This is a genomic window from Sphingobium sp. CECT 9361, from assembly GCF_918741285.1.
In the GTDB taxonomy this organism is placed as follows: domain Bacteria; phylum Pseudomonadota; class Alphaproteobacteria; order Sphingomonadales; family Sphingomonadaceae; genus Sphingobium.
Genome location: NZ_CAKKNC010000027.1, coordinates 1 through 42,465, shown reverse-complemented (window position 1 = coordinate 42,465; position 42,465 = coordinate 1). Strand labels below are relative to the sequence as shown.

Below are 42,465 nucleotides of genomic sequence, written 5' to 3'. Positions count from 1 at the left end.
AGAACCCCCATGAAAAGAGGCTTCGACGCTTGCTGGAACGGCTACGGGCTACGCCCTGCGCCGTTCCAGCAAGCGTCGATTCTCACCTTGATTGTCGCTGCATTCTCATCCTGATTGTCGCGCGGCAGTCGATATAGGCCCACGTCTAGTGTATGGCCCGAATGGAGATAAACATGCGACCAGCTGACATAGGCGGGCATTGCTCAGCGGCGAACACCCCGTAAACGGTGGCTGATATGCAAAACGCTATTCACGCCGCCATCGACCTTGTCAGTGTTCATGGCAGACGTGCACGGCAAGTTGTTGCCGATCATATTCTCGAAGCTGTCAGAAACCACGACATGCCCACAGCCAAACAATGGAACGCGGTCGGCTGCGCGGTGGACGAGCGTCTCGACAAAGCTGAGCGCCGCCGCATCGAACTTAACGACAATGAGAGAGGTAAGGAAAGCGCCCAATCAATAGGAGCCAGTCGAGGCGCAGTCAGGGGAAAGGCATAACTTTGGGGCTTATTCGCGTGCGCTAAGCGATGTAATGTTGCTTGGTCATCATTTTTATGACGTTTTAAAGCGAAGCACCGATTGTCGTTTCGAACGTATCGTATGTTGCTGGGGCGATCTGAAATATTTCGAACCCATTTAGGAAACGCGTTGCTAGGCTATCAGCGCGCACTTTCGTTTTTTCCTCTCCTGGATAACTGCATGTTCGAAGGAACGCTACGCGATCGCAAAAGATAGTGAGACAGCAAAGATTTACACATAAGTAGCTCGGACTGCGCGTTGGGCAGCATCTGCTTGAAAGCTAGCTCTATGGGCAAACGAGCCTAGTGGGGAACGCTGCGCGAGCATGGCCGTAGCGAACTAGGCCGATTTGAGGAATTCGGCCGCAATTGATCGATCACGATCCAAGTTGTAGCGCCTGAATAGCGAAGCTTTCAGCGCATGGCAGCTGCCACTGCAGCCTTGAACTGATCAATCGAAAAAGGTTTAGATATAGTGATCGCTTCGGGCTCAAGTGCAAGTACGCGCTCGGGTTCTGCCGATGCAAATACGACTGGAACGCTCCGCGTCTGCCGTATTGCCGTCACCGCACCAAGTCCTGTACCTTCCACAAGTTTGTCATCAGCGATAATCAGATCAGGTATATTTCGAAGCGCTGCTGCCACCGCATCGGCATGACCGTCGGCAATATCGAATGAAAGGAATCCCAATTCCTTCAGGCAATCTTCGATGAGGGCAGCGACGAGCTTGTGATCTTCAATGATTAAAGCGTGCAAGGCTCGGTTCACTCCGTCGTTTAATGGCCTACCAAGTCGTAGTCGGGGAAACCTTATGAATAAGCGAAGCAAGTTGCTCCAATGTGAATGGCTTAGCCAGGAAATTATAGGCTTTGGCATTGGCACTATGTCGCCCAGCGGTGTACCCCGATATCACAATGATCTTGGCATCGGGCATCCGGGACTTATAACGATGTGCCAGCTCGATCCCATCGATTTGCCCTGGCATGCGCACATCGGTTATCAGGAGCTCAAAATCATGTCCGCCTTGGATCAAGCTCCAAGCCTCGTCACCGGTTTTCGTCGCAACCACGTCCATTCCAAATTCCTTTAGCGAGGAGACAATCATCGATCGAACAAGAGGTTCGTCCTCAGCTAACAGTGTTCTCAAGATCAGGCCTTTCGTTAACTTGTTGAAACAGTCTGCATTTTGTCAAAGCCAAGTCAACAGTTGGTCGCCAATAACTTTCGTTTCGTCTCCATCTTGGTCGCGCAATTGGGCAAGACCGGGTGCTGGCAGATCATTGGCCGAGCAGCCAATGCGATCTCCCGACACCAACGGCTCGCCTCAGTGATTGCAGGGTACATGCCATCCATGCCAGCCAAGACCCGACAATCGCGATAATCAGGCCATTGGCACCATCATTCCGCACGCAAACGCCTGGCCCTTTTGAGCGTCGGCGCAGGCCATAAGGGCGGTCCTTCCATGGACATACCCAATAGATGCTGGCCAACATAGCGCAGCAGCAGGAGAGCGGCCTGGGGCGTTCATCTGGAGGAAAGCATTGGTACAACAGGTACGTTGCAAATGGCGAACCAGTTCACCTACACTGGTCAAAGTGCGGTGAGTATAGATGGTAGGCGTTACAGCATAAAATCTTCCGCCCGAAGTACACTAGAAGGTCTAATTTATGGGGTAGGCCCGGACGGCAAATTGCCTTTAGATGTTGAATTATAAGGATAAATACAATGGATGGCGTTTCTCGAAAGCTAACGGTTCTGTTGCTTAGTGCTTTGCTTCCAACATTGGCCGCAACGAGCGCTCTTGCCCAAGACCAGGAAATATCCGAAGGCCCCCTTTCCGTGACCGTCTCCGATACGACACCGCCGGAACCGGCTGCCACATCAAAAGGGCCCGAGCTTAAGGGCATTATTTCAGCCAGAAGCGGCGACAGGGTGCAGGTAACAACAGACGACGGCGTAAAGACCGCTGTTACTATCAACGACGGGACCCGGATCATTGCCAGCAAGGGTATTTTTGGCCTTGATCATAGCAAGTTGACAGCAACGTCTCTGCTTAATGGCTTGCCCGTGATCGTCACGACACTGCAAGCGGCTGGAGGTCTGGTGGCGAGCCAGATCAAAGTTCAGAACAAAGACCTCAAGACCGCCCGGATGATACACACTGGAACGCACCAGCGTTTCGCTGAGCAGTCTGCCGCCACGGATGCGTTGCGCGACCGCATGGCCGATATCGACAAATATAATGTCAAAAGTACGACGAATATATACTTCGAAACAGGCCGAGCGGCGTTGGCCTCAAAAGCCAAGGAAGACCTATGTGCTACCGCGGCAAAAGCCGAAGACATGGACAATGCTCTCCTGCTTGTCGTGGGGTATACCGATTCCACGGGCAGCGAAGACCTCAACCAGCTGCTGAGCGAGAAGCGAGCCGCCCGCGTGGTCAATTACCTTCAGCAGGCCTGCCACTGGAAACCCTATCGTATGCTTACACCTACAGGAATGTCGGAAGCAGATCCGCTGGCGGACAATGACACAGCTCAGGGCAAGGCACAGAACCGCCGTGTTTCGGTGAACATTCTTGTGAGCAAGGGCCTCGACGGTTTGTAAGGCATGGAGAGGAAATGCAGTATTCCGGTGGCTAACGCCACACGGCGCCATTCGGTATAACCGCAGCTTATCACCGTAAATCACCGGGCAACGGATCGTTCAGGGAACCGCGCGTGTGCCCTGCCGGGGCATGCGCGAGGTTAAACTGGACAGTCCTCCGCAACGGGGCCGAAGCCCGGGCCCTGACGGCAATGCTATCCCAACAGCTTGCGCGTCACAGGCGTCAACCGATAACTGTCCTGCACCTGCTAGAGGCTGCGCGTACAGTTATCACTGTCTCGTGACGTCGCCATCCTGCTAATGCTGTCATCGAATGTGTCCTAAACTGACTATCGCCTTGTGCAGCGTCTTTTCCGCCCGCACCTGTTACAAAAGATGAGGCCTGACGCCGTTCTTTTGCTAGCAGCCAAGTCTTGGTTAAGATGACTGCCTTCTACATATTAACTGTCGTAATGAAATTTCGGAGTAGCCTATGGTCCGCAGCACACCAATTCTGCTGAAGTCTACCGTGGAAATGACCTGCACATATCTCAGGCATCACCCCGTCGCAGTGCACGAGATTGGCCACGTTATTGCCCTTGTTGCGCAGGCAATTGCCGATGAACCGACGACCTGTACGCCGCCGCCTGCAAGTGGTGGTGGAGCAGTAACGATAGAGGACAGCCTCGCCTCGCCGGATCATATTCTCAGCATGATCGACGGCAAGCCCTACAAGATGTTGAAGTCGCACATCGTAAGGCAGGGCATGACACCATTAGAATATTGCAGAAAATTTGGGCTTCCTGCAGATTACCCGATGGTGGCAGCGAACTATTCCGCCCAGCGACGGGCGATGATCAAGGAAAGCGGATTGGGCACGACCGGATTGAGATGGGCAAAGAACCCTGAGGACAGGTGAGACAATGAGGCCGTTTGCGTACGCACCGGGATAGCCAGTGGCCAACTGGCTCCATACCTGCCTGAAATATAGTAAATACGTTAGTGGATATCCATATTTTTGCGCTTTGGCGGTACATTTTGTACAAAGAGTTTCCGGATCGCTTGATCTTACCTAGGCCAAAGGCAACTGTACCACGTCGGACATTTCACGAGGCAAATCATAACAGTTGCACTCGGTATCTGGTTATTTCACCGGCGAGTTTCCAATTGACACGAGAGGGAATCCACCTCACATTCCTGTCTTGATCTCATAGTTATTGGGAACATGATCGCAATATGATCGTGGCCTTCGTCCGCAAAACCTGGCACGATCATATTGCGTATTCTTTCGGCAATAGTGTTTGCAAAGCCATGACTTCGAGATTGTGAAGCCATGCTTACATGCTGATCAGGCACCCTCCATCCGCAAACGCGCTTGTCGAAGCTGTGTATGTTTTGCCCCATGACGCCGTTGCGTGAGGATGGTGCGCCAGCCTGTAGGCTGCGCCATCGACCTTCTGCAATAGACAATATAACGCAAACTACTTGCGGCTTGCCACATAGCTGAAGACGCAGGGCGCCGGCGGGATTGCCCGGATGCCATATGCAACACGCGCCCGACATACGGCTGTGAAGTCCAGCGCGGTGCATCCTAGTCTCGTCCGTTGTTCGTTGATGCTTTGGTAAATCGCTCGATGGGCACGAACACACCTCCGTATCCGATACGGAGGCTTACAATATTCTCGATGAAAATGATTCTGTTATGATCAACCGACCTTGATGCTGCGCCGGGTTCGCTAGGCATCAACGCTGGCTCAACAACGTTCTTGCCTAACCGACATAAAGCTTCGACGGCGAGCTTTTCCAGCGCGACTTGAGGCATAGGAACGCCCGTTTTCGGGTCTATTGACGCTCTGGCGTAAAGTCCCTTTCCGATGCGTACAATTTTCCCGCAAAGGACCAGTTTGCGAAGGGCCACACCCACCGCAGGGTCGTTGCCCAAATCCCTGAAGTCTTTTCGCAGAAATACGTTTTGGCTGCTTTGCAAAATGCGCTGCTCCAGGACATCTATTAAGACCTTTGCAGACTTCGGAACATAATGGCTGTCTGGACGCATGAACTGCCCCCTTCCTGTCCGAACCAATCTCCCTTCTCGCACCAATTGACCAAGAGCGCGGGACAGTGAGTCGGAGTCAGAATAGCGTGACAACGTCCGGCGGTGGATCGGCTCACCGATAGCAAAAAGATCGAAGAGTGTGGACTTGAGGGACATGTTGGTCTGCCTAACGGGTGTTGCCGAAAGCTCAAACGCGCATAAGCCTTCAAGCATCTGCTGTAGATCGATAGATTCTGTAGGCTGTTCGCTTGGTGACGCTTCCCCGTAACGGCCCCTTAGGCTATCTCGGACTGTATGTGACTGCGCAATGAAACAAAACCCTTCCCCTAAGGCAATCGATTTAGCAAAGTCGGGTCGGGTATGGTCCAATCGAATTTGACTGAACTGACCGATAAGAGGCCCTGTCAGCACTATATTCCGTCTCGGCTTTTGCATTGACGGGCAGGCGCGCGAACGCTCGGGGTCGGTCTTCAACTCGCATCGGAAAGCTACCATATTTGCCTCTGTTTCCTAGCTTCGCAGCGTAAGGAAACATGCCCGAACCGCCCGACTGGGCGTATTTTTATGATGTGCTTTGAACAAGGCCTGCTGTCAGCTGCGTCCGATTGCAGCGTTGAGACTGGCTCTAAGCTGTTCAGCCTGGCTTGCAGTGCGACATAGAGCCGTTGTGCTCCCATCGCGATTGGTTGCGACGCATGTCAGTTCGATCGCATGCAACCATGCATGGGACTCCACTTCCGCAATGGGATGCGGCAAGGTAATTTGCAATGCAAAGCCTCCCCGTTGCGCTTCAAGGCCCCTCTTATCCATTCATATACATCCTTTGCCGATCCTAGCTCTTAAGACGGTACAAAATGGGTTCCCACGCGCTCTAGTTTTGATTTCTTATGTATCTCAATATGCAAGACCGCCTCCAGGCAGTTGCATCCGCGATTGTTTCTTAGAGCGTTACTGGGGGCCCATCAAAAGGATGACACTGCGCTACCCGAACTGGCTCCCGACGAGCACGTGCCGCAACCTGAGAGGCGTATTTTCCCAAGCGCAGCAAGGCTCCACATGTGCTGAGCTGCCTCTTCCCGTCAATCGCGAAAAGCTGCGACCGCGCACTACACATCCAGCCACAAGTGGCGCGAATCCCGAGCCTAGCCCTTTACTAGGACCAGGCATTATTCTCACCGCTTCATCAGGCAAATATAACATCCTGCAGACCGAGCGTCGTCACACCGACCAGCTGGATTGTCTCGACAACGCCGCCAAAGGCGGCACCGGCATGGATTTCGTAGAAGTCGGATCCGCCCACATTCGTGAAGAATGCGTCAGTGCCATAGCCCACGAGCTTTAAAACGTCGCCACCCGCAACCCCGGCCCCGGTAAAGTCGGTCACCTTGTCGCCTGTTGCCTCACCACGCTGGAATTCGAAAATATCATTTCCTCCCCCTCCGGTGAGGGTATCCATGCCCCCTCTGCCATCGAGCAGATTGATTCCGGCATTGCCTTGAATGACGTTGGCCAGCGCATTGCCTGTGCCGTTGATTGCCTTGCTGGTCGTAAGCTGAAGGTTTTCGACATTGTCACTGAGCGTGTATGACGTTTGGGACAAGACCCTGTCGATCCCCTGATCAGCCAGTTCAACGACAACGTCGCCGCTGCTCTCGACAATATATGTGTCGCTGCCCAGGCCGCCACGCATGACGTCAAGCCCGCCCAGCCCATCTAATCGGTCGGCGCCGCTTGATCCGGTCAGTACATTGTCCGTTGCATTACCGGTTCCCGTGAACGCCTTTGTGCCCGTGTAGATGAGATTTTCCAAGTTCGACGCCAGGGTAAAGCTTGCAAGGGTCGTCGACACCGTGTCGGTACCGCCTGCACTGCCTTCAAAGACAGTATCGCCACTGCTGTCGACGAAATAGAGGTCATCCCCTGCGCCACCCGTCATGCTGTCATCCCCGGTGCCGCCGTCAAGGACATCGACCGCAGAACCTCCGGTCAACTGGTCAGCTCCAGCCCCTCCCGATAGCTTTAGAGCAGCGCCAGCAAGGGCTCCGTTGAGACTGTCAGCCTCAGCGGTGCCATTAATGGTTACTTCCCCCAGACCCAGAGCTGTACCGCTCAGATCCGCTGTAATCGTAACCGATGATCCCGCCACATTGAGATATTCTACATTGACCGCGGAAAATTCAGCCAGGTTGTCATTGCTGAGGTCGATGGTAAAGGCGGCTCCATCGGTTCCTATCGACACGGAGGGAGCGACCACATCAAGGCTATCCATTCCGCTCATTCCGTCGATACGGTCGAAGGTCAGGGCAGAATTGTAGGTGAAGTGATCGTCCGCAGCGGAAAGACCCATTGTATCGGCAGCTTTGACGTCCGTGACATCGATCACAAAGTTTCTTTGAAGCGAATGTCCCACGCTGTCGCGCACTCTTACCGTTACAGTATGCGCAGCGGCATTCTCAAAGTCTAAGGCTCCAATGACGACAAGCTGATTGTCCACGATGCCAAATCTTCCCCCCGCGTCGTTCAACAAGGAATAGGTTTGGCTATCTCCATCGTCCGGATCGACGGCGCTGAGCGTACCCACGATCGTACCCGAGAGCGAATTCTCCGCAACGGACTGCGCCGAAAGCGTGAGCGATGTGGGCGCACTATTGGGCGAGCTTTCATCGATATCGCTCACCGTTACACTGATCGCCTGTTCAGACGCGTTAAGCCCATCAAAAGCTACGATCGTCAGAGTGTAGACATTGCCATGGGGGGACTCAAAATCAGGCGGCGCAATAAACGCCAGCGTGTTCGCACCGTTAAGCTGAAAATACGAGCCGTCGCCGCTATCGGGCTTGATGGACAGCGTGATGGCTGTGCCGGACTGGTCAGCATCCGTCGCGAGAATGTCTCCGACCACCAACTCCGACTCATCCACAAGATAGTCCTGGGGCGAAACAAATACGGGTGCGTTATCATTGAGATCGGTGATATCGATCGCAAAAGCGCGCTGCAATTCGCTTCCGCCGGAGTCCGTTACTGCAATCACTATGGTATAGCTGCTCCCTGCCTCATAGTCGAAGGCACCGGTCGCCAGCAAGGCCCCCCCCGACAGCACAAACCGCCCCTGCGCATCATTGAGCAGCGTATAGGTAAAAGTCTCCCCCGCGTCGGGATCTGCAACCGAAATTGTGCCAATCACATCATTGGCGGCACCATTTTCAGCGATGATGTGATTCGAGAGCGACATATCGGTAGGGGCAAAATTAGGCGGCGGGGCAAACACATAGTCGCCTGCCGTCAGGTGGGTAACGCCAACGATCTGAATTGTTTCCTCGGCATTGTTAAAGGCTGCGCCAGCGTGAATGATATAGCTATCGGTCGTGCCTACTTGTGTAAGCGAAGCATCCGCGCCGTACCCTACGAACTTGAGCGTATCGCCGCCCGCTACCCCAGCGCCGGCAAAATCCGTGACCTTGTCTCCTGACGCCTCGGCACGTTGGAACTGGAACACATCATTTCCTGCTCCCCCGGTCAGAATGTCGCTACCGCCACGGCCGTCCAGTATGTTGATGCCGGCATTACCGATCAACGTATTTCCGATTGCATTGCCTGATCCGTTAAGCGCCTTGCTGGTCGTCAACTGCAGGGTTTCGATATAGTCGGACAGGACGAAGCTGACTTGTGAGAGCACACGATCCGTCCCCTGATTGGCAAGCTCAATGACCGAGTCAGCACTATTGTCGACGACATAGGTATCGTTGCCTGCCCCTCCCCGCAGCATATCTGCGCCGGCAAGACCATCGAGGCGGTCTGCGCCACGCGACCCGATCATCAAATTGGCAAGACTATTGCCCGTCCCGTTGAAATTTCCGGTTCCGGTGTAGATCAGATTCTCGACATTTGTGCCCAGCACATAGGTTCCAGTAACCGTTCTAACGGTGTCGAGGCCAGCGTTTGCCGCTTCAATGACCTGATCGCCAGCAGAGTCGACCAGATAATAATCGTCCCCCTGCCCACCGGTCATCTGATCTGCGCCGGTACCGCCATTGAGAAGGTCGTCGCCATCCAGCCCAATGAGGATGTCATCGCCACCTTTGCCTTCCATGCCATCGTCGCCCGGGGTCCCCTCGAGCGTCTCCCCGGCATCGGTGCCTATGATCGAAGCTAAAGGACCGGTTTGCTGGATGAGCCGAAGCGGCTCGCTTACCGCACTGATGGCTATGCCTTGGGCATTGACCTCAGCAACGGCCATGACCAGCACCTGATCGACTGAGAGGCTACCGGATATAACCCCTTCCCCCGCCCCATCCAGGGTGACGGTTTCATACACAACATCGGTTGCAGCGTTACCCTCATAGGGATCCTCAAACGGTACGCTAAGCTGGGCTACCGTCATCATTTGCACGCGCACCGTAGCGCCAGGTGTCCCATGGACGATGACTGAAGGATCGCCTGCGGGAAAGGAGACATTGCCGGAGGATTGGCCCTGCAAGCTCAGCGTGGGGGCTGCGCGAAGATTGCTCACCCCCCGCGCATCGGCTTGAGCGATGCCGGAACCAAAAAGTTCAGCTTCCGTCGTCGATCCATCGTCGAACACAAAGGTGACCCGGGACCCCGCCAGTTCGGCGCCCGAAACACCGCCTGCCGGCACGGTCTTGCCATAGCCCAGCATGGACATTGGATCGATATCGAGCGAGAAGTTCACCGTTTCGCCAGGGTTAAACCCATTGAAGTCGATGGAAATCTGCTTGTATCCCGTTGCAGCGCTTCCTAGCTGATAGGTAGCGTTCGCCGCGAACGATCCCACCGCACTATTGATCTGAAATGCTTTGCCGTTATTGCCACCGGCGGCGTTTGGATCGAAGAACGCACCGTCGGGCAGAATGGCGTCTTCGATGTTGATGATGACCTTCTTGAGATCCTTGCTCGACGTGATCAGATTGCTGATCTGAACCGTGTTTGGTTGATAGGTACTGACGTCAATATCCGCATTGGGTGTAAAGTGGAGTTCCGCTGCGCCCACATCGCCGTCCGGCTTGGGTGTGCTCGTGATAGTGATGTTGTTCCAGGTCGCGGAGAAAGGATCTCCAGGTCCATCGGAGGTCCCTATAATACCAACGGCAAGCCCCGAGGGCAGCGGCCCATTGGCAAAGCTATTGACGACATAGTTGCCGCGCAGAGCCGCCAGCATGTCGTCTGTGGCAACGATCGTTGTACCTTGTCCGGTGACAATGGTGCCGGGTACACCAGGCCCGCTTCCACGGGTAATCGTCCAGCTCGGCGTGACTGTCCCGGCGACAGGATCGACGGTCAAATCGAGAACGATCGAGTCCGACGCTGTAACGGCATGCTCGCTGCCACCGAAGATCGGCGCAAGCATCGTCTGGTGACTGATAATCTCGTCGCCACTTTCGAATATAAAATCGATGACGGGGGAATTGGCTACACCCTCTACCGTCGCGGACCCCGCCACCAATCGGACATAGTTTGATTGGTCGCCCGTCCCGATATAGAAGCCAACGCTTTGATTGTCGGTAGGAACCGCCAGATCGAAGGGATTATTGACCTTCGTCGATATCGTGTACGAGCCGACATCTGAACCGATGTCGATCCCGAACTGATAGGCGTCCCGCTGATTGTTGCCAAGTGGTGTACCGTCAGTGATATCCTGAACAAGCACCCCTGCAGCAGCGCCGCCCATGATGGTCTTGTTGGCGTCATACTGATCCAAATAGGACTGCGTCCCGTTGGTCATTATTCCGGTAAATCCAAGATTGCCTAACCCACTGGGTCCAGGATGCGGTTCGTTCTGGCTGAAGGTCCACGATAATGTCGAGCCCCCCGTCAGTACGACAGATTGTCCATTGGTCGCATCGACGGCGAACGGATCAATAAAATTGTTCAATCCATCATTATCGGTATCGTTCGAATTGCCTGACGTCTCCCCGTTGCTTGGCGTTAATATGGTGATGCCGCCGCCATAGCTGGCGACCCAGATCGTCCCTGCAAAAGGTCCCGTTTCGGGCGCCGCGTGGACGTCGAGCGCATTACCGCCGCCCACCAGACCGCCCGGCGTCAGGTTCGAGACGCCCAGCACGGTTTTGCCGTCGGCAGCAAGATCGATACGATAAATGCTATCGTCATTGAGCGATGCGGCGACAAGATCTCCTTGCATTTCCCCGTCGAAGGCCGTGGCACGATAATCATCGATGCCGTTGACGGATCCAGAGAAGGCAGCGATGTCGCCCCGCAGATTTAGCGGGGTATGAAGATCGGCTGGCAAGAGATCCGCACGATTGGATCCCGGCGGCAGATAATAGCCCGAGACGGGATTGATCATCGATGCCGGTACCGGTGGCCAATCGCTTGGCAAGGCCAAGGGACTACCGTCCGGCGCGTACAGGCCGGCGCCAGAAGGATTGGCGGTAATGGGCGTCGGATGCCCGCCATAATAGCCTTCTTCGATCAGGTGCAGCGGCGCCTTGTTGATCGACCCGCTCCCGTCGTTGACCATGTTCGTGGGATAAGGCGTCGGCGTGGCGCCAAGCGATCCGTCGGGCTGAATGTACTGCGGAGGACCACCCCAGCCGGGATTTCCGCCATTGTCGATGCCATATATCTGGCCATTGGCGTTGACGGCGATATCATAAAGATTGCGAAAGCCTGTTGCGTACAGTTGGACGGGACTGTCAGGGGTCAAGCGGGCCTGATTTAAGCCATTGTTGCCGCCAAACACTTCCGGCTGCCCTGTCGCGACGACATCGCCAGGTGCAGATCGGGTCGGATCGTCGACCGTAGGCAAGACATATTTATACGTCTGCCCCAGATAAGTCTTGCTGGGGAGCGCATCGATCGCGGCCACGTCGATGTCGACAATCGACGCGCCATAGGCATAATCGGACAGATAGCCGAACTCTTGCGATGGTGCCCCTGCATTGGTCTGACCGCCAACGGTGAGCAGAATATGCCCGTTCTTGGCGTTGATCTGCATGCCGTTCACAGCATGATTTTCTTCGCTCCGCGGCAGGCCATACACAAGGTCAACCTTGGTCCAGGCGCCGGTGGCATCCTTGGTCAGTCGGGACAAGGTCCCTGAATTTGTGTCGAGACCCGTATCGCCCTTATTTGTTCCGCCGCCGATTCGTGGATCGCTCGAACTGACATAGATAATGGGGTTGTCCGCTGTTCCTGCGACCAGAATACCGGTGACCTGCCGGGTATTGATAGTAGGGTTGTAGGTTCCATCATCATTATGATTGGGAATGAACCTGACAAGGCTGATGGTTTCCTTTGCGGTAGCGACATAGCCGCCACTCGAGTCCTGTGTAACCGTCACAGCCACTACAACGCCATTGTCCTGCGAGATATACAGGCGCCCATCGGGCCCGAACTGAAGGGATGACGGATTCGAAATCGAAAGGCCGGACAAGCTCGCTTGCGCAAAGGCTACCATTAGTGTCTCCCTACAAATCCATACGCAGCCTTTGCCGCAGAACGAGCGCGCATTCCCCACCCGTTTTTACGCGCCATGAGGCTTTCGCCCGCCTGCGCGACGAGCGTTACCCAAGTTCAAACGGCGACGTTGATTTAGTCCGATTCGGACAGTTGATTAAGAATCTGTTAATGCAACCAGACTGCCACTGTCAATATGAGTCCAGTCTAGATTCCATCTTTATTCAAAACGTTAAGTATAAATATGGGCAGGCAATATGAGCTACAACTTGCCGCCAAAAATACGCATTGCACCGATCCTTGTTTTTCAACAGCTTGCGGAGGCCCCTCGATCTCAGCCGGACCCAGGATCTATTTTCCCGCCAGAATAGATTTGCGACAAAAATAAGAAGAAATCCCGAAATGAAACATATTTCGAAAAGATCTTAATCCAGTTGCTAACCAGATATGGCTAATGATTTTCAAAGTGACCGGGTCATTCTCAAACTATAAATGTTATGTCACCCTGCATTGATGCGTTTCTCTCGCTCAAGATGGCAGCTGTTCCAAGATGCGTGCCGCAGACGGTCCAAGCAATCTGCGGGCGTCGCAGCCAAAGGCAAAAAATGCGGTGCCAAAGGGCACGCGCAGGATGTCAGCCGCAATCCGGCTTGAGACATAGAGTGCAGGCCCGATCTGCCCCCGCGGTCGGACCTGTCCGTGCACATCTTCACTGCCACGCGGCACGCATGAGCAATTGCGAGCGGCGACGGCAGCGCGTCGTCCAGCAAGCTCGGGCGAGCGCCGCGTATCGAAGGCTGGCCCTGCCTCCTCAAGCCAGTGCAGCGAAGAGTACGCCTACCGCCTGTTGAGGCAGCCCGGACATAGGAAATGCCCTTTCAGCGCAAAGCCCATAAGCGCATCTATCGACTACCGCCTGCCCTGCCCGCCCGACCATTCTGCTAAGGACAGCCTTTAAGGGGCGAGGACTCCCTGCGAGGCTGCGCTGCGCATTTCGACAGCCGAAAAGCGCGACGCTATCCCCAGCCAACAGCCCAGGCTGCTGTGCCGCACTATCGGACCCTTTGCACGCCCCCGCCGCTCGCCTGCGCATTGCACGCGAAACGCCCCGCAGAAACATCGGGTTGCGCCTCGCCGCTGGCCATGCGTGCGAAATCTCGACCAGTACTGCGGCCGGGCTGCTGGCGTTTCAAGGCACGTGCCTCAGGGGCTGAGGTGCCTTGTCGTGCCAGCCGCATTTCACGTTATCGGCGTAGGCGATCAGGCGAAAATAAAATCGCCTGCCTGCAGGGCAGAGACGCCAGTCAGCTGTACGGCGAAATCGGAATAATCAAAGCCATCTCCGTCGGTGTCTGCATAGACGATCAAGCCGCTCCCAACGGTCTTGAAGCTGATTTGCGTCGCATAATCGGTTATATCGAGCGCGGTAAGATCAAGCTTGTCGACCCCTGCCGTAAAATCGGTGATGAGGTCGCGGACGCTTCCACCGGCCTTGCTGTCGTCCGCGCCGAAGACAAATCGGTCGGTACCGGCGCCGCCAGTCATGATGTCCTTGCCAGCCCCTCCATAAATCACGTCATTCCCATCATCGCCCGTGATCGTGTCGGTCCCCGCATCACCGCGCAAGATGTCATTGCCTGCGCCACCGGATAGGCTGTCGTCGTCGGCGCCGCCATTGACACGGTCATTACCATCCTCCCCCAGGAGACGATCCATTCCATCGCCGCCGGCGATAAGATCGTCACCCGCCCCCCCATATGCAAAATCATTTCCCGTGCTTCCCGACATCGTGTCGTCGCCGTCCCCGCCGTCCAGCTCGTCGTTGCCCGAACCGCCATACAACCGGTCGTCATTGCCATTGCCGACCAGAAGATCGTCGCCTGAGTTGCCTGACATTATGTCGTTGCCCATGCCGCCGAAGACGAAATCGCCACCGCCGCCGCCGTTAAGGACATCGCTTCCTGCGCCGCCGTAGAAGAATTCCGCCGCGGCAGTGCCTGAAGCCACTTCATCAACGGACTGTGTGGGATTGCCATCAAGTACCAGTGCAAGAAAATCATCCGGCGTCAGCGTGGCTTCATATACCCAGTCAGCGATACCATCTCCGTCCTCGTCTATATGGGCACCTTCCGGCGAGAGAATAAACTCGCCTGGCGTACCGGAAAACGCCGTTACCAGACGCTGGCCGTCGAGTACGATCTTGTCACCGTCATTGGCAAAATTGAGGTCGGGATACAGTCCGAACCATACATCGCGGCCCGCACCGCCATCGCTATAGGCGCTCCGCATGATGTCATTGCCCGCGCCGCCGTAAGCATAATAGCCACCGCGCAAATAGTCCGATCCGTCACCGCCGTCCTGCACTTCGCCGCCATACCAGATGTCGTCGCCCGCGCCGCCAGATCCGCCATTGGCTTCGATGATGTCTGAGCCAGCACCGCCGTCCGCACTGCCGCCATACAATATGTCATTGCCGTCGCCACCATCGGCGCTGCCAAAATAGCCCAGGCTGATGACGTCATCGCCATCCCCACCATAAGCGCTGCCAAAATCGCTCTTGAAGGAAATGGAGTCATTTCCTGCGCCGCCATAGGCCGTGCTGTCGTCGCCATATTCGACCACGATCCCGTCATTGCCATCGCCACCATGAAATAGGCCGGACTGAATATACCCATCTACGCGAATGACGTCGTTCCCCGCACCGCCGTCGACGGCCACATTCGCATAAAAAGGCTGTGGGTCGTCGTCGAAAAATCCGGTAAGTTCGACACGGTCATTGCCCCCCAGAGCATTGATCGAAACGTCTGAAACAAGCTTGAGCTGAAGAATATCATCGCCATTGGTGAGATCAGTCATTGTCTGCTCCATTGCTGCCAGGCGCACCGAATAGCACAATGAACGAGCCGAGCTATTTACAGCCTGCCATGGTTACGCGTCTTCTGCCTGAAGACGATTGCCAGACGATATCGTATCGCGGCGCAGTGTCAAACGGTCCCCCTGGCTTTCGTTTTTTGATGTAGGGACCGGTGCCCAAAAGTGGGACAGCCATCACAGTCTAGCGGGATCGAACCATCAATACTAACGGTACTAGGCTCTATGCTCCATAAAGGACCATGACGTCGCGGCACAGTTAGGAAGATAGTCTTGTGCGTGCGCGGGCGATTGCGTCATGATCTTGGGACGGAGCGGATGACATTGCCTATGCAGCTGATGGGCAGAGTGCCGCAGACTATGGCATTGAGGCGGGCTTCCGGTTCGGCAGCAGAGCCTCAACAATGACTGCACTCATCGGAGGCTCTGCACCCACCCGGCAGACCCAATGAACCCGGCGCAGTAGCGTTTGCAACAAAAAAAAGCCAACCACCGGGCCGAGGACAAACGCTGAACACGCCTTTAGGGTGCGGCAGGGGTTCAACGCTTCGCCACGTGGCGGCTGCCAATGACCCGGTCCCTGGGGATGAAGCGGCAAAGGGAGAAGGTCCAGCATAGCCGGCATTGGCATCCCCTCGCGCGGGTCAGGGCGGCTCCAGCCGCGCCCGATAGAAGCCGGGGTCGACCCTGGGCGCTATCAAAAACCTCTATCAGCGGCAGCAGAGCCTCAACGAAAAATGCTACAAACTCGAAGGCTCTGCGTCCGCCTTTTTGGGCTGCTACGTCACGGGGTGCGTGATCGCAAACGATTTATCGCACTTGCGTCGACCATGTCGACAGCGCGCCCTTAAATGATGACCCTGCGTCAAGATGAGAGGTTTGGCAAACGTGGAACGAACGCCACGCCCGGTAAAGCCCCGCCTGCGGGGGGATTGCAGGCGGGGCGATGTATCGACGCCATGCGGGGGGGGACCATTTGGCGCGCCGACAGGATAGGAAACGGCGCTATTGCGCCTTTGTTCCGCAAGCCTGTCGAACCCATGCCAGATCATCCTGCAGTGACATGCCCAAAGGGGTCAAGGCACACAGCTGGTCTTCCAGATGGATGGCCCTATTGGAGAAGTGGACGTGCCTGTGATGCGCCTGACGGGAGGCAGGCAGGGGCGACGGGACGTCGTTCATCGGCTGCGTCGCGCAGCGGCTCTGGCTTTTAGGGACATACCCGTCTCGTCGGCGCAGAAGGATCGTGCACCGCGAAACCCGATGCAAACCGCAGCGCCCAGACGAGGCGCGGAGCCTGGATTTGCTCATGATCAACTGAGCAACGGGTAAAAAATTCCGGATGCTAACGGTGGACGCCCTGTTCAGCCCGAACGCTTTGGCGCGTGAAGCCGGGTAATGCCTTTGGAGCAGACATATATGCCAGGCCTTCCAATGGATCGTTTCGCAAGAGCGCGGCAATCCACCGGTTGTATCGGTCCCAAGAAGCAAGGCGCCGCGTCACTGTCAGGACTAGGACGGTGACGTTCGCCGTCCCCGCTTGGCTCGCAGCACTCTGACTCTGCCAGCATTTCGCGTCAAATCACGCCGGAAACCAGGCTAAGCCTGGTCGAACAGATCAAAGCGCTTCGCGGTACGCATGCACGAGCCATCGACACGGACCGCTCGGTAGGGACCGGCCAGACGAGCAGAGTGTCTCGCTGCGCCATGGGCCCGACAGGGGCAACGACCCTGCAGCATTCAGCCAGGCTTGCGCGTTCTAAGAACCGTCGTGACCATAGTGGACAGGCGGCCTATCAGTCCGCGCCATAAACCCAGAACATCTCCCAAGATCAGGACAGCGATATAGGCAGCCAGGCCTACGCCGGCGACCGACACGATGCGGAGCAATTCGCTGGCGTCGCGCAGGAATGATGCCGTTCCAAGGCCGGCCGCGGCAAGTCCGCCGGTGGCCAGGAGGATAGGTGCCAGCCGTGTAACGACCAGCTTGAAAGAAACATCAACTGCGCGATTCATGAGCCAAAAATTATAGAGCGCAAAAGCATACATGCGCGCCATATAGGCCACAACCACGGCAATAACGCTGTACTGGGCCGCGATGGCAGTCAGCACGAGGTTGGCGACTGTCTGCCAGATCGCTTGCCTGCGGATAATATGGGTCTGTTCCTTCGCAATCATCACCGGGCTGAACAACAAGCTGATACAGCTGGCTAGGACAGTAAGGCTCAGCATGGACAATATCAGGGCGGAGCTTTCCCATTTCGCGCCCGCAAGAAAGACGATCATGTCGCGAGACACGATACTTAAACCGATGAAGAGGGGCGCGGCCATCAGGAGGATAAGCTCTATATACTGCAGATACGTCTGCCTAAGCGCCGGGCCATCGTGCCTTACGCGTGTGAAAAGGCTATATGAGACAGAGCTTAACGGCGCGATGACCAACTGAAGAGAGAAATCGTACAAGCGCCAGGCCACCCGGGTAATGCCAAGGGCAACCGTTCCCAGAAAGAAGCCGATATTCAGATCGACGATGCGTCCGTTTGCCATTTGAAGGGTGTTGCTTATGGTTACGTCGAAACCCGTGCGGAATAGCCTTCCAGCTTCGGAGCGCGCGTAGGTGAAACTCGGCACCCAGGGCCGTGCGATCCAAATGGCGCCGGTATACACAATGGTAAAGACCAGTTTCTGCGCCGCGAGCGCGTAGATCCCATAGCCGACACTTGCCAAGGCCACTGCCGCTGCGGCGCTTATAACGGTTGCAGCAACATTTCGAATAGCTATGCCGCCATACCGCATGTCCTGCCGGATGATGGCTTCGTTAACCTGACCCAAATTCTGTATCAGCGGCACCGCTGCCAGCAAGAGCAGAACCGGCCCGATCGCATAGGTGCCGGTCACAAGGGCAAAAGGCTGTGCAAGGGCTGCAATGAAGCCGAAAAGAAGGACCCCGATCATGACCAGTAACCAGAACGAGGTCGATCGGACCTGCTGATCGTCGGCCCCTTTTTGCAACAGCGCTTCGACTTGCCCAAAGCGTCCAAATACAGTGAGCAAATCCACCAGCGCGGCGGCTATCCCCATGGCGCCAAAATCAGCAGGCGTAAGCAGCCGGGCCAAGTATAAAAACACGCCCAGCGAGGCAATAAGCTGGCTGCCATTGCCAACCACCATATACAGCGAATTGCGAAAAGCCGCGCGCCCCAGTGCCACTATTTCTGTCCCGTCAGGAACGCCATTACACGGCGCCGCACCTGCGCCACGGCGCCGACGACGCTGCCCGGCTCGCGCACCATGATGACGACGGCCTTGCCCAAGGACCGGGCGTTCAAAGCCAAACGAACGTCGTAGAGGGCCGCTGCATTCATGAAGTAGCGTTTGCGACTGCGTAGCGCGCCACAGCTCGCCTTGGAAAGTCTTGTGCCATGCCGGGTCAGGATCTCGTCCGACAGCCGCGCGTGGTTGCGCAGATGGGTCCCGCCTGACCGGCTTAGCGAGCCCTTTCGACGGCGATACACATATCCTGCATAGGATGTAGCAAAACAGCGTGGCCCACGCGCAAAGGCATTGGCATAGAACAGATAGTCCTGCCCGCTTCGAAACTGGGGATCGTAGCGCAACCGATTATCTTCAATGAACGCGCGCGAAAATAGCGGCTTCATATAGCCAGGGTTGAGCGAACGCCCGAAAATGGCCGATCGTTTGAAGAATTGCTCAGCGCTAAACGGCGCATCGGCTTGCGTGAGCCAATGAAACGCGCGCCCGACCGGCTGGGTGCTGGGAAAATCGGCAATGATCTGATTATCAAAAACCAGATCGGCGCTTCGATCCTGCGCCAGCGTCACCAATGTGTTGAGCCGATGCACATCATAGACATCGTCGGCATCCAGCAACGTTATCCACTGCCCCGTCGCCTTTTCAAGGGCAGCGTTGCGGGCGCGCGAGGCGCCCCCATTCTCTTCGAGGAATACAGCTTTTATCCGGTCGTCACGCGCTGCAAATTGCAAGAGTATCTCGGACGACCGGTCTGTCGAACAATCGTCCACGACAATGCATTCCCAATCAGCAAAAGTCTGGGCGCGAACGCTTTCCAAGGCATCGGCAATAAAGTCGGCAGCATTATAGACAGGGATGATTATGGAGACCTGCACCATTTTGTCAGTTGCTCCTCATTTACAATCGATGGCGCATAGTCTGTCGAGATCACGATGTCGTTGCTTAGGTTGCCCGACCTTCACCCAAATCGGTCTAGTGAAATTTTGCCGATGAGAATAGTCACTTTCTTCGCAAGCGCAGCATCGCACGGGCAGGTGCGCCGGAGCGGTATGTTCCTATGGGCTCGCTGCGTTGCGACGACAGGGGGACAGCCTAATGACATCGTGCCCCCCTGCTGCCATGCGACAGGACATCAACGATCATGCTCAGCCCGCAGCGTGCGCCTCAAACCGAGCTACCATATCGAAGTCGCTATCGAGATCGCTCAATTGCTTGTCGGATGAGGCCGTCAGATACCGCCGCGCGGTACCTTCTAGAACGATGGCCGTCAGTCGCCCGCTTCGATAGGCTCCGGTATCGATACCTATCCGATTGGGCTGTTCGTCGACGTCCTCGCAGATGGAATGCCCATGAATCACCAAACCGGGATGCGGGCCTTCATAATCCAGAAATAAATCTCTGATCCAGTGAAGGTCCCCGCGCGATTGCTTTTCAATTGCGACATTGGGACGGATGCCAGCGTGAACGAATATATAATCTTCTATCAAGATGATATCGGCAAAATTATTGATAAACGCTATGTGCTCATCGGGAATATGGGCGCGCATCCACTCAATGATGTCAATGGGCGGCCATGAGTCCAGCGCCTCTTGCGATAGTCCGTAGCTCAGCAAGGTTTCCCGTCCGCCGATCTTGCAGAAGAAATCGGTCGCTTTGGTGTCTCCCTCTATCGACCGCAAAAGCACCTCTTCATGATTGCCGCGGATGAATCGTACCTTGTCTGTGGCTTTCGAGATCTGCAAGGCCAGTTCGACAACATGCTTTGACTGATTGCCCCGGTCTATAAGGTCACCCAAGAAAATAATCTGAAATTCGTTCGACTCACATTCCTCCAGATCCTCTGAGATCAGCCGTAACATCTGCGTGAACAAATCGTAGCGACCATGAACGTCCCCTATGGCATAGACACGGCCCATGTCTCCGACGGTTGGGGCAGCGAGAAGCTTCTCCTCAGATCGTCGCCGTCCAAACATTCTAAACATTCCAAAATACTAGCCCACGCCCCAAACTTCGTCCATGAAAATCGCGGAAATGCCGTCGCACCGAAGCGACCGGCCTACCTCATCCGTCGCATGTCTCTACACCCTTTTGCGGCCGAGGTCCCAGCTGGCCATTTCGGGGAAGTACCGAATATTCTGCAGCTGCGTGACGGTCGTGGGCCGAGCGCGGGCCGGGGACCGCGTCAATGGCATGGACGATGCTGCCAGATCGTCCAGCGTTCCCAGCACAGCCAAAATGCGATAGGCCGTCGAAATCCGCAAACAGCGGGCCTGGATCAAACGCTGCTGAGTCTGCAGCACTTCACTTTGCGCGTTCAGTATGTCGAGGAACGAGCGTTCCCCGACTGCGTTCTGCACGATAATGACTTTTCGCGCTTCGGTGGCTGCAGCGACCGCGAGACGATTTTCAGTCACCGCCTCGTCCGCGGCGCGCAGTTGTGCATACAGGGATCGAACGTCCGCGAGCAAGTCTCGCATGATGCCGGTTTGCTCCTCAATCGCCATTGCCTGATTTGCTCGCGCGGCTCTGACCTGAGCGGCTATCCGTCCACCTTGATAGAGTGGAAGCGTCAAGGTGATGCCAACGGTGGCATTCGTCCTGCCCGTACGGCTTATCCATCCCGAACCGGCAAGTTGGTTGCCAAGCTCGGCAAAGGCGGAGATGCTGGGATATCGCTGAGACCGTGCATAGCGGACAGCGGCCTCCGCTTCCTGGCGCCGAAAAACGGCAGCTTTGTAGGCAGGGGCCGTATCCAGCAGGGCAATGATATCGGCCATGTTGGGCAACCGTGGCAGACCGTCGTCGACCTGCATGTCTGCGTCGGGCTGCTTGCCCGTCAATGCCCAATATTGCGCGCTGGATAGGGTCAGTGCAGCTTCAGCAGTAACCGTAGCGGCCTGACTGGAGGCCAGTCGTGCTCTAGCCTGATCCACGTCTGTGCGGGTGAGGTCCCCAAGCCTGGCGCGGAAACGTGCCGATTCCAGGAGCTGTTCGAGGACCGTTCTTTGTTCTTTCTGAAGTTCCAGCAGGACCCGATCGCGCGCGACGTCGAGATGCGCGTCAACGGCCTGACCCAAAACCCGATTTTCGACCTCTTCAAATTGCGCAGCCGATGCCGACGCTCTTGCAAGCTGGCCAGACACCCTTGTCCGCACACGCCCGCCTGCTGTCAGGGGAAGAGAAACCCGGACCGTCGCGGTTAGCGCGCTCGCGCTGCGCGGCTGTAGGCGGTAGTCTGAATTAACGAAGTCATGCTGGGCGTCAATGCGGGTCCTAAAATCGAAGCGCCCGTCGGCCTTGGCAATATCGACTTCAATCCGGTCCGCTTCGGCCCTTGCCCGATCGCCTGCGATCGTCGGATTGTAGGTAAAGACTTCGACAAGACTTTGTGCCGGAGACATGGCATGAGCGGGCGAGGAAGCCAGAACGAGTATAGATCCAGATGTAATTCGCCCCCACATAGCTGGGGGATCATCTAAAAGCAGTATCCAAGTCAACGCGCAATCGAACCGACAAGGAATATTTGTTAACCATATTTTATGCCCGGTTTGCCGCAGTGCACGCTTTTCTTGGCACCTGCTGCTGCGGCGGCATCTCGCGTCGGGCGCTGCCCCCGATCGATTGTCCCGCGTTGAGGAAACACCGGTGCGATGAGCATGAGCGCAGCAAGCCATAACCCGGTGCCCGCGCCATCCAAAGTGCGACGGGGCAAACCAAACTCATTACCGCCCTGCATGCCTTATCCCGACGCCGTGCCTGCGGACATGCACGCATGTGCCACCATCCCGATGGGACCTTTGGTAACTGCGACCCGATTACGCTGAAAGGGCCCTGTAAAGGCTAAGCGCCACCAGAGACGCGCCCGGCCGCACTGGAAGCGGCGCCACGGGCCAAGGCCGCATCGGCCTTGACAAAATACCGAAGCAACCGCGCGCGCTTTGCCGACAAAAGCATTCATGGACGGCCAAGGGCCCATTCAGGTTTCACCACCTTGAAGCGCGGGAATTCCTGGCGCAACCGACCTGGAAATAGGCCGACGGTATCAGGGGATCGCCACAGGGCTATCTGAACGACCCCCTTCAACCTAGTTCCTATTAGCTATCGGGGTGCGCGCGTGTGCGCTGCGTGCGATATTTGACAGCATCCCGCGCCTTTTCATTGGCGCGCGCACAGGCGGCTTGATTACCCGGTGCGCAATTGGCACTGCGATATGCAGCGCTGTCCAAATCGCGTCTATTGGCCCGTTCAACCGCCGCATTGGGGTCGCGCTGATAGCGAGTGGCATTCCTATTCCGATATTCTATCGAGTCCCGAGCCTTCTCATTGGCGCGTTGACATGCCGCCCGATCTCCGGACGGACAATTTTTCGAACGATAGTCGATCGACTGACGCTCGCGATCATTGGCTCTTTGTACAGCGGAGGTTTGCGCCATCGATGCCGATGTCGTTGCGCCAAAGGCAACGGCGCAAACAGCCATTGCCAAGTGATGATACCGCATATGTTCACTCCTTTTCGAACCGTCCCACTCCAACTCAAGGGCTATAGGCCAGGTTCCCTGAACGCCGTGCGACGGCTTATTCAGTAGCGATCAATAATGGACGAGCGGGCCCAAACCCGCGTTACCCTTTAGGGCCCTGGCAACCGCACCATGCCCCGAACATTAGGGCAGTTAAGTCCAGACAGACTTTTTAAACCAATATAGGTTATACAACGCACAGGATAGAGCAGCGCAGGCTAAATACTCATCGCCATGTTCGACAAAGTTCAGCAGATAAAAACGTGGGAAGACAAGTTCGGGCAAGCACGTGCCTGCCTGGAAGATTTTGCGTCCCGTGAGCGGTCATGGTTCTCAAGTATCGGCGACCCCAGAACGTACCAAAGCGACATGCGACAAAACTTCGACAGATATGTAGCCGTCTTTCCGGAGATTCCAGGCGATTTGGCCTTGTCTCTTGGCGACGCGATCCGAAACGCGGTCGAAGGGATGCATGCGCTTGCACGCAGTCTGGTCTATGCCAACGGCCACGATCCTGCGGACAGCATATTGTTCCCCTTCGCCGCCGATCGCCAGAGCTTCTCGAGCAAGGCCCACCAGATGCTTCTGGGCAGGTTCGCGCAAGATGTTCAGGAGATGCTATGCGACATGGCGCCTTATGGGGATGGCGATCCCAAACTATTCCTTCTTCATCAACTTTCAGCCTATGGGACCGGACTGGGGCTCGCGCCATATGCGGCGGTCCCTCAGGATTGCCCTCCCAAGATCGGAGTCCTCCAGCTCAACGGGAAAAGAGTTGAGGTCCGGGAAGAGTTGTCCGACACGGGCGACAACTGTGTTGCGCCGCACAGTAGCAAAGGGTGGAACGCCCAGACGCGGACTCTTGTCATTGCCCAATGGCCCCGGCGTCGCCACATTCATGTCCAGGCGAAGATACGCGCCTGGGCGAATTATGGACCCTTCCCTTCTGCGCCTCTGCTGGCGTGCGATAAGCCGGCGCTCGCCTTTACGACGGAAATCATCGATCGCGCCTATGACGCTGCTTACGACCTATGGCAGCGTGCCCGGCTTTGTGAGCCGCAAACCCAGCGGTCTCGAAGCGGGTAACAGCCCTTCACGCATGGCACAGGGTACACATATGCCTGTTTGGAACTGCCGGCGACCACGCTTGGAGGGCTTGCCCTTGCCCGGTTGATAGCCTTGAATCGATTTGCTTCCAATTTCGGCGCTGGCGCGGCAAAAAGCCATGTTACGCAAGCCTTCACATCAGCGCTGTACACAAATACGCCGGGAAGGTGGATTTGCGGGACGGCGAATGCTAGATTGTTAACCAAGCTGGTATAGAGAGCAGCCTTAGATCCACCCAATTCCTGGCCATGCTTTCTCGCCGGGGCGGTCAGTCTGCGTGAGGATTATGGTTAAGGGCATGGCATATCTGTTACGACAAGAGTTTCGCTCCGCGCTCATTCGCGTGGGCATCTTAAGCGCAGTTCTCAATGTGCTAATGCTGGGCGGCTCTTTTTTCATGCTGCTCGTCTACGATGAGGTCATACCCAGTCGCAGCGTTCCGACATTGGTCGGTTTGCTTGTAATGATCACGGTCGTCTATATTTTTCAGGCCCTTCTGGATCTTGTCCGGTCGCGGGCCATTTTCCAGTTTGGCGCGATTATTGACCGCAGACTTGCCGACCAGGTGTTTCACCTTATCGTGCGACACGATCTGCGAAGGGCAAAAAGCGCTGACGGGATGCAGCCGGTTCGCGATCTGGATCAGATAAGAACCTTCTTTTCCGGCCTTGGCCCCTTCGCGTTGCTCGATTTACCATGGGTCGTCCTGTTTCTGGCCATTCTTTATATCTTTCATGTGCTGCTTGGCCTTCTGGCCACAGCGGGTGTCATCATCCTGGTCGTCCTGACCTACTTCACCAACAAGATGACAAAGGCCCCCTCGATACAGTCATCAGCGGCCGGTTCGGCTCGCTACGGCATAGCGACGGCCAGTCGGCGCAATGCGGAAGTCATTTACGCATTGGGGATGGAGAAACGCATAAGCGCGATCTGGAACACTTCGTCCCAACGGGCGCTCGACGCAAGCGACCAGCTTGCCAGAGTAGGCGGAAGCATGAGTTCCATCAGCAAGACATTTCGCATGCTCTTGCAATCGCTGATGCTTGCAACGGGCGCGGCGCTTGTGATTACCGATCAGGCGTCGGGAGGCATCATCATTGCCAGTTCGATTTTGAGCTCCCGCGCGCTTGCGCCGGTAGAGCAGGTCATTGCGCACTGGTCTGGGTTTGTATCCAGTCGTCAGGCGTGGAACCGTTTGCAGCTCATCATCGAAGCGATCGGTTCTGAGCGCGATGTCATGCCGCTACCGGCACCCAGCAAGTCGTTGTCCGTCGAAAATTTGACAGCTGTGCCCCCTGGCTCGAACAAAGCCGCGATCAGTGACGTGACCTTTGCGCTCAAGGCGGGCCAGGTTCTGGGCATTATCGGACCGAGCGGATCGGGAAAGACGTCGCTGGCCCGCGCCCTTACAGGCGTATGGCTACCCGCGCGCGGCAGCGTGCGACTGGACAGCTCGGCGCTCGACCAGTGGGCCGCCGAGGATATCGGACGGCACATAGGCTATGTACCTCAGGACGCGGAGCTCTTTGACGGAACGATTGCGCAAAACATTGCGCGCTTCGAAGAGAATCCTGTCGCTAGCGCGATCATTGCGGCAGCAACAGCGGCCAATGCACATGAACTTGTCGCTGCGCTTCCACAAGGATATGACACCCGGATCGGCCAGGACGGCAGCAATCTTTCCGCAGGCCAACGCCAGCGTATCGCGCTTGCCAGAGCCTTGTACGGTGATCCCTTCCTGATCGTGCTCGACGAACCCAATTCCAATCTCGACACCAATGGCGAGATTGCCCTTATCGACGCAATTCAAAAGGCGGCTGCCCGCGGAGCGATCGTGCTGGTTTCCGCGCATCGGGCCTCGGTGCTGGCAGCCACCACGCATATTCTGTTCGTCTCGGACGGGCGGCCCCAACTGTTTGGCCCCCGCGATCAAGTGCTGGAGCGGCTCAAGATTGCGCTGCCGGGACCGGAAACCCAGCCAACGCCGCCGGTAACGGAGGATCAAGCACCACCTAATGAGGCAGCGCCCTCACGATCCGTAACATCCAACACCCCAAGTCGCAAAGTCCAGTCCGTATGAGTAAATTGCAGGTCATTCCCTCAGCCTCTCTCGTCTCTGCGCCGCCCGAAGAGAAGCTTGATCGGAACCTCCGTTCGGGCATGATGTTAGCGGGTGCGCTGGTGTTTGGATTGGGCGGCCTTGCAGCGACCATCCCCATTACGGGCGCCGTGGTTGCTGGCGGAGAAGTCAGTGTTGAGAGCCAGATCAAGCGCCTGGGCCACCCCAGCGGCGGCGTTATTTCTTCCTTGTTCGTGAAGGATGGCTCTCCTGTCAAAAAGGGTCAGCTGCTTATGCAGCTGGATGCGACCGTATCTGGCGCCAATGCCGCCATATCGAGCGAAAGCGTAGAGCAGCTGCTGGCGCGCGAAGCCCGTCTTACTGCTGAAAGAGATGCGTCCTCGCAGTTGCAGTTTCCACCACAGCTGGCCGGCGCGCCGGCAACCTCGCGCGCGGGACTGCTGATGCGGGAGGAACAGCGGGTCTTCAGCTTGCGGCGCGAGGCTGTCACCAGTCAGGATCGTGAACTCACCCAGCGGGTCGCCCAGTTGAACGCGGAAACCGAGGGATATCGCGCACAGATTTCGGCGTTGCGCGAGCAGACCGTGTTCATTCAGCAGGAACTCGTAGCAGCACGAGAATTGTGGAAAAAGGGGTACACGACGCTTCAGCGCGTGAGCCAGATTGAACGATCGGCGATCGAACTTAAGGGGAATATAGCGACAGCGCAGACGCAGATTGCCCAGACCCGCGCTAAGATTGCCGAGGTGCGTCAGCAATCTGTAGCGCTTTGGCAGAATTTCAGAACTCAGGCATCGACTGATTTGAGCGATGTGCAGGCCAAGCTGGGTGAAATGCGGCAACGCAGTATCGCTGCCAGCGATACCAATCAGCGCAACGACATTCGCTCGCCTGTCGATGGTACCATCGACAAGCTGGCTTATACCACGATTGGCGGGGTGGTCCCTCCCAATGTCACGATCATGGAAGTTGTCCCCAAGGGCGATCGTCTTATTGTAACGGCGCGTGTCTCGCCGTCGGACATAGATCAAGTCACAGCGGGCCAGCCCGTTCGACTCCGGCTTTCTGCCTTCAATGCCCAAACGACGCCGGAAATCGACGGCGCAGTCGATACGGTGTCCGCCGATCGCATTTCGGACGAGCGTACCGGCATTTCATTCTATAAAGTGCTTGTGACCATCGAACCGGGGGAAAGCGCCAAACTTGGCAATCTCAAGCTCAAACCGGGCATGCCCGCGGAAGTCTTCATCCAGACAGGTTCACGGACCATGCTCAATTACATCATGAAGCCGCTGCGTGATCAGTTTGAGCGGGCGTTTCGACACGACTAATTACCGGGCAGCGTTCTCACCTGATGCCGTATGACTCGCGCAGGGGCATCTAGATGGCACCGGGCTTGCGTCCTAACTGCTTGCAGCCTGTGCTAGTGGCTGCGGCTATTCGTGCGTCGCGACTCACCTGAAGTGTAGGCGTCGGCGCTAAACCATCCAGGTGGGGCGCTGATTGGCATTCTGCCAAGCTGCAAGACGGCAAAAAATCGTCCAAAGCGACGATCGGTCTAAGCCCTGGGGGCAGTCGGGCGACGGCAGTGCTTCGCAAAAAAAACATAGTGGCATCAAGATTGCCCGTTCCGTTTTGCGGGCACCAAGCTTGAAGGGTCAGAGTTCAACCAATGCACGTTCCTGACTTCCTAAGGTCACGCAGTCAGGAGCGATCTGCAACGACGATGCTGCTGAAGGCGCAATCGGAAGAACCACTCGCTTAGCGACACCTATTTTGTTTATCGGCACGCGCGCCGGCAGACGAGGACAATCTATTGCATGACAATGATGAAACGGCGCTCGCGCTGAAGGGCGCCCTATGCCTGCACGAAATATGACCGGTCCATGCGGCAGCCCGCAAGCAGGAGTTCCCACACCCTACTTAAAGTCGTCAAGCAGCCGCTAGCCGCTGTGCGCTCCAGCCCAAGCTGGCCCGGCTTGCTTGGTAGCCAGGGAATGCCATTCCAGCTATCCACCATTCGACGTCAGATCAGAAAGCCCGCGTCGTGAAGTGCCTTGACCACAGTCAGCTGCACGCCAAAATCCGAATAGTCGGACCCGTTGTGATTTGTATCCACGTAGACGACCAGGCCACTTCCGATTGCCTTGTAGCTGACCTGAGCATCGAAGTCCCTGATGTCTAGAGCAGATAGATCCAACGTATCAACGCAGCTTTGAAAGTCAGTGACAATGTCCCGACTGGCGCCGCCCTCCTTGCTGTCGCCTGCAGCAGATGTAAATTGGTCGGAGCCGCTTCCCCCGGTTAATGAGTCCTTCCCAACACCGCCGGAGATGACGTCATCTCCACCGGCGCATACCGACAGGCGCAGTGTTGAGGACTATCTTGGCGTTTATGTGGCGTTCGCCGTCGCTGCCGCTCACACTCACACTCACAAGGGCAGATACGTTGCGAGCACCTGATACATTGCAGCCAAGTGCATCGATCTGCGACTGCGACAGAACGGTTTTGCTCCCAAACTCTGGTTGGAAGAGATCCTCATAATCGCCGTCGCCGTCGAGGTCCCATGGCTACAGCGTAACTAGAACCGTCATCTAGGCCGGTCGCTACCGCACCAACAGCAACCGCAGGGATCTCATCATATGTATCAAGTGTGTCATAGTGTCGCGGAATAACCGTTTGGACATGAAGAGGTGGATCCAAGGAAAGGGTCGCCGCCATACGCGATTCCTCTAACGTTTCCGCGTTGTTGTCTCCATGTATAGCACGGGGAGCAATCTGTTTGTATTGCGTCTCTTTCGGAACTTTCTCCAGTCCGGCGCACGCTCCCCAATCTCGCCGACGAACTGCCAGTTGCCATTCCAGTGCTGCAGCGCATCGCTATTCTCTGTCGGTCGATAGCGAGGGTCGGGGCAATAGTGCCGAACACCGCCTGGCCGTCCATACACCTGCGGCATGATCAGGGGACACTGGGTTGGCCGTTAAAGCGTACCAAATGCCCCTTCCAGTAGACATTTACGTTTCAGGTTGGTGGGGGAGTTAGTGACCAGCATAAGTCTAGGCAAAGATATAGTCACCAGCAGCAAGATTGGTGACTCCAACAAGCTGAATTGTGTCGATGACCCCATCAAATGTCTCAGCTGCATGGACAAGGTACACGTCCGAGCCTGCTTGATGCGTTAGATAGGCATTTGTGCCGTAGCCTACAAACTTGAGCAGATCCCCGCCAACTGTTCCCGCTCCGGCAAAGTCGCTGACCGTATCTCCACTCGCTTCGCCGCGCTGAAAGATAAAAATGTCGTTGCCTGCGCCCCCGGTCAACCTATCTGCGCCCCCGCGTCCATCTATAATATTGATGCCGCCATTTCCGACTATAACATTAGTAAGCGCATTGCCCGAACCATTAATCGCTTTGCTGGTAGACAGAGTGAGGTTTTCGACATTGTCGGTCAGCATGTAGCTGACCTGCGCCAACACTCGGTCTAAGCCGTCATGGGCACCCTCGATCACGACATCGCCGAGATTATCGACAATGTAGGTGTCGCTACCCGATCCCCCTTTCAATGTGTCGGTTCCCCCGCCTCCGTCGAGCCGGTCAGAGCCAGCGGACCCTACGAGCAAGTTATTTAAAGCGTTGCCAGTTCCTGAGAAAGCTTTGCTTCCCGTGTAGACAAGTGCCTCTACGTTTTCGCCAAGGATATAGCTGGTGAGTGTCGTTTGGACGGTATCATAGCCGCCGCCTGGGTTCTCTGTGACCGCATCGTTGGGCGAGATCACGAAATAGATGTCATCTCCACTATGGTCGACGCCCAATTCGCCTCCGGCAAGACCGTCGATCAGATAGTCGCCTCCACCAAGATTGGTAACGCCGAGGAGCCGGATTGTTTCTGTCGCACCGCCATAAGCTGTGCCGGCATGAATCTCGTAAAGGTCAGAATTGGCGACGTGCGTCAAATAGGCCCCTGCGCCATACCCGGTAAAATTCAATAGGTCGCCACCTGCCGTTGCAGCGCCCGTGAAGTCCGTCACGATATCGCTATCAGCTTCACCACGCTGAAAGATGAAGGTGTCATTGCTCGCCCCTCCGGTGAGCGAGTCAGCGCCGCCACGCCCATTGAGGAAATTCACACCCCCATTGCCGAGTATAATATTGGACTGGGCATTGCCGGTTCCGTTGATCGATGCGCCGGACGTCAGTGTAAGATTCTCTACATTGGCGCTCAATGTGTGACTGACCTTGGCAAGCACTCGATCTGTGCCTTGGCCGGCGATTTCGAACACGATGTCAACCGCATGATCGACAACATAGGTGTCGTTCCCGTCACCGCCTTTCATAATGTCCGCACCAGCCAAGCCATCCAGGCGATCAGACCCACGTCCTCCTGCAAGCGCGTTGCGCAGAGAATTCCCGGTTCCGTTGAAGGCCGCAACGCCAGTGTATAGAAGATCCTCGACGTTGTCCGGCAGAACATAGCCGCTCAGGTCCGTCTCAATCGTGTCATTGCCCTGCCCAATTGCTTCTACAATCGTTTCTAAGGTCGATCGCACGAGGAAGGTGTCGTCTCCACTCCCGCCGTTTAGTACATCAAGCTCTCCCCCACCGCTTAATTTGTCGTTGCCCTCGCCTCCCAAAAGGTGATCATTGCCTCGCCCGCCATATAAAAGGTCATCGCCCCCAGCACCATCAAGGAGATCGTCAAATTCGGTGCCTCCCATTGTGTCGCCGCCTGCCGTACCGGTCCACTGAATGCCGCCAGCGGTCGCCGGAATGACCTGGACCTTTATAGCCTGTTGGTCGGCGGCGTAACCGTCGCTTACTTGAACAGTTAGATCGTAGAACGCGTTATGAGTGGGGTCAGCGAGGTTAGGTAGCGCCTTAAATGCCAGAGCTCCAGTAGTGGGATCGATCGTGAAAAATGAGGCGTCACTACCGCCAGTTATTTTGAAAGCGAGCTTGGCATTGGCGTCGGCATCATCGGCAGTAACCCGCGCTACTGCGTTCACATTTTCGCGCACCTGATAGGAAGCGAGTTCGCCATTGCCAGACGTGATCTGGGGGATGCTGTTGGGGCCATATATGCGTGCCTTTACAGCACCGTCACTACCTGAGTCCCCAAGCGTGCCGCTGCTGTCCGTCCAGGTTATGGCATAGCCCCCGTGGGCAGCAGCTGTAACGGCGCTGGTTGTATATTTTGTAACCTTGGTGTCGTCGATCCAGATTTCACTGCCAATCTTGACGCCGTTCTCGCTGAAGCGCTGCGCCGTCAGGCCCGAACCATTGTTGATCTGGTTGCCACGGATGTCATAGTAATATGAGAAGCGCTGCCATGTGACAAGGACCGTTCCATCGTCAAGAACGGCGACTTCGGGCTCCTCGTTATACGTCTCGTCCGTAAGGTTCGCTATAATTGGCGTGCCGACTGCAGCACTATTGGCGTCAAATAGCTGGAGCTTGATGTCCTGGCGTCCGTGATCAAACTCAGCCCAAACGGTCACAAAACCACCGTTGCTAGTGGCCGCAGTGGCATGCCCAAGCACATCATGTTCGCCAGCGTTACGGATGATGAAACTTGACCCTACTGCCTGTCCAGCAGGATTAAATTTTTGTCCTTCTATTATCCAGCCACCATTACTGACGCGCATCGTCGATGTCACAAACCCGCCGTCTGCTAGAGCTGTAACATCTACTCCCCAGTTAAGGTCACCGACCAGATCACTTCTTGGGCCCAAAGGCGTACCGCTCGAACTAAATAGCTGGGCATGACCTCCTCCAGCCATATCGGACCAGCTAAGGACAAAGTTGCCGTTCGCAAGGCTCGCTACATGTCCGCCGTCTTGCGCATTTTCGAGCACGATGTCCGGCCCCGTTTGCCGCCCGATGGCGTCAAAAACGCGGCTGCGAAAGCTCCACGAGAAGTTCTCGTCGTCAACCGCACGAACGTCATGCCAAGTTGCCACAAATCCGCCTGCAGATAAGGGGCTGATATGTGGCTGATACTGACTGCCGATTATGGACTGATCAATCCAGAGTTCACCTCCGACTTTTTGTCCAGTTGGTGTTAGGATCTGAGCAAGAACGGAAGAAGTATCTCCCGGGGCGGACGAGGACTGGCCGCCATTTCCAAACGCTATCAGGAAGTTTCCATTGGCAAGCGTCGTTATCGTTGGCGCGCCCTGGGGGCCGGAGACTGTAGTGTTTACGAGGAACTCTTCACCCAAAACATTAACGGCTGCAGCCATGAAATCCCCCCGGATCGATTGAATTATTAAGACGGTGCTGACGGCAAGCCGGGTCGTACCATGTACTTTGCAAAGGTAAAAGGTTCAGAGGGCTAGCCAATGGGAACGCAGTTTCATTTTGGAGCAGGCACAAAAAAGTACTGAGTGTGAATAGCGTGGCACATGGGCCGCCAGAGGCTGCATTTTCACCGTGCAGGGCGAGCCCAATGGTACAATCCTGATATGCGCGGATGGCTGACGGCGCTCGACCCAGCCTTGACAAGGCTGATTGAGGCCGCCGGCATTGAAAATTTTGTCCCACTAGGTTGGGAAGCCACTCACAATTCCAGTAACAGGCAGGCCATATTCCAGACTCTTGCCGTATGCGCCGATCTGTAACACAGCGCTGTGCCGCTCATGCTCCTAGGTGCCGAAATGCTGTTCTCGATAGAAATCCTTATCACCTGAAGGCTGTCGCGCCAAAGCGCTGCACGAATGGCTAGGGAGAAATTTGCCAAATGCGGAACGCCAGGTGCAAAAGCGGTCTCACTTTCCGGCGCATACATAGCGTTACGTGCGGTCTTGCCATATTCGCGTGGCTTGCAATCTTGAATAACGCACCCATCGTTGGTCAAGCTCAAGGCGCCAACGCGAACCTTGGAATTTTGGGAGCAAGGGTAGAGCCCTTGTTCCGCCACCCTGACTGTTTTTTGGGTCAATATGTTTGCGCTGAGTTATCGGTACTATAGCCCATAGTTTGAAGTCGATACGGTCGGACGGCGGCGTTTCTAGCCAATAATGCGCGTTTTGCGTTCCGATACTCTGGCACCGCCGGGCATCTGAATATCCGCCCGCACCGCCCCCCCGCGTCACGAGGTCAGTCGCCGTTTTAGCGGGCCGACGAAAATCAATTTTATATCTAAACAATGGCTTAAGGAACGGGTGGACTTCCCCAACAGTCCGTGCAAGCACCGGACGTCGACAGCGACTCGGTGAACGGACTCTATTTCCCTAAATATTGTGGAGAATGACATGGCAGTGATTGAAGCAAGTGGAGCGGAAATTGCAGTCGATGCGGATTTGGGCGACCATGTCCGCTTACCCGACGTCACCTACCTTGCCGATGGCCGCTTTGTCGTCACTTGGGAAGACGATAGCGCAAGTATTGAAGGGGCGAGTGCCAAGCGCGCTATCAAGGCGCAGCTCTTCACAGCCGATGGGATCAAGATTGATGGCCAGCTTCAGGTAAACACGACGCTTGATGCATTGGACAGCTCCGCCAGCGTCGCCGCATTGGCGACTGGCGGCTTCGTGGTAAGCTGGACTAATATTTCTGGCAAATCTCCGGGAGACGGTAGTTCGAGCAGTGTGGGTGCCCAGATCTTCGGTGCGGACGGATCAAAGATAGGCAGAGAGTTCCTCGTAAATACGCAAACCGTTCGATCTCAGAGTGCGCCTGATGTGGCGGCACTTTCAGACGGGAGTTTTGTGGTCAGCTGGCAAGACTACAGCCGTACTTTAGGGGACAGCAAACTGGGTAGCATCAAGGCGCAGATTTTCTCGCCAGACGGCGCTAAGCTTGGAAGCGAATTTCTCGTTAATACGGCCACGCAGAACGACCAGGCGGCCCCCAAGCTTACTGCGCTGGCCGGCGGCGGCTTCGTTGCGACATGGTATGACAATAGTGGGCAAGGCGGCGACCACTTTGGTACGAGCATCAAATCGCAAATTTTCAGCGCTGGGGGCGCGAAGGTCGGAAGTGAGATCCTTGTAAACACATTCACGGACGGCAATCAGCTATTTCCTGCCATTGCCGCACTTTCAAATGGAAATTTCGTGGTGTCCTGGGATAGCAATGGGATCGCCTTCCAGTTGTTCGATCCGTTGGGTGAGAAAATCGGTACTGAGACAAGAATGGTAAATGCGGGTCATGTTGCCATGTTTACAGGTGTTGTGGATGCGGGCGGTGGCGATTTTGTCCTTACATGGAAGGAAGCCGACAGCGATCATAGCGCGGTAAAAGCCCAGCTCTTCGACGCTGCAGGGACGATGAGCGGCGCCGCTTTCAGCGTCGATTCTCATGCAAGTTCACAAGACCGACCAAGCGCGGCTGCCAGTGCCGACGGTCATCTCGTTATAGCGTGGACGGATGAGACGACGACTGCTGGCCAGGTGGAAACGTCTATCAAAGCGCAGCTATACGAAGTCATCAAGGGCATCACCTTCACCTCAGACGGCGGCGGCCAGAACGTCCTCTTGACGACTGCCGAGGACAGTCGCGCCGTGACCACGGTCCAGGCATCCGCCGAGGCGGGGGTAGTCCACTACTCTCTTGCAGGGGGAGATGATGATGCATATTTCGAGATCGACGTAGACAGCGGCTTGCTGAATTTCATTGATGCCCCCGATTTTGAAACGCCGCTCGATAAGGGCCACGACAATGTCTACAATGTCATCGTGCGCGCAGCGACGGACGGGGCATCGGGTACTCAGGCAATTTCCGTGAAAATCACCGATGTGGCTTCTAGTGGCATAGGAACGACGTACATCGGCTCAAACCAAAAGAATGACATGTTCATAGCCCCTGATGGACGGGATTGGAATATTTTCGGCCTACTGGGCGATGATATCCTGACGGGGGGGAGCGGGAATGATCGGATTGCCGGGAATGGCGGCAAGGATCTCATGACCGGCGGGGCGGGCGCGGATATGTTCGTCTTCGAGGTAGATGACAGCCGGGCTGGCGGCGGGCTTCGCGACATCGTCACCGACTTTCAGACCGGCGTTGACAAGCTCGACTTGACGGCGCTCAATATCAGTGATTTCTCGGAACAAGTGACATTCAAGACTGTCGGCAGCGGGCTGATTGTCTATGTTGACCTCAACAAAAATGGCTTCGATTATACAGACTTTGGCGTGCAGCTGACGGGCGTCACGACGCTGCAGCAGAACGATTTCATTCTTTGAAGCCACGCATCCCTCACAAATTTCCTGCGTCGCGCGCGGCGTTGTGATGCGCGCGGCAAAACCGGCTCCATGACGACTTCGCAAGAGGCGCCCGGACGCATGGACTGCGCTCAAGAAATGCTTTGATTGCTATGGCTTACTCTAAAATCCGAGTGATTCACTTTGGAAGGGGTAAGCCATCGGGGGGGCCCTTGCTTGGACTGGGGCAGTTAGCGGCACAGTTTTGCGATGCGCGACACCGGGGTTTACTCCATCAATGTCCCAGCGGCATGCCGTTTGGCATTCGCTGGCTGCCGCCGCGCCAATTGCATGCTTCTAGCGCGCACATTTCAAGGTACGCCCGCCGTTCGTTTGAGTTCAGCAAGCCGCTCTGAGCATATTTCATGAACGGCGCTGCCCAGATCATCGACGCGCTCGGCAAGCCACGTCAGTTCCTCGACCGTAATCGTGTAATGCTTGGAATAGCGTGCCTTCACATAGGCGTCGCGAAGCTTGGTGAATAGCGCACGCGCCTTTCTGTCATCACGCGGCCAGACATCGACCAGACGGAGATCCAGCTTGTCGGCCAGCGCCCGGAGGAAGGCGATATTGTGACGATGTGGGGTGTAAAAGGTGAGCGTGAGCAGGAGACAATGATATAGCCGCTCGCACGCTTGGTGAAGGTCAAAGACAGCCTTTCTATTTTTGCCCCTTGCCATTGCGTCCTTGTATCCATCAAAGAAGTCCGAAGCGCTGGGAAACCACTCCTCAAAATACTCCTGCGCCATTTCCAGCGCGTCGGTTGGTTCCTTGGGCTTGGGCTGGTGCAGTTCGGTATCGCTGGACTGGTACAGCGCAATGCCGTCGCGGGCGATGTCCATGAAGAAGAACCGGCCCTGCGCCAGCGCATCGTTCACATCCTTCAACGAGTGGACGATGAAATTGGCAGGCGTGCGTAGCACCTTGGTCACTTGCGTCTCGCGGATCAGCCGCTCCTCGGCATTGTGCCACAGATCGAGGTCGGTGAGGTCCTGCTGGTTGACGATGACGAGCAGGTCATAGTCCGAGACATAGCCCTTCGCGGTATGCGGCTCATTCACCCAGTCATTGCGCGCATGCGAGCCGAACAGGATAATCTTGAGAATGCGCCCGGCCTTGCGCTTCCCCTCAGCCAGCACGGTGGCATCGCCAAATTCCTCGAACAGGAACTGAACGACGCGCGCCAGCTCGCGCTGCTTGGCCTGGGGCAGATGGGAAAGGTCTGTTTTCATCGGACCTGCCCTTTCTATGAAACGCTTGCCATCCCGGTCAAGATGAAGGGCCCTGTGGCGATGTCAGAACATCTTAGTCATAGTGCGGACCTGCACACTCCGCGACATAGTCTGCATAAGATCGAGCGCAGCTAGAGGGGCATCCGCACGCAATTTTTATGACGCAAAGTCCGAGCAACGACACTGATCAGCTTTTGCTTCTGACCCAGCTCCTGAACCGTCGGCGTACACGCTGAAACCGGCGTTGGAAGCGATTGAGGTCTTCGGTTGCATAGCTGACGCCGAGCATGGCCCCGTCAGATGCACTTGACCGATAGAAATTGGGAACGTCATGATAGTCCTGCATAGGCTGGTGAAACACCGGGCATGTGGCGGACGCTTCGGGCGGCACGATCCAGCTCCAATTCGCTGACGGCATTCTCCCTGCCGCTTTTTCACGATGAATGAACTGGATAAAGTGATCGCTTTCCTGATGATGGTCGGTAATCGTTACATTGTCGCGCGCAAATGAGCATAATACCGCATGGTTTAGCTCCGTCGATACGCGGTCTTTGTAGAGCGGATCGGCACGATTTACCGCGAGCGCATCGGCTGCACGGTCCATTAAATTGTAGCGTGGCAGATCCAGGAGATTCCTTGAGGCAATCTCTGTTCCCATATAGTAGCCATTGAAGGGCGCGCAGGGATAGTCGATGCCCCCGATCGTCAGGATCATGTCACAAACGACGGGGACGGCGTACCATTTCAGCTTGAGATCAGCCAAGCCCGCAATCGACGGATGCGTTATATCGACCTCGCGTACACTTCCGTCCGGCAGCTCGTAAAGGTTGCGTCTGCCTTCCTTATCCCGGATGATGAGCGGCAGGATGTCGAAATCAGAGCGCGAAACGGGGGGCACCCAGCCCATCTGCATAGCCGTTCGGGTAAGTTCCACATTCGCGGGATCGCCCTGCAAACCACCCTGCCCGTCGGAATAGCCCGCATAACGAACAAGCTGAGCGCTTTCGATCCAGGGCGGAGTATCGTCCCCTTCTACCGGCGCAAATATGCTTATCTGGGAGCGGATCCTGCCGTTTGCGTCGGCCGAGCGTAAATGTTGCAACAGCTGAACGGCAATGTCATCGGCATTTCGGATCGACCTGCAATCAAAGACCTCCAAGGCTTTCCAGTGAAGGCGGCCTATGCAATTTGCATGATTCCGCCACGCTATGCGGGCGCCAAATGCGAGCTCGTCGGGCGTGTGGCGATAGAAACCATGACGACTAAGGTCCCTGCGTACGTCTCGAAGTCGCGTTACCAATGCCTCGTCAGGAAGCGCCATCTCCTCATGGAAGCGTTTGATGAATGCAACCGCTTCTTCGCGACGCTGGTGAGGACTCGGTCGCCGCAATCGCCGCCGCAACGGGTCAGAACTTAGACGCCCGCTTCCAAAAGCGCGCATTACATCAGGCCGTCAAAGGCTCGCGCCGACGAGCGCATCTGCCTCTTGTTGATGGCATAGACAGCACGCAGCACCCGCGCTTTCGCTTTGCGATAACTGACGCTACCGGTGTCGCTCTCTGAATATTCTGCCCGGGCACGCTTCTTGTCGAGGTAGATAACCTTGCGAGCCAGTTGATCCGTGTCGCCATTAACTTCGTCGTAAATCGGAGTGCCTTCCAATATCGAGAAATCGTTATAACGCACGCGATCCATATAAGCGAAATTCTGCTCCAGAAAGTCGGCGGTGAGTTCCAGATCCCTGGCCGTTTCCCCCGGATAACCACGAAACATAGTTGCGCGAACACTCAAGCCGACCTGATGGGCATTGCGAATGAATTCCGCGTTGCCCTCTACGGTGCTGCCTTTCTGCATGCGATCGAGAAGGGCCTGGCTTCCCGTTTCCAAACCAAAGCTGACGCGACGCATGCCCGACGTGACCGCAGCCTTGAGCTCCCGATACGACAGTCCATTGTCGGCGCGCTGGTCGACATGCACCGTTCCTATCCACTCTGCACCGCGCACCTGCGACTGCATGTTCTCGACAATGCCTCGAAAAAGGTTTGGATTGGAATTAAGCTTGAGATCGAGAAACAAAAAATTGGTGCACTGGTGACGTCGTGCCTGTTCGCGCACCTCGTCCATCACTGAACCGACACTTCGAGACCGGAAGCTCCGGCCGCTGGCTGAAACAATGTCACTGCAGAAAGTGCATTTGCTCCATTGGCATCCTCTACTTGCCATCAGCGGCACTATATGTACGCGATACCGGTCCCAGGGGAAATCCGTAAAGTCGGGTACAGGACTGGCATCCAGTTCGCGTAACGGTGGCGCAGCTTTCGAACGGGTGCCATCCGGCAACATGACGCCATCGAACTGGAGAAGGTTTCGATGCTCTGTGAGACAGTGGACAATATCGGGGAGATTCAGGTCAACCTCGCCCCCAACAATGGCGGCAAGCCCGGGAATGGACCGCCAGGCTTCTGACGTTCCCTCAAGATTGAACATCGGTCCGCCCAGCAGCATGGGCACGCCTTGCGCTTCGGCAAGCCGGCCGATCTCCTTGACAGTACGATAGTGCTGCAAATAAGCCGAGAGCAGAATGGCCGCAGGCTTGTCTGCAAGCGCCTTATTGGTTTCATGCAGAACCCGGCGGTGGGGCCGCTCGTTTCGCCATCGACGCAATTCGCGCGCCGCGTTTCGCGCAATCCTTATACCAGGAAAGGTGGACAGATGAATCCGACGCGCAATATGGTCGGTGAAACGTTCGGCACGTTCGCGTTCGGCAGCGGGTACGTCATGGGCGAGCGGCGATATGAGCTTCACGTCATGGCCGGCGTTTCGCAAAGACGCGACGAGAATACCGATTGCCAAGGTTGGAAATGTCGAGAAGTTATTCAGGTCAACGATCAGGATTTTTTCGCGGCGGGCGTTTAAGGGCGTCATACCGCCGGGCATTGCAACAGCGGAAACTTGGTGCGCGTCTCGCATCAGGGCATTTCCTTCTTCGTAGCTGATGCAGCGAATGTCCGCCTCCGCCCTGCATTCATATCATAGTCGCTTTGTTCGTAAAATAGTCATTGCCTTCCAAAGGCTTTTGGCCAGCTCGCTCAGGGGCATCTGACCGATAATACCCCAAAGACAACCGATAAAGCACTTGCGCCCAAGGGCTACGAGACCGCCTCTGACCCGACTAGCGTGGCGCGCAATTGCAAAAAGCGCTCCGGAGAAATAAACTATTCGGTCCCGTTGGTCGAAGGCGCGATGGCCAATCACAACACTGTCAAGAAAGACCGAGCAACGCGCCTGCTGGAAAGCCCGCAGTGCATAATCGGTATCCTCTCCACTTTTTGCCGGGGTTCCCAAACCCAGATTTTCGTCGAAAAAACCTACGGATCGCACAAGCGAGCCCCGCAGAAATATTGTATTGGATGTACCGTTCGACAATAAGGGCTGTACTCTCAGGGGCACCGGCTCTTGAGAATTTGCCCACTTAGGGGATGGACCGGAGCAGCAAACCCATAGATCGAGCAATGGGGTTTGTTCAAAACGGTGTACGATGTTCAGGAGGGTCTGGTCGGGATACCAGGCATCGTCATCGGGGAAACATACCACTGCATTTTCAAGACATCCCGAGACGAAGATCTTGTCCAAAAGCAGGTTACGCGCGTGGGACAGGCTGATGAATTCCCCAATATAATGTACATGGCAATCTGACGAGGAAAGGACCGGATCGTCATCGCGATCTTCACCGGTTGCGCCCTGCATAAGAACATGGTGCGAAACCTTCGTGCCGGTGCTGTCTGCACTAAATTGTCGTACCGATGTGCAAAGGCGCTTAAGTTCCGATGGCCGCGCCCCGCGACGGCTCGTTGTTATCAGGACGAGAGATGTAACATCACGCACTGTCATGCGTCAGGTCGGCGGGAGAAGCTGACCTCTAATGTGTGCACCTTTCGGTCGGTCACGATTATCGCGGTCAGTCCCTAATAGATTACCCTCGCCACATGATAGCTATTGCGTTCGATAGACCAAGTTTTTTGACGAGGTTCGAAATATATCCAGTCAGCGCGCATAGGCGCAGACTCAAAACACGACACTTAATTGCAACTGTCGCGCGTTCCGGATAATTTTGCGGGAGAAACCGTACCCCACAAAGTGCCAGGTTTTCCCAGACACAAGCAATGAGGAATAACTCAATAAATAGATTTTACCTCCAGCGGGTCAGCTTAAGATTAATCTTACCCATCGTCGGCGCGCGTCCCGAGAAAAAATCGACAAAATACACCGAAAGAAGAAAAAGCGATAAAGGGATTGCCAGAATAGCGGTCACCAGAATGGTCATTGCTGTCAATAGGTATTGAATCATTGCCTCGGCATAGGACTCGCGCTCAGCAATAACAGCCTTTTGATCGTTGAGATTGCGTACATCCATATATTTCGGAGGGAGAGTAGCCATGCCAGTAAGCCTATCGTGCGAGAAGCCAAAATAACGTAGATTTTGCCTTATGGTTCCGTTTGGCGATGCTGAGTCATTACAGAGCCCCCTTTCCTGCCGGGTCGGCCAATGGCAGTTCGCCAACGCCGGAGAGGTGCAGCGCGCGACCAATCACACGGCGCCGTCTATTTGGTTGCACTGCGTCAAGGAAAATCGACTTCACGAGACCCTACGCCGGACGTCACAGCTATCGTGGATGTCGACATATTTCGGCGCACTTTGGGCGATCAATAAACCTTGTTTGCCGACTTGGAAATGGTGGGCTTCGCTGGTCTCGACCGGGTCAGGATATGTTAGCGAACAAGAAAATCCTTGGAAGCTGGGCAACAATATTGGGTATATCATACTATAATTGAGTGAGAAGTGCCCCTAGGCCTATGTCAGCGGATGAGAGGAGGAGGTTCGGGATCGATCTCGAACTTTGTCGGAAGCACTTTGTGGTTCCTCCAAGAAATTTACGGCGACGTACGAGCGCTCCCGAAACTGAGCTGCCCCCCTCAAAGGCGTGGTCAACGATCGAAAAATTTGCGCGGTGCAGCAAAAATGGCTTGCCTGTAGCCGCAGCTAAGGAATAGTTGCCCAAACGATGGGGTGACGACATGAATGATCGCAAGGTTGCGTTGATAACGGGTGTGACCGGACAGGACGGCGCCTATCTGGCCGATCTGCTTCTATCGAAAAATTACGAGGTCCACGGCATCAAGCGGCGCTCCTCGTCGTTCAACACAGGACGAATAGAAAATCTGTATCAAGATCCGCACACCAAGGGCGCGCGTTTCCATTTGCATTATGGCGACCTGACGGACTCAACCAACCTTATCCGGATAATCCAGGACACGCGCCCCACCGAAATCTATAATCTCGCCGCCCAAAGCCATGTTGCTGTAAGCTTTGAAACGCCCGAATACACCGCAAATGCCGACGGTATCGGGACGCTGAGGTTGCTCGAAGCCATTCGTATCTTGCGCATGGAGAAAGAGACACGGTTTTATCAGGCATCGACTTCGGAACTCTATGGCCTTGTGCAGGAAGTACCGCAGAGCGAGACAACCCCGTTCTACCCGCGGTCACCCTATGGTGCCGCAAAGCTATATGCCTACTGGAT

24 protein-coding genes are annotated in these 42,465 nt (G+C 55.8%); 7 read left to right on the top strand and 17 right to left on the bottom strand.

Features of this window, described 5'->3' with window-relative positions:
- Window positions 1-203 precede the first annotated feature (203 nt).
- The 3 genes from LQ220_RS21975 to LQ220_RS21965 form a co-directional block, all read right to left on the bottom strand.
- Window positions 204-458, bottom strand: a complete 255-nt coding sequence (locus LQ220_RS21975) for a hypothetical protein (protein WP_230190244.1) — start codon at window positions 456-458, stop codon at window positions 204-206.
- Between the two features lie 476 nt (window positions 459-934).
- Window positions 935-1,276, bottom strand: a complete 342-nt coding sequence (locus LQ220_RS21970) for a response regulator (protein WP_230190243.1) — start codon at window positions 1,274-1,276, stop codon at window positions 935-937.
- A 28-nt stretch (window positions 1,277-1,304) separates the two neighbouring features.
- Complete coding sequence (locus tag LQ220_RS21965) at window positions 1,305-1,667, bottom strand: response regulator (RefSeq protein WP_290369079.1); 363 nt, start codon at window positions 1,665-1,667, stop codon at window positions 1,305-1,307.
- Window positions 1,668-2,245: 578 nt separating this feature from the next.
- Between LQ220_RS21965 and LQ220_RS21960 the strand changes: the two genes are divergently transcribed.
- Window positions 2,246-3,127 (top strand): OmpA family protein, encoded by an 882-nt coding sequence (locus LQ220_RS21960; RefSeq protein WP_230190242.1) that lies wholly within the window; start codon window positions 2,246-2,248, stop codon window positions 3,125-3,127.
- A gap of 472 nt (window positions 3,128-3,599) precedes the next feature.
- A complete protein-coding gene (locus tag LQ220_RS21955) occupies window positions 3,600-4,025 on the top strand; it encodes a MucR family transcriptional regulator (protein WP_230190241.1) in 426 nt (141 codons plus the stop codon).
- 672 nt (window positions 4,026-4,697) lie between these two features.
- On the opposite strand, the gene LQ220_RS21950 is transcribed toward LQ220_RS21955, so the two are convergent.
- From LQ220_RS21950 to LQ220_RS21920, 7 genes are all read right to left on the bottom strand, one after another.
- On the bottom strand, window positions 4,698-5,318 hold the full coding sequence (locus LQ220_RS21950; protein ID WP_230190240.1) for a type IV toxin-antitoxin system AbiEi family antitoxin domain-containing protein: 621 nt from the start codon (window positions 5,316-5,318) through the stop codon (window positions 4,698-4,700).
- A 1,027-nt stretch (window positions 5,319-6,345) separates the two neighbouring features.
- Entirely contained in the window at window positions 6,346-12,600 is a 6,255-nt protein-coding gene (locus LQ220_RS21945; RefSeq protein WP_230190239.1) for a cadherin domain-containing protein, read from the bottom strand.
- A 1,259-nt stretch (window positions 12,601-13,859) separates the two neighbouring features.
- A complete protein-coding gene (locus LQ220_RS21940; protein WP_230190238.1) occupies window positions 13,860-15,455 on the bottom strand; it encodes a calcium-binding protein in 1,596 nt (531 codons plus the stop codon).
- Between the two features lie 1,755 nt (window positions 15,456-17,210).
- A complete protein-coding gene (locus LQ220_RS21935; protein ID WP_230190237.1) occupies window positions 17,211-18,680 on the bottom strand; it encodes an oligosaccharide flippase family protein in 1,470 nt (489 codons plus the stop codon).
- A complete protein-coding gene (locus LQ220_RS21930) occupies window positions 18,680-19,621 on the bottom strand; it encodes a glycosyltransferase family 2 protein (RefSeq protein ID WP_230190236.1) in 942 nt (313 codons plus the stop codon). The genes LQ220_RS21935 and LQ220_RS21930 overlap by 1 nt, the downstream gene beginning before the upstream one ends.
- 267 nt (window positions 19,622-19,888) lie before the next feature.
- Complete coding sequence (locus LQ220_RS21925) at window positions 19,889-20,659, bottom strand: metallophosphoesterase family protein (RefSeq protein WP_230190235.1); 771 nt, start codon at window positions 20,657-20,659, stop codon at window positions 19,889-19,891.
- A gap of 162 nt (window positions 20,660-20,821) precedes the next feature.
- Complete coding sequence (locus LQ220_RS21920; RefSeq protein ID WP_230190234.1) at window positions 20,822-22,144, bottom strand: TolC family protein; 1,323 nt, start codon at window positions 22,142-22,144, stop codon at window positions 20,822-20,824.
- Window positions 22,145-23,683: 1,539 nt separating this feature from the next.
- Here LQ220_RS21920 and LQ220_RS21915 point away from each other — a divergent pair.
- The 3 genes from LQ220_RS21915 to LQ220_RS21905 all read left to right on the top strand — a co-directional run bounded on the left by LQ220_RS21915 (window position 23,684) and on the right by LQ220_RS21905 (window position 27,778).
- A complete protein-coding gene (locus tag LQ220_RS21915) occupies window positions 23,684-24,346 on the top strand; it encodes a hypothetical protein (RefSeq protein ID WP_230190233.1) in 663 nt (220 codons plus the stop codon).
- Window positions 24,347-24,665: 319 nt separating this feature from the next.
- Window positions 24,666-26,447 carry a type I secretion system permease/ATPase gene (locus tag LQ220_RS21910; protein ID WP_230190232.1) on the top strand — a complete coding sequence of 594 codons (1,782 nt, stop codon included), beginning with the start codon at window positions 24,666-24,668 and terminating at the stop codon, window positions 26,445-26,447.
- Window positions 26,444-27,778: an HlyD family type I secretion periplasmic adaptor subunit gene (locus LQ220_RS21905; RefSeq protein ID WP_230190231.1), complete on the top strand. Its 1,335-nt coding sequence runs from the start codon at window positions 26,444-26,446 to the stop codon at window positions 27,776-27,778. The genes LQ220_RS21910 and LQ220_RS21905 overlap by 4 nt, the downstream gene beginning before the upstream one ends.
- Before the next feature lie 695 nt (window positions 27,779-28,473).
- Here the strand turns inward: LQ220_RS21905 and LQ220_RS25110 are convergent.
- Window positions 28,474-28,812 (bottom strand): M10 family metallopeptidase C-terminal domain-containing protein, encoded by a 339-nt coding sequence (locus LQ220_RS25110; protein ID WP_354958422.1) that lies wholly within the window; start codon window positions 28,810-28,812, stop codon window positions 28,474-28,476.
- Window positions 28,813-29,504: 692 nt separating this feature from the next.
- On the bottom strand, window positions 29,505-32,687 hold the full coding sequence (locus LQ220_RS21900) for a hypothetical protein (protein WP_230190230.1): 3,183 nt from the start codon (window positions 32,685-32,687) through the stop codon (window positions 29,505-29,507).
- Between the two features lie 1,011 nt (window positions 32,688-33,698).
- Between LQ220_RS21900 and LQ220_RS21895 the strand changes: the two genes are divergently transcribed.
- A complete protein-coding gene (locus LQ220_RS21895) occupies window positions 33,699-35,633 on the top strand; it encodes a M10 family metallopeptidase C-terminal domain-containing protein (RefSeq protein ID WP_230190229.1) in 1,935 nt (644 codons plus the stop codon).
- Window positions 35,634-35,962: 329 nt separating this feature from the next.
- Here the strand turns inward: LQ220_RS21895 and LQ220_RS21890 are convergent, their stop codons facing one another.
- From LQ220_RS21890 to LQ220_RS21870, 5 genes are all read right to left on the bottom strand, one after another.
- Window positions 35,963-36,883, bottom strand: coding sequence for a HEPN domain-containing protein (locus LQ220_RS21890; RefSeq protein ID WP_230190228.1), 921 nt, complete (start codon window positions 36,881-36,883; stop codon window positions 35,963-35,965).
- A 187-nt stretch (window positions 36,884-37,070) separates the two neighbouring features.
- On the bottom strand, window positions 37,071-38,204 hold the full coding sequence (locus tag LQ220_RS21885; protein WP_230190227.1) for a nitric oxide synthase oxygenase: 1,134 nt from the start codon (window positions 38,202-38,204) through the stop codon (window positions 37,071-37,073).
- Window positions 38,205-38,323: 119 nt separating this feature from the next.
- Entirely contained in the window at window positions 38,324-39,853 is a 1,530-nt protein-coding gene (locus LQ220_RS21880; protein ID WP_230190226.1) for a radical SAM protein, read from the bottom strand.
- Window positions 39,854-39,913: 60 nt separating this feature from the next.
- Window positions 39,914-40,630 carry a hypothetical protein gene (locus LQ220_RS21875; RefSeq protein WP_230190225.1) on the bottom strand — a complete coding sequence of 239 codons (717 nt, stop codon included), beginning with the start codon at window positions 40,628-40,630 and terminating at the stop codon, window positions 39,914-39,916.
- A gap of 442 nt (window positions 40,631-41,072) precedes the next feature.
- Entirely contained in the window at window positions 41,073-41,321 is a 249-nt protein-coding gene (locus tag LQ220_RS21870; RefSeq protein WP_230190224.1) for a hypothetical protein, read from the bottom strand.
- Between the two features lie 638 nt (window positions 41,322-41,959).
- Between LQ220_RS21870 and LQ220_RS21865 the strand changes: the two genes are divergently transcribed.
- Window positions 41,960-42,465, top strand: a 506-nt coding sequence (locus tag LQ220_RS21865) for a GDP-mannose 4,6-dehydratase (RefSeq protein WP_230190223.1), incomplete at its 3' end; no start/stop codon positions are given.

Excerpts from the sequence above, each read along its gene's own strand:
- LQ220_RS21960 (WP_230190242.1), top strand. The coding sequence starts at position 2,246 with ATGGATGGCGTTTCTCGAAAGCTAACGGTTCTGTTGCTTAGTGCTTTG.
- LQ220_RS21955 (WP_230190241.1), top strand. The coding sequence starts at position 3,600 with ATGGTCCGCAGCACACCAATTCTGCTGAAGTCTACCGTGGAAATGACC.
- LQ220_RS21950 (WP_230190240.1), bottom strand. The coding sequence starts at position 5,318 with ATGTCCCTCAAGTCCACACTCTTCGATCTTTTTGCTATCGGTGAGCCG.
- LQ220_RS21945 (WP_230190239.1), bottom strand. The coding sequence starts at position 12,600 with ATGGTAGCCTTTGCGCAAGCGAGCTTGTCCGGCCTTTCGATTTCGAAT.
- LQ220_RS21940 (WP_230190238.1), bottom strand. The coding sequence starts at position 15,455 with ATGACTGATCTCACCAATGGCGATGATATTCTTCAGCTCAAGCTTGTT.
- LQ220_RS21930 (WP_230190236.1), bottom strand. The coding sequence starts at position 19,621 with ATGGTGCAGGTCTCCATAATCATCCCTGTCTATAATGCTGCCGACTTT.
- LQ220_RS21925 (WP_230190235.1), bottom strand. The coding sequence starts at position 20,659 with ATGGGCCGTGTCTATGCCATAGGGGACGTTCATGGTCGCTACGATTTG.
- LQ220_RS21920 (WP_230190234.1), bottom strand. The coding sequence starts at position 22,144 with ATGTCTCCGGCACAAAGTCTTGTCGAAGTCTTTACCTACAATCCGACG.
- LQ220_RS21910 (WP_230190232.1), top strand. The coding sequence starts at position 24,666 with ATGGCATATCTGTTACGACAAGAGTTTCGCTCCGCGCTCATTCGCGTG.
- LQ220_RS21905 (WP_230190231.1), top strand. The coding sequence starts at position 26,444 with ATGAGTAAATTGCAGGTCATTCCCTCAGCCTCTCTCGTCTCTGCGCCG.
- LQ220_RS21900 (WP_230190230.1), bottom strand. The coding sequence starts at position 32,687 with ATGGCTGCAGCCGTTAATGTTTTGGGTGAAGAGTTCCTCGTAAACACT.
- LQ220_RS21895 (WP_230190229.1), top strand. The coding sequence starts at position 33,699 with ATGGCAGTGATTGAAGCAAGTGGAGCGGAAATTGCAGTCGATGCGGAT.
- LQ220_RS21890 (WP_230190228.1), bottom strand. The coding sequence starts at position 36,883 with ATGAAAACAGACCTTTCCCATCTGCCCCAGGCCAAGCAGCGCGAGCTG.
- LQ220_RS21885 (WP_230190227.1), bottom strand. The coding sequence starts at position 38,204 with ATGGCGCTTCCTGACGAGGCATTGGTAACGCGACTTCGAGACGTACGC.
- LQ220_RS21880 (WP_230190226.1), bottom strand. The coding sequence starts at position 39,853 with ATGCGAGACGCGCACCAAGTTTCCGCTGTTGCAATGCCCGGCGGTATG.
- LQ220_RS21875 (WP_230190225.1), bottom strand. The coding sequence starts at position 40,630 with ATGCAGGGCGCAACCGGTGAAGATCGCGATGACGATCCGGTCCTTTCC.
- LQ220_RS21870 (WP_230190224.1), bottom strand. The coding sequence starts at position 41,321 with ATGGCTACTCTCCCTCCGAAATATATGGATGTACGCAATCTCAACGAT.